The following is a 57671-nucleotide window of genomic DNA, read 5'->3' as shown; positions in this document are numbered from 1 at the left end:
GATAACCTCGGGCGAAAATGTAGTAACATTGCGGCTAAGCTCCTGGTTGGCCATCCTTAAGAAATGATCGGCCAGCAGCATAATATCGCCGCCGCGCTCGCGCAGGGGTGGTATAAAAATGCTGAATTCATTAAACCTATGGTACAAATCCTCGCGGAACTTGCCTTTTTGTATACCATCCTGCAAATTCTCGTTGGTTGCTATTATAATACGGACGTCTAAATTAATTTCTTTGGTGCTGCCTATGCGTTTTACTTTACGTTCCTGCACAGTACGCAACAAGGCGGCCTGTATTTCGTAACTGAGGTTACCGACTTCGTCTAAAAACAGCGTGCCGCCGTTTGCCATTTCAAAGTGGCCAATTTTGGTATACAAAGCGCCGGTAAACGAGCCTTTTTCGTGGCCAAAAAATTCGCTTGCGGCAAGCTCTTTGGTAAGCGAACCGCAATCCATTGCTATAAAGGGTTGATTATAGCGCGGGCTGCTCAGGTGGATGCTTTTGGCAACCGATTCTTTGCCCGTACCACTTTCGCCCAAAATAATAACACTGTAATTGGTCGGGGCCACAAGTTCTATCTGGCGGGCCAGTTCTTTTGATACTTTGCTGGTGCCTGTTACAAATTCGTTATTAAATGCCTGCTTTTTATTTTCGCGGCTTGAGGTGCTTGGCTTATCGTAACCTGCGGTTTCTGATTCTTTATCTTCAACCAAAGCATGATGTGTGTCGATAGCTTTGGTTATGGTATTTAAAATTTCATCCGGATATAGCGGCTTTGTGATGTAATCGTAAGCCCCCATTTTTATCAGCTCCACGGCCATCTTGATGTCCGAATAGCCTGTAATAATAATAACACCGGTTTTAGGGTATTGCGTTTTAATGTTTTTAAGCATCTCCCGGCCATCGGTGTCCTCCAGTCTGAAGTCACAAAGTACCAGGTTAAAGTTCCCGTTTTTAAGGTACTCCATACCAATTGTACCGGTTGAGGCCGTAGTAACATCAAAGCCATTGCGCGCTAAAAATTTAGATAGTAATAACGCAACGTTTACTTCATCATCAATGATGAGAATTTTCTTCATAATGCAATAACAGTTTACTATAAAAGCGGCTTTTTTAAGCGTTGATTAAACACGCTGGTTCGCTAATTTATAAATTTAATTCCATCATACGTTTATCAGCACTAAAAAGTTATATAAACTAAAAAAAGAGGCCGGGGCCTCTTTTAATTTTATAGGTAGATGAGTGGGGGAAATAGTTGAGAATCAAGAGTCAAGAGCCAGGAACCAAGAAAAGAAAAATAAGCTCCTGTTTGTCTTGATTCTTGAAATCTTGATTCTTGCATCTGGCTTATAAGCCGAAGCCGTAAGCGACGCGCAAGCCAACAAAGTTTACTTTGCTATCGCTAACACTGCTTACAAATTTGGTTGAACCTTCGTACCTTACACCTGCATCGATAACGTTTTTACCACCCAACTGAAACTGGTAACCAATTTGCGGCGCATAAATAAATGCGGCCGATTTATCGAAACCAACATCACTTTTGTTTAAAGCAAACGCAGCGCCGGCTTCGCCCTGTACGTAAAAGTTAGGTACTAAAAAGTATTTTAAACCGGCTTTAACAGGCAGCAATTGGATGCTTGTAGCATCGCTTGTTATAACGCCACCAGGAGTAACAAAGCGCAGGTCTTTTTTCCCCTGGATACTGTTGTAGCCTGCATTAACAGTTACAAACAGGTTTTGAGCAACAGGAATATCGGCTTGTACAGAACCGCCAATGTTCCAGTTGTATGAATCAGATAATTTACCTGTCGGGATACCCGCGTCAACACCTATACTTAAAATTACCCCATTTGATGCGGTTGTAGTTTTTGTGGTAGAAGTTGTGGTAGTTGCTGTTTGTGCTTTTGCGCCTAATGCTAAACCGGCAAAAGCTAAAACTAAGGCTGAAATTTTTAATGTACTTTTCATGACTATATGTATTATTTATTGTTGTGTTTTAATTAACACGGAGCAAAGTAACAGCACAATTTAACACCATTTTTCATCCAATTGTCACGATTATTCAATCGTTTGATTAACAGTAAATTAATTTTTGACCGCATTGGTATAATAGTCAGGGGAAAGTAAAATAGCGGTTAAATTGCCCTGTTGATGTCAGATTTAGCACGCTATGCACGGTAATATTTGAAGCCTTGGGATACGATTTATGCGCGAAAAAAGGGGAAAAAGTGAATATAGCTGTTTATTGATCGCGCAATTGACAATTACGATTAAAGAGACCAGGCTTGTAGGAGATGGCTTTTTACTTTCCCTTAAACTCTGCCTTCCGTTTTCCTAAAAACGCGGCTACACCTTCTTTAAAATCTTCGGTCCCGAAGCATTTACCAAATTCCTTTACTTCGGTCCCAAATCCATTAACGCCATCGCGGGTGCCGTCGTTAACCGATTTTATAGCTGCTGCAATAGCAAGTGGGGCGCGTGTCAGGATTTTATTTAGTAAGTCTTCCGCCTTTGGCAATAACTCTTCCGGGCTAACTACGTGATTAACCAAACCGAGGTTCAGTGCCTCCGGGGCGGTTATCATGTCGGCCGTCATTATCATTTCCAGGGCCTTGCCTTTGCCAACTAATCGGGTTAAACGTTGCGTGCCTCCATAGCCCGGTATCAGTCCTAATGAAACTTCGGGGAGACCCATTTTTGCATTGTCGGAAGCTATACGGATGTGGCAGGCCATGGCAAGTTCAAGGCCGCCACCCAATGCAAAGCCATTTATTGCCGCTATAACTGGCTTTTTACCATTTTCAATAAAATCAAACACCGTGGTATGGCCAAGCAGCGCCAACTCGGTGCCGCCTTTAATGTCCAGGCTGGCAAATTCGGCAATATCAGCGCCGGCAACAAACGCCTTTTGGCCTGCGCCGGTTATTATTACGCCGCCAACCTCCGGGTTTTTAAAAGCATCCGCGAAGGCGGTATGCAATTCGGCAATTGTAGCCTTATTAAGCGCATTCAGCTTACTTTCACGGTTGATAATAATGTATTGAATGCGGCCCTTATTTTCGATCAGCAGATTTTCGAATGCCATAGTGCGGGGTTATTAAAAATTACGGTGCTGGTGCACCCATTCGGTTATATATTTTACAATTTCCTGGGTAGTGGTTCCGGGCGGGAAAAGCTCGCCAACGCCAATTTTTTTCAGCTCGTCCATATCCTCTTGCGGTATAATGCCGCCGCCGGTAACCAGCACATCATCCATATTTTTTTGTTTGATGAGGTTGATAATCTTCGGGAAAACCGTCATGTGTGCGCCGGATAGTATGGAAATACCGATAGCGTCAACGTCTTCCTGCAGCGCAGTGTTTACTACCATTTCGGGTGTTTGGCGCAGACCGGTATAAATTACCTCCATACCTGCATCGCGAAGTGAAGTAGCAATAATGCGTGCACCACGGTCGTGCCCGTCGAGCCCGACTTTGGCAACCAGCACACGAATAGGACGATTAAAGGTTTTGCTCATAAATTAGTCAAAGCTAAAAAACTAATTTCGTTTCGCAAGGGTAAGGAAATGCCTTGTGGTACTTTGAGGAAATAACGCAATGAAAAAGCTATTGAGCAAAAACGTTACCCTGCCTTAAATAGCCAATATCTCCACAATCTTTAAAAAGTCGGGATTAATTTCGCCAATGTGTTTGGTGGCATGTTCAAACGGCGTGTAAACAATATCATTGTGTATTAAACCAACCATTTCGTTGCGATGGCCAGCCATCAGCGCCTCAACAGCGGCAACACCTACACGACTTGCAAGTACACGATCCATACACGAGGGCCTTCCGCCGCGCTGTATGTGGCCCAGTACCGATACGCGGGTATCGTAGTTAGGGAATTTTTCTTTTATCTGGCGGCCTACTTCAAAAGCATCGCCTGCTTCGCCATTTTCGGCAAGCATAATTATTTTTGATGATTTGTCTTTACGGCCGCTCTCAAGCTTGTCGAAAACAGCCTGTATATCGGTTTTAGTTTCGGGTATCAAAATTGTTTCGGCGCCTGCAGCTATACCGGTGCGCAGCGCTATCAGGCCCGAGTCGCGGCCCATTACCTCTACAATAAACAGCCTGTCGTGCGATTCTGCTGTGTCACGAATCTTATCTACTGCATCAATTACTGTATTAATAGCAGTATCATAGCCAATGGTAAAATCGGTGCCGCAAAGGTCGTTATCAATTGTGCCGGGTAATCCTACAACCGGGATGTCATACTCTTCACCAAAAACGCGAGCACCACGGAAGGTACCATCGCCGCCAATAGCAACAAGGGCGTCAACGTTATGCTTTTTTAAATTTTCGTAAGCGGTTTTGCGGCCTTCCGGGGTGCGGAACTGATCGCTGCGGGCGGTTTTTAATATAGTGCCACCACGCTGTATAATATTCGAAACCGATTTACGGTCCATCGGGAACAAATCACCCTTTATCATGCCGTCATAACCCCGGCGAATGCCCGTTACCGCCAAACCATAATAAATAGATGAACGAACAACCGCCCTTATGGCAGCGTTCATGCCCGGCGAATCGCCGCCGGAAGTAAAAAGCCCTATATTTTTAATTTGCGTCATTGTGTGAGGGGCGCTGTCCGCTCCGTAAAAGTACCTGAAACAATGCTTTAATAACGTAAAAACGGCTTTAACCGGTACATTTTTAAAGTCGCCGCGAATTTACACTATTTTTTTGGGTAAGGGGAGGGTTTTTGTAAAATGAAGGGAGAAGAATTGTAATTATACAACCGTGATGAACCTCTCAGTCGGCATGGACCAAATACAATAAGTCCGCACGTCAATGTAAACAAAAAAACTGGCCGGCATTTTGGCCGACCAGTTTTTAATAACGTTTAGATAACCTTAAAAGTTAGCCCTAACCTCTTCGGCTGTCTGGCTAACTTTGCCAAGTGCGTCCTGTGCCAAATGTTTCGCTTTTTCAAACCAATCAGGCGCATTATCTGCGAGGTCTTCTATAATCGAGCGGCCATCCGCATTTTTTTTGGTGATGTAGTTAATACCGTATCCTACGGCAGCGCCAACTATAATAAATTTAAATATGCTCATAATTTTATGTTTTTATTAAAACGGTGTTTAGTTGATAATGTTTTTTGAAGCCGGATATTTAACAATTAAACTATAACTTCAGAAAGGCAAAATCCACTTGGGTAGATCGCAGAACTGCGCTAATACATAGAGCTAAAATGTCGTCGAGGTGAAATCCGGTATTAAATTAACGTGAGTTCGATATAAGGATTGTTCCGGAAAAATCTACATTGTGTATCGATGGCTTGCATTTCGCCTCACCTAAACGGGGAAGCCCTCATGTAATAATCCTCTCAAAAGGAGAGGTCTTGAACTTCAGTCTTCGAACGTTCCTTTCAAAACCCTCCCCTTTGAAGAGGGCAGGGTGAGGCGAAGACCAATCATTTGAGTGTCGCTATCAGTCCATTGAAACCTGCTCTCACGTCGAACTCACGTTAAATTAATTATTTATCCACCTAACTTTATCTCTTCAGTTTTGTATATAGTTTTGTAGATTACGATTTTTTTAATGTAGACACTTCCTATGAAGAGATTTTTGCCCGTTTTGTTACTGCTGTTGGTTGCATGTAAACAAAAAGACTACAATGCCGATTTGCTTGTTAAAAATGCGGTTGTGTACACAGTAGACGACAAATTTAGCACTGCCGACGCCTTTGTTGTAACAGCAGGCAAAATAGTGGCAGTTGGCAGGGCTGATAGCTTGCAGGAAAAATATAATGCCCGGCAGGTGCTTGATGCGGGCGGCAAGCCAGTTTATCCCGGTTTTATTGATGCACATGCGCACTTTTACGAGTATGGGCTCGGTTTGCAGGAAGCTGCGCTTGAAGGTACAAAAAGCTGGCAGGAAGTAGTTGACTCGGTGCAGTCATTCGCCGCTAAAAACCCCGAAGGTTGGATAGTTGGCCGCGGCTGGGATCAAAACAAATGGAAAGTAAAAGAATTCCCCAATAAAGCTAAGCTCGACTCGTTGTTTCCCGCCCGCCCGGTAATATTGAGCCGGATAGACGGCCACGCTGTTATGGTTAACCAGGCTGCTTTAAATTTAGCCGGCGTTAAACCTGGCCAAACTATAATAGGCGGTAAAATTGAAACCATAAACGGCAAACTTACGGGCCTGATGATTGATAATGCCGAAGGAATAATTACCCGTAAAATACCACCTCCAACCGAACCGGTTACCCAAAAAGCCTTTATAGAGGCACAGCAAAACTGCTTTGCGGTTGGTTTAACAACTGTAGACGATTGCGGGCTCCCTTATACTATGGTAAATACAATTGCCCAGTTACAACACAAGGGCGCTTTAAAAATGCGCATGTATGTAATGCTGAGTGATAATGCCGACAACTATGATTACCTGTTTAAACGCGGCGCTTACAAAACCCCGTCCCTTAATGTGCGTGCGTTTAAAGTTTATGCCGATGGTGCGCTTGGCTCACGCGGTGCATGCCTGCTTAAGCCATACGCCGACCAAAAAAACTGGAGCGGATTTTTATTGAGCCAGCAAAAGCATTATGAAGAAGTAGCACAAAAAATAGCAGCCCATGGTTTCCAGATGTGTACCCACGCTATTGGCGACTCGGCAAACCGGGTGATATTAAAAGTATATGCAAGTGTTTTAAAAGGTAAAAATGATAAGCGCTGGCGCATCGAACACTCGCAGATAGTGGCGCCCGAAGACGTTAAGCTTTTTGGCGAATACAGCGTAATCCCGTCAGTTCAACCAACTCATGCAACATCTGATATGAATTGGGCCGGCACGCGGCTTGGCAAGCAGCGCCTAAAAAGCGGCTATGCTTACAAGCAATTGCTCGACCAAAATGGCTGGATGCCCCTTGGTACCGATTTTCCGGTTGAAAACATTAACCCGATGTATACGTTTTATGCAGCAGTTGAGCGTAAGGATTTAAAAGGACTCCCCGAAGGTGGGTTCCAGATGGAAAATGCCATCAGCCGTAAAGAAGCATTGCAGGGCATGACCATTTGGGCAGCTAAAGCAAATTTTGAGGAAAAGGAAAAAGGAAGCATTGAACCCGGCAAGTTTGCCGATTTTGTGATACTCGACGATGATATCATGAAAGCCAACGGCTCAGCATTGCCAAAAATTAAAGTATTAAAAACATTTATAAACGGAGAGCAGGTTTATGCTAAGAAATAGGTGGCGCTTATCCCCCATTATAGTTTTAACAGGATTCATATTATTCAATTCGGCTTGTGCACAAAATCCCCCATTTACAGGCCAGGCATATGTTAACGAAGAAAAACTGGTTGAAAAATCAACGGTGCTGTTAAACAATGCATCGTATTTAATCCCCCTGCAAAACCTGGAGCAATTGAAAGTTGCCAGCATCCATTTTTCTAATGTGTATGCAAGGAATTTCGATAGTCTGCTAAACAAGTATACCAAGGTTACCTCATACAATGGAAGTGATTATACCGGCATGAAAAGCCTCGATGATTTATCATCCGACCTTAAGTTTTACAACACACTCGTTGTGCAGGTAAATGATGCCGATTTAAATAATCCGCTGCTGCTTAATTTCATCAATACTAATCAAAAAGTAAAAAATGTAATCGTAGCCCTGTTCGGCTCCAATGTGGGGCTGGCTAAGCTGACAAACACTGCAGTGCCGGTTATATGGAGCCAACGTGTAAATCCTGTATCTGCATTTTACAGCGCCCAGGCCATTTTTGGCGGTGTAGCTGTAACCCAAAAACTTACCCGGTATGTGTCGCCGCTTTATAATACGGGCATGGGTTTTGTCACTAACAAAATACGCCTGCAATACACCGTACCCGAAGACGCAGGCATGAGCACGTCAAGCCTTACAGGGATTGATAACATAGCTATAGAGGCGATGCAGGAACAGGCTACGCCCGGCTGCGTGGTGCTGGTAGCGCGCGATGGGAAAGTGATATTCAATAAGGCTTATGGCTATCACACCTATAGTAAAACGATGCCCGATAAACTAACCGATATTTTTGACGTGGCATCCATGACCAAAATATCGGCTACGACGATGGAGGCCATGCAGCTTACTGATCAGGGCAAATTAAACGTTGACTCCACCCTTGGTTATTACCTGCCCCAGGCACGCAAAACCAACAAAAATGATTTATCGGTTCGCGAAGTGCTGGAACACCAGGCCGGGCTGATACCAGATATACCAACTTTTGATAAGGTAAAACCAACAGACCACACCTCCGATTCATCAGCGTTTTATCCAACCAAAGTAAATGAAAACTATTTTTTGCGGAAGGATTATTTTAAAGACGTAATGTGGACCGAGATGCTTAACTCGCCCGTAAAAACCAGGGGACAGTATGTATATAGTGATTTAAGTATGTGTTTTATGCAGCAGGTTGAAGAAACCGTTACCGCAACTCCGCTTAATGTGTATGTTCAAAAACAATTTTATGATCCGTTAGGGATGCAAACCGCCGGTTTTCTTCCGCTTTATCGTTTTTCCGTCGACCAGATTATACCTACCGAAGACGACAAAAAAGACAGGCATGCCCTGCTTGACGGCTATGTACATGACCCTACCGCTGCCTTAATGGGCGGCGTTGCGGGCCACGCCGGTTTATTTGCCAGTGCTAACGACCTTGCCATATTATACCAGATGATGCTTAACCGTGGCACCTATGGTGGTGTTGAATACATCAAATCTGCCACCGTAGATAAGTTTACCGCAAAGCAGTCAAATGTAAGCCGCAGGGGATTAGGTTTTGACCGCTGGGACCCAATGGTCGATCACCATTACCCCTCAAAACTTGCATCAACAGAATCCTACGGCCATACCGGCTTTACCGGGACCTGTGTTTGGGTCGACCCGAAATATAATCTTGTTTATATATTTTTATCAAACAGGGTACACCCTAATGTTAGCAGTAAGTTATCAAGCCTGAATATTCGCCCCAGGATACAGGATGTAATTTATGAGGCGATACAGAAGGGGATGTGAGGGTAGGCATATTTATTTATGTTGATGACTGCGATGCCGTTTTTAAGAAAGCGCTTGATAATGGCGCCACAACCCTGATGCCTCCAGCCGACCAAAGCTATGGCCGTAACGGCGGGGTTACGGATGTTTTTGGCAATACATGGTGGATAAAAAGTGTAGCGGCATTGACATAACGTGTAATACCACTTGCTTTTTATTGCTACTTATGCGCATGTCCCCAAAAATAGCCTATAATTAGTGCTACAACTATAAGCGCCCAAAGGATATACTGCCGGGTTTGGCGGGCGTTTACGGTTTTTTTAAGTTCGCTTATCTCCGCCTGGTTGGCCAGTTTTTCGTTTTGGAGGCGCATGTTTTGCTGCTGCAGTTTAGCCAGCGTGCCGCCCACTTCCATTGGTTTTTGCTGCTCCAACTGGTAGCGCCTGGAAAAGCCGCCCTCTTTTAAAAATTTTTCGCCTTTGGGTTTCAGAATGAGTCTCTCTGGAAGCTCATAGTCACCGTGTTTGCCTGATTCGGCTATAAGATCCTCGCGGGCCAGCGCCTGCACCATGGCAAAGGCCGAGGCTTCGTCGTTGTCGAAAAGCTCGAGCAGTTGCCCGCGCGTCAGGCTGTCGGGAATGCCGAAGGCTTCCAGCACCGCGTCGAGCATTTCGCACTCATATTCATTCAGATCCGTCATCGCTGCAAATTTCGCCATAATTAAAGAACAAGGCAAGTGGGAAAATGTTATAGGCTAAATAGGGGATATTTCCGGAACGCAAGGCCCTCTGCGAGGAAAGAAGAATTGGGATGGTGAACATTAGGTTGCTTAAATAAACTCCCATTCGAAGCCGCCTGCGTGTACTGAATGGTAATCACCAATCATCCGTAAAGGCCTTTGCCCGCATGTTTCGAGTGCCTCAGCATGACAGCCTGTTTTTACGTACTGCTACTCCCCACTGCCACTACTTCCCTCTTCCGGCCATGAACTATCAACCATGAACTATCAACTATTTTACTTCTTCTTGATCGTATTCTTCACCGGCCTTGCTGCTTTTACGATATCAAAAGCATCATCAGCCTGAGCTTTGGTTTTTACGGGGGCAGGTTTGTCGGCAAGTTCGGCTAATATGGTGCGGCCGCCTTTTACTACCTGGCCAAGCTCAACTTTAATTTCGGTACCAAGAGGTAAAAACACATCCACCCGGCTGCCGAATTTGATAAAGCCAAACTGTTCGCCCTGACTTACCACGTCGCCTTCTTTTACATACCACACAATGCGGCGGGCAAGCGCACCGGCAATCTGGCGGAATAATATAACTACACCGTCCTCGTTTTCAATCGCAATGGTGGTACGCTCGTTTTCGGTAGACGATTTTGGGTGCCAGGCCACCAGATATTTGCCTTTGTGGTACCTGAAATATTTTATAACGCCGGCTATAGGGTTGCGGTTAATATGCACGTTAATAGGCGACATAAAAACTGATAGCTGTATGCGTCTATCTTTCAAAAACTCAGTTTCTTCGGTTTCTTCAATCACCACTACTTTGCCATCAGCGGGGCATAGCACGTGTTTGTTGTGCGCTTCGATGGTGATTTTAGGGCTGCGGAAAAACTGTACGATGATTACAAAAAGGAAAAACGACAGGATATAAACTATCCATTTTACAACATGAGCTTCGGGGAAGTAAAATTGTATAAACGCATTCAGTATAAATATAAACAGTATGCAAATGGCTAAGGAAGTGTATCCTTCTTTATGAAAAGTCATCATTGGGGTTGTTTGTTATAGTGCTATTGTATGCTGATAATTTTGCAAAACTACTAATTTGAAATGAAGTATAGGTAAGTATATACAATAGGGGCTGCTAAAAGCAACCCGTCGAACCTGTCTAACAAGCCGCCGTGACCGGGCAAAATACCGCCGGAGTCCTTGACATTAATGCTCCGTTTAAGCATTGATTCCACCAAATCGCCCGTAGTACCTACAATGGATATAATCAATGCCATAATAATCCAGTGCTGCATGGCAAGCCCGGTATGGTAGTGGCCGAATATGCGCGCAGCTGCTACGCTTATGAAAGCTCCCCCGATAAAGCCTTCCCATGTTTTTTTAGGCGAATGGCGTTCAAAAAGCTTGGTCCGCCCAATGGCCCGTCCAACAAGGTAAGCCCCGGTATCGTTACTCCAAAGCATTATTAAAAAGCCCAGCGGCATGTACAGGTTAAAACCACCGGTCGCGTAAGCCAGCCCATGAAAAAATGTGAACGGTACAATGGTAAATATCAGCCCCAAATAAGTATAGGCAATATTAGTAAACGGCGCTTCCGACTTTTTAAAAAGCTCGGACACAAATATGGCAGCCGAGGCAATTGGCAGCAAAAACAGCAGCTTGTGCCCTATATTCATTCCCGCGAAAACCGGTATGGAAAACACACCTGAATAGCAAATCACGGCAAATGCAGCAAATAGCAGTGCGCCGGTTACAATCCCAACAATGGCATTTGGGCCGGCGGTGTTTTGTTTTATCAGCCCGTAAAACTCAAACAAGCAAAAGCAGCTTATCAGCAGGTAAAAACCCGCAAAAACTAAAGGGCCCAGCATTACTGAGGCCAGCATAACTATAACAAATAAAACTCCGGTAATTGCGCGTGTTCTCATTGGGTAATTTGATTCAGGATGATCACTTCAATGGCGTTGCTAAAATCGTCCTGGTGCACGTAAACTTCAATATCGCCAAACGAGCGGTGGCTCGAGTCCTGTTTGTTTAATAATACGGTTTCTATATTTTGCCCTGCAAGGGCCTGCTTTACCATTTCCGACTGGTAAAAGTTTGAAGAAGCATAAATTTTAATCCAGTTCTTCTCCATTACTCAAAAGCGGTTGTTGTTTTCGTGAGTCGGTGACTTTTTTGTAAATGATAAGCAGCGCGGCCGTAACCAACAGGCTTATCATGTAGGCAATGTTGTTAAATACATGCTGGTTGTTTACATCGCCGGTAAAAATTTTTTGCTGAAACAGGTAAGTGACAATCACAATGGTAGCGTTATTAATAAAATGTGCCCAGACACCCGTCCAGATACTGCCGCTCCAGGCCACAAAATAACCAAAGAACAGCCCCAGCAGCAATCTTGGCAAAAAGCCAAAAAACTCCATATGGAATGCGCTGAAAAGTACAGCGGTTATCCAGATAGCCACGTGTATATTCTTCGTCCACTTATAAAATATAGTTTGCAATACCCCGCGAAACATAAACTCCTCTGCAATGGCAGTAAACAATCCTATAAACAACACGTTTGATATTACGTCCCAAATGCTGCCCATCTTTAGCATGCCTTCCATTAGCTTTTCGGTTTGTTCCTCGCTTTCTTTCATCCACTTTAACCAGGGGGGCAGCACCATTTTTTGGTTAAGATTTGATAAAAACTCGATTAGTGGCATCGACAGGAACATAACTGCCAACACAATCAGCAGCAAAGTCCACGGAAAACGGAATGTTGGTTTAATATAATCCGGAACATCGCGAACGATCACCCATGCAAAAAACAGGGGAGATAGCAAAATTGGCAACGTTGTTCCGGCGGTTTGTATTATCCATATCGAGGTCATAAAATGCGGCACCGTCATGTCAAGGCTGGCCAGGGAAGCAAGGGTTTTCATACCATATAACCCAATTACTATCCCGCTGCCTATCAGGTTGCCAGCTAAAAAAACAAATAGAAAAATGCCGATAAACGTTAAAAATTGCAGTCCGGGGTGCATCTGTTTGTCACCCTTTTCTAACTGTTTATATGGAGTATTTATCATCCGGGTTAAAATACGTATTTTTGCACGAAGATAACTGATGTCGGTACAAATAGGAAATATTGATTTAGGGGAGTTCCCGCTGTTGCTGGCGCCAATGGAAGATGTGAGCGATCCGCCTTTCCGTTATGTGTGCAAGCAGAACGGGGCCGATATGATGTACACCGAATTTATCTCGAGCGAGGGCCTGATACGCGATGCCGCGAAAAGCCGCCAGAAACTCGATATTTTTGAGTACGAGCGCCCAATAGGCATCCAGATTTTCGGCAGCGATATCGACCATATGCGCGAAGCTACCGAAATAGCTACCCTTGCCAATCCCGATTTGATGGACATTAACTATGGCTGCCCGGTAAAACAGGTGGCTTGTCGTGGCGCCGGCGCAAGCCTGCTGCAGGATATCGACAAGATGGTAGCCATGACCAAAGCCGTGGTTAACGCAACCCACCTGCCCGTAACGGTGAAAACCCGTTTGGGCTGGGACGATAACACCAAAAATGTATACGAAGTTGCCGAACGCCTGCAGGATGTGGGTATAAAAGCCCTCACCATACATGGCCGTACCCGTGCCCAGATGTATAAAGGCGTTGCCGACTGGCACCTTATCAGCGAGATAAAAAAGAACCCAAGGATACAAATCCCAATTTTTGGAAATGGTGATATCGATTCGCCCCAAAAAGCTGCCAACTGGCGCATGGAGTTCGGTGTGGATGGCATGATGATAGGTCGCGCTGCAATTGGCTACCCATGGATTTTCCGCGAGATAAAGCACTACTTTAAAACCGGCGAATACCTGGACAAACCCACCATTGCCGAACGTATTGACGCCTGCACCACCCACCTGCAAAAATCTATAGAATGGAAAGGCCCGAAAACCGGGATATTTGAAATGCGTCGCCATTACAGCAATTACTTTAAAGGTATTGAGAACTTTAAAGAGTACCGTATGCGCCTGGTTACCGCCGGCACGCTGGAGGAAGTAATGGAGATTTTAGAGGAAGTGAGCCTAAACCCAAGGTATGCTGAAGAGACCGCAGGGATGGAATCTTAGGCCACATCGAATGCACGCCTAAAATAAATTCACTTAACACTTTCCTGCTGACATACCGTTGTCACTACCGCTTCTTTCCTTTGTTTCAAATCAAAACAACCACAACATGAAACAACAGGAATCAACCATCGAAGTAAGCGTATCGCCAATTGTTTATTTAATGAAAAACTATGCCGACTATAACCTGTGGGCAAACGCAACCCTCATCAACTGGCTGCGTACCAAGCCGGCCGACATTTTGGAAAAGGAAGTACCCTCCTGTTTTAATTCGATCAAAGCAACCATTGTACATATCTGGAAAACCCAGCGCTATTGGTTATCGGTAATTAAAAGAAGCGAGCCCGACGGGTTTGATGAATTTAACGGCATGCTGGAAGATGCTTTCAAGGGCCTTGTGGAGCAGTCTGATATATTAGCCGATTATGTTAAGGAAATGACCGGCGAGGCAATTGAAGAAAGCACTTTGGTAGTTAGCCCGTGGTTTCAGTGTGATTTTCAGAATTTTGAATACATTATGCAAGTTATGAACCACAGTACGTATCACCGCGGGCAAATTATAACTATCGGGCGCAACCTGGGGTTTACCGATGCACCCATGACCGATTATAATTTTTATAATATACATGGGAGGTAGCCTAATGTGTTCCTGTTCACAGTGAAACACAAGGAACGGGGTGGAACGGTAAAATTCAATACATTTTGGAAAAAAGCGCATTTTTGGCTCGCGATGGCGGTTTTTTAACTAAAAGCGCCACAAAAAATGATAAAAGTGCTGACAAAACAGTGTCAGCACTTTTATCATGCTAAATGCTTAAGGCGTTTAGATTTGACAACTTTTTGAAAGTTGTCAAATCTGATCTTGTTGTCAGGATTTTTATAATTTCCATTTTTACCTGCATTAGCCTATCTTTAAAACCCAATACAAAACACAGATGTCGGCCGGGTTAAAGAATTTTATTTCGCAATATGTAAAGCTGGATGAGGCCGAGCTGGAGGATATTGCCGGCAGGTTTAAATCGCGCAAGATTGCCAAAAACGATTTCCTGCTGAGCGAAGGCGCCGTTTGTAAAGATCTTGTTTTTGTGCAGGAGGGCTGCCTGCGCTTGTACTATGTGGTAGATGATATAGAGGTGTCGGTTTGGTTTGCGTTTAAAAATTCGTCGGCTATTGATATTTACAGCTTCATCAGCGAAAAACCCTCGGGCTACTTTTTGCAGGCCATTGAGGACAGTGAAATTTTATACCTGCCTAAAGCTGAACTCGACAGACTCTATCAAACCCACCCCAAAACGCAGGAAATGATACGCCGTTTTTGGGAAGATGCCATATTAACCCTCATCGACCGCTTTACTGCACTGCAACGCGACAGTGCTGAGCAACGCTATTTAGATTTGCTAACCAAACCGCCTTATATTCAAAAAATCCCGCAGAAATATTTGGCCTCGTTTATCGGGGTTACGCCTACGTCGTTGAGCAGGATACGGAAAAATATTAGATGATTATTGGGGGGATTACACCGATTATTTAGGAATGATTGCACCGATTTTGTGGCAATCATTCGTCAGGCGTAGTTGCTTCGTATGATTATTGCAATTTATCCTATCTTTAAAACCAAAATAATACCCGGCCATCGCCGCCAGCCAATTATGAAATATCGCCACTTTATTATAACCATTGTTTGTATAACCATGCTTACAGCTTTTAAGCCTGTTGAAAAACGGGTATTGTTTGATGATTATCCGGCCTATTCCGGGAACGATCTCGGAGTTAAATATTCGCCATTAAAAACGGTTTTTAAAGTTTGGGCGCCGAAAGCCTCCGAAGTGAAATTGAGATTATATGATGCCGGGGCAGCGGGTGAAGCTATCAACACCATCAGCATGGCAAAAGGCCTTAACGGCACCTGGCGGGCATCAGTCAACAAAAACATAAAGAATAAATATTATACGTTCCAGGTGAAACAGGATGGTAAATGGTCGCTTGAATGCCCGGACATTTACGCAAAAGCGGTGGGTGTAAACGGGGCACGCGGCATGGTAGCCGATATGGCTGCAACCAACCCCGCCGGCTGGCAAACAGATAAAAAGCCGGCATTAAAAAACTTCACCGACATAATACTTTATGAGTTGCATATCCGCGATATATCTGTCGACCCCAATTCAGGCATCAAGCATAAAGGTAAGTTTTTAGGCCTTGCGGAAAGCGGCACAAAAAGCCCAGATGGTGAACCAACCGGGCTGGATCACATTAAGCAACTTGGTGTTACCCATGTACACCTGCTGCCTTCGTTTGATTATAATTCGGTTGATGAAACCAAACCCGATGCCAAATATAACTGGGGCTACGACCCTTTGAATTATAATGTTCCGGAGGGAAGTTACTCCACTAGCCCTTATGACGGTAATGTGCGGATAAAGGAGTTTAAAAAAATGGTGCAGGCCCTGCACAAAAAAGGGTTGAGGGTGATACTTGATGTAGTGTATAATCACACCAGCGATGTCAAAAACTCAAACTTTAGCCAGTTTGCGCCGGGATATTTTTATCGTAAAAATACCGATGGCACTTATGCTAACGGGACGAGTTGTGGTAACGAAGTCGCGTCAGAAAAGGCTATGGTGCGCAAGTTTATTATTGAATCGGTAGTGTATTGGGCAAAGGAATATCACCTTGACGGTTTCCGGTTTGATTTAATGGGCGTGCACGATATTGAAACCATGAACCTGGTAAGTGCGGCCCTGCACAAAATTGACCCCACCATTTTTATTTATGGTGAAGGCTGGACGGCAGGCAATACGCCATTACCCGAAGCCGACCGGGCCGTAAAGAAGAATACTGCCAAATTAGATAAAATAGCGGTTTTTAGCGACGATATACGCGATGGCATAAAAGGCGGCTGGAGCAGTATGAAAGACAAGGGCTTTGTAAGCGGCGCGCTGGATAAGGTGGAAAGCGTAAAATCGGGTATCATAGCATCAACGCCAAATAAACAGGTGGATTATAGCAAAGTAAATTATTCCAAAGAAGCATGGGCGGCGCAGCCCTTTCAAACGATAACTTATGCATCATGCCATGATGATAACACCTTGTTCGACAGGCTGAAAATATCCAACCCCGGCGCTTCGGAAGCGGACCTGATTAAGATGGATAAACTTGCTAATGCGATAGTATTAACGTCGCAAGGGGTATCCTTCCTGCATTCGGGCGCCGAAATGCTACGCAGCAAACAGGGCGTGGCCAATTCCTATAACTCGCCCGATTCCATCAATCAAATAGATTGGAGCCGCAAAACCAAATACAAGGCAGTTTTTGAATATTATAAGGGGCTTATCGCTTTGCGAAAAAATCACCCTGCATTCAGGATGCCATCAACCAAAATGATACAAGCCAACTTAAAGTTTATTGATACCGGCGATGCAGGGGTGATAGCTTATCAAATCAGCAACAATGCCAATGGCGATAAATGGAAAAATATCCTGGTGGTGTTGAATGGAAATGCATCTGCCAAAGCAATTAAATTGCCTGCAGGCAAGTGGACTATAGTAGCAGATGAAAATGTTGTAAATGAAAAAGGAATAAAACAAATAGCAAGGACGGAATTGGCTCTAGCTGCTACAAGCGCATATGTTTTGCATGGCAACTAGCTTCACGCAGCTAACTGATACTCTATCTTCTCAATTAAACAACTAATATCGAAAGGCTTGTGCAAAACATCATCGGGTGCACCTTTTTGTTTTAACGATTCATCGATGGATTCGTCGCCCGAACACATGATAACCGGCAGGTTACGGGTGGTTTTATTCAGTTTGATGAGCTGGCAAATCTCGCGGCCGTTAATGCCGGGTAAAATGGCATCGAGTATAATTAAATCCGGGTGATCGTTTTTAATATGTTCAAAAACATCGGTGCCGGTGTTGGTTGCAGAAACTACATACCCATTATTTATTAATATGTAGGTCATTACCTCAATCATCAGCATATTATCATCTACTATTAATATTTTCTTCGGCATTATTCTTACTGCTTTAAATATTGCAGCCATATAAGGTAATACAAAGCCCATGCCACTTACCAAAATCATAAAATATAACTGCTTAGTTTTGAGGTTTTAACGTTGTGGTGTATATATTTACAGAATAATAAAGCAGATTTAAAACACAATTGATCACTTTTATTACATTTGACAGCTATTAAACTGATTCGCGCTAAAAATGGATAATATTAATATTAAGATACTTGCTAAAAAATTAAATATTTCAACTTCCACCATTTCGAGAGCATTTAACGGCAGCCCTGATATTAATAAGGACACTAAAGAGAAAATACTGGCATTTGCCCGAGAACACAACTTTTTGCCCAACCACTACGCCAGCAACCTGCGCGACAAAAAAAGCCGCACGCTTGCGGTAATTATCCCCGAAATAACCAATGATTTCTTTTCGCAGGCCATTAACGGCATCGAAGAGATAGCGCGTAAGAAAGGCTTTTATATTTTGCTTTACCGTACCGACGACGTTTTCGAAAAAGAAGTATCGTTTGTAAACTACCTGAATAATGGAAAAGTTGATGGCATCATCATGTCGGTAAGCGGCGAGGCCAACGACCACAACTATCTGCGTAAGCTGGAGCAAAAGAATATCCCGGTGGTGTTTTTCGACCGTGTGTATGAAGACATAGAGGCCGCTAAAGTTACCACCAATGACTATGACAGCAGCTTTGCAGCAACCGAGCACCTGATTGATACCGGCTGCAAAAAAATAGCCTACCTGGTGGTAAACAAAAGCATATCAATTGGTAAAGTGCGTATGCAGGGCTATGTAGATGCCTTGCAAAAACATAACGTACCATTCAACGATGAACTGGTGATTGATTGCAGTAACGATGAAAAAATAAACTACGGTATTCTGAAAAAAGTGCTGGAAGAAATTAAGCCCGATGGTATATTCAGCTCGGTTGAACGTTTGGCATTTGCAACCTACCACGTGTGTAATGACATGAACATCAACATTCCGCGCGATTTGAAGGTGATCAGCTTCTCCAGCCTGGGTATAGCACCCTTACTTGGCCCGCCACTATCAACCATAACCCAGCCGGCTTACGAGATGGGTATCAAAGCCGCAACCCTGCTATTTGAAGAACTGGAAAACAAAGGCAAACCAATCAGCAAAAAAGAGCACGTACTTAAATCCAAACTGTTTATCAGGAAATCATCCGGTGGATGATTTTTCTGCTCCCCCTTTAGGGGGCTGGGGGGCTATTCCTTCACCAACTCCTTCAGCGCCTTCTCCGCCTGCTTTTCTTCATCCCGAAGCCGGCGTTTTTCCTGGCGTATTTCTTTGCGGGTTTTGCCCGCGGTGTCAATTAAAAGTTCCTTTTGTTCCTCGGCGTCGCGCAGCTTTTTAATATCCGCTTTAAGTTTTGCTTTGACGTCTTCCTTTTTAATTTCTTCTTTTTTAGCCACTACCGAAGTGTCTTTTTTGCCAAACAAACGCTGAAAGAAGGTCGGTTTTTTAACTTCCGGCTCAACAACTACTACCGGCACAGCCTTTTCGTCATCATCCTGCTTTATCAGGCTGTCGGCAACTGATTGGCTCACCGGGGCAACCTCGCGGCGCATGCTTTCTTTCAGTCGTACCTCGTTAAAGCCATATTCATTGCTGCTATCGCGCTGTGCCCGTCCGTGCCCGGCCATCAGGTTGCCTATCAAATTAAAATAGCCCGCCAATCCTGGTCGTAAGGAACCGTCGGGCTCAAAAGAATATAGGCCTGTTTTTGGGTGGGGCACAATGCTGGCTAAGTAAATGCTTTCGCCGATAGTAAGTTCGGCAGGCGATTTGCCGAAATAATAGCGTGATGCCTCACCAATGCCGTAAACATCACGGCCCCATTCAATAATATTGAAATACACTTCCAGCATCCGGTTTTTGGTCATGATGCGGTTGTTTTCTATCAGCCACACAATCAATATTTCTTCAATCTTCCGGGAAAGCGTTTTTTCGCGGCTCAGGAACGAATTTTTTATCAGCTGCATGGATATGGTGCTGCCGCCGCGCTTAAATTTTTTATCCTTAAAATCGGTAGCCAGCGATTTGCGGATCGACTCCTCCACAAACCCATGGTTGGTATAAAACGACGGGTCTTCTGCCGTCATTACCGCATTACGCAGGTTGGGCGAAATTTCATCCAGCGGGGTATAGTATGAATTGTCGGGGCCTATGAGCCGGGGCGCCATTGGTTTGCCGTTTTCATAAGGCACATAGGTAAAAACCTTGTTCAACTTACCCAAATCGGTTTTGCCATATTTAACAATATTGAAACCGTCTTTATCCAGCCGCGAATCAAACTGAACATCGTCAGGCTTTTCGGAATTTAAAAATACGTTCAGCTTATAATTCAGCTTGCCGGTAACCTGTATACCTTCTAACGACTCAAACATGCCCGACGGGAAAGAATCAAAAATATCCTGTGCGTTTTGCCATCCGCTGTTTACCTTGAGCTCATAAATTTTAACCGGGTTAAGTGTATATTTTGCGTAGGGGTGCGCCGTTATTTTTTTAAGATGAATGGTTGACGAACTATCAAGCGATAAGTAATTGCTGCCAACAAACAAATTGGCGTCGATGCCGGCATTAGGTATAACGATGTCGCTGCTCGACAGTCCGGGGTGATTGATTAGCAAGTTGCTTACGCCCCAATAGCCATATATGCGGGTTTCGCCGCCGCTGTGTTCCACTTTACTTAAGCGCGTGCTGGCTGTATCGAACGTTACCTTTAGCTTAAAGCGTTTTTCGATGTAGGGTATCTCTACTTTTTTACCTTCGGCATAAAGCTTTATGTCGATGTCTTTATCCGATGGGTGCATCCTCCCATCAAAATGCCAGAGGGCCCGGCCATTATCAATATTGATGGTTGAAGTTAGCTGGCCGCTTTTTATCAGTGCCGATTGAGCTAAAGCAGTAAAACTGCTGCTGTCGGTTTTAAGTGATACCAGGAAATTATTAAGCGTAAGGTTATCCGGGATTTTATAGAGCAACTGGTTAATAAGGTTGTTTGATAGTTCTGACAAATCAACCTTTGTTTTCACCGTGGTGTCCTGCTTCTTTTTAAACAGGAAATCGAAATTTCTGACGTGGTTGATGTCAGTTAAATTCAAATGCCCTTGCTGCAGGTTTACATAAGCCAGCTTTACATTGCCAAAAATGAGCGGCATCAGCTTTACGCTTACGGTAAACTCTTTTATACTTAATAAGCTATCGCGATGGTCGGGCACTATCGTAATGTCAGAAAATGCAACCGTGCTAAGCCCGGTAAACCGGGCCGAGCCAATCTCCAGGTCTAAATTATAGGTGCTGCGGGCTTTTTCCTTTGCTTTGGCAATGGCCTTTTGAAGTAAAGCTTCGCGTTTTGAATAAGCAATAAATCCACCTATTAGCAATAAAACAAATAAACAGGCAAGTACGATTGCCCCAATGCGGAGATATTTTGGATTGATATGGATTTTTTTAAGATCAGGCAGCTGCATCTAATAATATTTATTCAAAACTAAACTAATTATTATGCGATACAAACGCGGGGACCGGCAAAATGTTTCCCGCTGCCTTACCTGTTAAAAATCTTTATTTCGTCAGGCCATCACCCGGGTAGCTGCAATAGCATCAAAAACGCCATCCCACAAGCCAATTCTTTTTTGTAATGCAGTTATCGATGCATTGGTTATTTCTTCCCATTTCTGCGGATCATTGCCGCAAAGTTCGGCTGTCATTTCCAGTGCCAGGTGGCTATGGTGGCCGCCATCAACTTCAATATGGCGGTCGAGGTAATATTTGAATTTTGAAACCTCTCCCGGGAATTTATTATCAAGGTCGTTAACTATGGAGTGAAACATGTTAGGGATCAAATCTTCGCGGCCAAAAGTAAATACCGCAGCCTGCAAATAAGATTTGCCGCTGTTGATTACTTCAAAAGTGTAGCTCACAAACGCCTTAACTGAATCGGGTGCGCCGGCCAAATTAAAAGCAGCATCCATATCGCTCCCGTTTTTTAATTTCGCAATAAAATTGAGGAAAGCAGTAGCCCTTGCACCACACTGCTGCATGGCAGCAAGATACATTTCATAGTGACTTGCGCGATTACCATCGCCATCAACATCCGATTCTTCACCCGTAACAATCTCATTTATCAAATACCTGGTATTGGCCGAGCCAACCGGAAACCAGGGCACGCTGGTGCAGGTTAAATTTTGCTGCAATGCTTTTAAAAGCGACATAAAGTCCCACACGGCATAAATATGATGATCCATAAAAATCCCCAGGTCTTCAATACTATTTATTAAATCATAAACCTTATGGTTAATAATTTGCTGCCTTAACGGCTCAATTGCCTGTTGTAGATTTCTTATCTGATCGTTCATCTTTATCCCGGTTTTGTGGCGGCAAAGGTAGAGTTTTAAGGGCTACCTCAAATTTTGGGATGAGATGTAATCGGCTGTTTTGCGAATTATGAAAAAATTATGACACGAAAACAAATCATTTCCCTGCGATAACAATCATGAATTTATTTTTTTTGAACCTTGGTCATTTTTGAATGCACACCACCAGCCTCAATTTAGGTAACGTTTGCGAGGCCTCCAGAAGACGAAATATTTTGTTGTTAGGGCGTGATACATGACCTCAATTTGCGTCAAAATTTGCCGATAAAGCAACAATGCTTAAATAATGGCTTTTTATATTAACTGGTGATTTTGGGCATACCGGTGTGAATTTGTTTTTCAGCCAAAATAAAATGTGCGTGGCACATTTATTGAATAGTTTGTGAAAACTATATTTTTCTTATAAAATTATCTCTATTTCTCAGGCACTAAACTCATATCACTATATTTAATTGCGAATGAAAAAACTATCAAAACTAATTGTCGCTGTGCTATTTACTGCTATTGCACTAACTTCCTGCAAAAAGAGCTCCGACAATTCGCCTGCCGGTACAACAATGACTTTTAAGGCCAACGGTACCGCTGTTACCTATAATGCTTGCGTTGCTGTTTCGGCCAGCGTTAACGACGTGAACCAAACGCTTATTACCGGCACCAACCTTACCAACGGCAAACCGGGAGCTGCAAGCATGGAAGTAAATATCACCCATGATCTGGCTACATTAAAGGCCGGACAGTCTTATTCAGTTACCACTGCCCCGAAGGATGGGCTGATATTATTTTATTTTGTCAATGATTCTGATGTTTTTACTACCCAGCCGGCACATCCAATAGGTACGGTAACTATTACCGACGTAACATCGTCGACCATTAAAGGTACATTTTCTGCACAGTTATTCAGTGAAGATGATTTTACCGGCGATCACGTACTTTACACTATAGCCGGTGGTTCATTTACTGCCAAACGCGGTAACTAAAACTTATTTAAATTGGCTCTTGCCACTATCCTTCTAACGCAGCAATTTTGTTGCATTTATACAAAATTGTTACCTTAAATAAGATTATTAATACTTAGTTTTGCGGCAAGTACTAAAAGTAACAGCTGACCGTGAAATATAGTAAAAGCCATATTATCCACTCGTGGATATTATTGATCTGCTTCGTTGCAGGTCAGTATATGGTATATGTTCACCAGCATAAGCTGATAAAAACAAGCAGTACTTACATCACAATTAAGCAGCAAGCCAAGCAAACCGTTTCCGAAAAGTGCCAGTTGTGCGATGCTATGCACCACACAAGCATGATTGTTGGCAGCAATATGTTTTTTGACCACCAGGTTGTTGCCGATTGTTTTTATAAATCTCCTGCTTATAATTTTACAAGCCTCTCGCTTATACTTGCCGGTGGTCGCGCTCCTCCTTCAGTTAATTATTTCGCTTAAACTAAAAGCTAAACTGCTTTTCTCCGTTATTAACGTTGACTGTTTTGATTTTAAAAACCCTCCCGGATTAATGGGATTTAACAATCAATCAAACAACCAGATTTCTCAATTCCATCAGACCGATAACAATGAAATTTAAGATAAGAATATTAAACCTGCTGTTAATGTTGCTGTTAAGCACCATAATGGCTGAGGCAGAAATAACGACGCACAGAACCGATGAACTGGGGACTATTACAGGTACGGTAACAGATAAGGCCGATGGCAAAACCATTATAGGAGCCACTGTAAGCGTTCCCGACTTAAGGCGCGGCTCAATTACCGATGTGAACGGCCACTACTCGTTAGAAAATTTACCTAAAGGAGTTTACCTGGTACAAGTTAGCTACATAGGATATGCTACTTTTAACCAACGGGTTGATTTTACAAAAACTACTACGCTTGATATCCAACTTCAGGCATCATCAATAGAAACCGGCGAAGTAGTGATAACCGGCGTAAGTAAAGCTACCGAGATAAAACGCGACCCGGTGCCAATGGTAGCCGTAGGCAAAACCTTCCTCGATCAGCGTTCGGCAGCTGGTAATGTTATTGATATGATAGCCAATTTACCGGGCGTAAGCGCGGTAACAACCGGGCCAAATGTGTCGAAGCCGTTTATCCATGGCCTGGGTTATAACCGCGTGGTTACCCTGCAGGATGGCATACGCCAGGAGGGCCAGCAATGGGGCGACGAGCATGGCGTTGAAGTTGACCAAAACTCTATCGATCGTGTGGAAGTAATAAAGGGGCCGGCCAGCTTATCTTACGGTTCGGATGCCATAGGTGGTGTTGTAAACCTTATTACACCGCCGCCGGTTGCCAATGGTAAAATATTAGGTTCGGTACAGGGAACTTATGGCACCAATAACAACCTGCTGAACGGTTCGTTCAGGTTATATGGCAACAACAATGGGTTTGTTTGGGGTACGATTTTGTCGGCCAAAGAAGCCAAGGACTATCAAAACCCGCACGATGGCAGGGTATACGCCACAAACTTTAAAGAGAAAGACGCCCGCTTTATGGTGGGCCTTAATAAAAAATGGGGTACATCCTATTTCAACTTCTCGTTGTTCGACGACCAGCAGGCAATTCCGGATGGCAGCCGCGATTCGGTAACCCGCCAGTTTACCAAACAAATTACCGAAGATGACGCATCGCGCACAATTGTGCCCGCGTCTGAATTGAACTCGTACAAATTGCCGGTTTTGCACCAGCATGTACAGCTTTACCGGGTTTATAACAACAGCAATTTCAATGTAGGCGATGGCAATCTTTTGGTCAATTTAGGTTACCAGTTTAGCCATCGCAGAGAATACACCCATCCCGAAGATGCCGATATTGCAGGCCTGAACCTGCACTTGAGCACCTTTACGTATGATTTTAAGTATAGCTTTAATTTGAATAATGGTTATGAAACTACCGTAGGCGTAAATGGTCAGTATCAAAACAACACCATTGGCGATGCTACCGAGTTCCCGATACCAGCCTATCACCAGTTTGATATCGGTCCGTTTATTATCATGAAAAAAAGCTTTGGCAAGCTCGACCTTTCAGGTGGCGCAAGGATTGACAGCCGTTCGTTCCACGGGCAGGCGGCCTATATTGACACTGCAGGCAAATATCCTGTGTTGTACACACCGTCAAATGCAGCAACGCCACCAACTGTAATTTCTCAGTTTTCGGCCCTGAACAAAACGTTTTCGGGGTTTAACGGAAGCTTTGGTGCAGCCTATAATTTTTCGAACAATTTCCTGCTGAAGGCTAATATTGCGCGTGGTTTCAGGGCGCCAAGTATCGCCGAGTTATCTGCGAACGGACCCGACCCGGGTTCGCAAATTTACCACATCGGTAATAACAACTTTAAACCCGAATTTAGCACGCAGGAAGACATTGGTATGTTTGTTACCCTGCCAAATGTGTCATTCAGCGTTGAATTGTTTAACAACAATATCCAAAACTACATCTTCCAGCAACAGGAGTTGAATGCTGACGGATCGCCGGTACTGACGCAAGGCTACAACACATTTACCTACGTGCAAAGTAAAGCAACGATAAACGGAGGCGAGATTAGCCTTGATATACACCCGCTTAGCTGGCTGCACTTTGAAAACTCGATAGCCCTAACTTATGGCCAAAACCTGGGTACAGGCGGCCCGGTTGCCGATAGCTTAAAGTATTTGCCTTTCATCCCGCCGCTGCATACCCATTCTGAATTGAAAGGCAATTTCAGCAAAGGCTTTGGCAGCTTTAAAAATGTTTATGGCTTTGTGGGATTTGACCATTTTAGTGCGCAGAACCGCTTTTTTTCTGCATACGGAACAGAAACAAATACGGCAGGTTATAACCTGTTAAGTGCCGGTATAGGAACCGAACTGGTAAATACAGCAGGCCAGACCTGGGTTAAACTATTCATTGAAGGCACCAACCTGGGCAATGTAAACTATCAAAGTAACATGAGCAGGCTCAAGTATTTTGATAATGCAAACGTGCCGGCGGGCGTTCAGCCCGGGATATTTAACATGGGCCGCAACGTCAGCTTTAAAGTTGTTGTGCCTTTTGATTTGTCACCGCATCCCAAATCTTAAAACTAAAGTAAACTATAAAACCAGGGTCCCGCAGCAATGCGGGATTTTTTGTTTTTTAGTGATTGATCAGGGCTATGCTTAATGATTGACCATGAGCGGCGCAATTAGAGGTTTGAGCTACTTGCCCCTAAACATAGATGCTATCCAGATAATCAAGGCGATTACAACGATAACCGATATAATACCGACAACCGCGCCCGCCTTAAATATGCCTGTTATTACCGAACAACTGCTTAAGCTCATCAGCAGTATAATGAGGGATGGAAAAAAATATAATCTTTTCATAGTAGGTTTTAAGTAATATAATATTCAAAACGACGAATAAGTTTTAGCCTGTGGAATTTATTTTGATACTCGACAAATATCATCCAAAACAAAACCGCCAACTTATCTGATAAAGTTGGCGGTTTTTAATATTGGGGGTTTTTATTTCCTTCTTACTTCAATTTGGACAATGCATCTTTTATCCTGGGCAGTAATTCCTGCACGTCTTGCAGGGTACTTGCACCTACCGACACGCGGAACCATGGGGTATTATGATCTGTTCCGAATGCAGCAAACGGTACGAACGCTACTTTTGCCTCTTTAATCAGGTAAAAATTAGTATCTGCCGACGTTTTCAACACAGTGCCATCGGGTGTGGTTTTGCCCGCATAATCAATTTTTATAGTCAGGTAAATAGCACCCATCGGCTCAATGGCGTCAACGTTAAGCCCTTCGGCCTTTAACTGCTGGAAGCCCTGGTATAAGGTATTCAGGCTGGCCTGTATATTACCTTTTAATTCGGCAAGGTAACCCTTAACAAAATCATCCTGTCTTAAATATTTAGCCATAGCAACCTGCTCGGCCTTTGGCGCCCAAGCGCCCATATGGCCTACAATCGCCTTCATGTGGTTTATCACATTTGCCGGGCCAAAGCCCCAACCCACGCGCACACCTGTGGCGGCAAAACATTTTGAAGCTCCGTCAACAAATATGGTCACGTCTTTTAACTCGGGGCGCAGGCTAACCGGGTTGTAGTGCACATGTTTGCCAAAAGTAAGTTGTGAGTATATCTGGTCGTACAATAAATACAACGGTTTTTCGCCGGCCTTGCGGGTTTTGTTTTCAGCAATTACCAAATCACATATCTCTTCCAAGTCCTTTTTGGTAAACATGGTACCGGTTGGATTTAGTGGCGAGCAAAGGGCCAGCATAGCTGCTCCTTTTAAATGCGGCGCTATTTCATCAGCCGTAGGCATAAAATTATTTTCGGGCCTGGTAGGGATGATGACAGCTTCGGCATTGGTTAAATCGCAATAGTGGTTGTTGTTCCATGACGGTGCAGGGAAAACAACTTTATCACCCGGATCGATAAGCGCCAGGTAGGTTGAATATATCAATGGCCTCGAGCCGCCTGAAATCAAAATCTGGTTTGCATTGTAATCCAAATCAAACCTGCTTTTTAAAAAGCCCGATACGCTTTCCCTGAGGTCAAGCACACCATCGGCTGGCGGATAGTTGGTTTGGTTGTTTGCATAAGCATCAACAATGCCTTGCTTCAGCTCGGCTGGGATGGGGTAGATGTTTGAATCAAAATCGCCGATTGTTAAATTGGCAATGTTTTGTCCCTGGCGTTTTAGCTCGTTTATTTCACCTGCAATTTTTATGATTTCGGACCCGTGCAGATTTTGGGCCAATAAAGAAACACTCATGTGGATGTGTGGGTTATGATGTGCAAAGTTAAGCGAAAAGCTGAAAGCAAAAAACGAAAACCTTTTTTTAGCTTTATGGCCGTTTACAGAAAGTATATTTGACTAGAAAATGACGGTTGAAAACCCAATGGCTTACAGTTTTATTATGCAGGATGACATCTACCTGCTTAATGCTGATAAACTGCAATATACCCAACCCCCGGAAACAGTGACACCATCGGCCGTGGCGGAACCGGAGCCTCAATACACACCCGGCCCGGCTGCAACTGTTGCATTGCCGGAACCCGTTAACTTTAAATATCTTGGCGGCAACAAAAAAGGTTTCCTGGTGATTACCCACTACCCGGAGCACGATTTTATGCACGACAAACACCTGGCAGCGTTGGAGAGTACGCTTACACGCTTAGGGTTTATCCGCGATGATATTGCAATTGTTAATCGCGTACATTATGCAGATACAGATTTTGATATTCTGGCTCGTTTCTTCGCCCCTAAAAAGTTGCTGATACTTGGGAAACACGCGATACCTGCAAAGATGGAAGCGCTCGAATTAAATAAACTTAAACAATCAGGCACGCTTACCGCATTACTTACATTCAGCTTTGACGAGATGATGGAAAGTGTTGAGCATAAGAAAGCATTTTGGGAACAAATGAAACAATTGTAATATGCACCAATTAGTTTTTGCTACCAATAATACCCATAAGCTGGAGGAAGTTGCCGCCAAAATTGAAGGACAGATAAAACTGCTGAGCCTTAATGATATTAACTGCACTGACGATATCGCCGAAACCGGGGAAACCTTCCGCGAAAATGCCTCGATAAAAAGCCATTACGTCTACAATAAATACAAACTGGATTGCTTTGGCGACGATAGCGGCCTTGAAATTGACGCACTGAATGGCGAACCCGGCGTTTACTCCGCCCGTTATGCAGGCGAGCATGGCAACCACGATGCCAATATCAACAAAGTGCTGGCCAGCCTGCAAAATGTAACAGGCCGCAAAGCTCGCTTCTATACGGTAATATCGTTGATATGGAACGGTGAAGAACATCTTTTTGATGGCACCATCGAGGGTACTATCTGCCAGGAACGCTCAGGCTCTGAAGGTTTTGGGTACGACCCAATATTTCAGCCCGATGGGTATGATGTTACCTTTGCCGAAATGAGCCTGGATGAAAAAAACAAAATAAGCCACCGTGCAATAGCGATGGAAAAGCTGATTGATTTTTTAAATGGAAGGTAATCTACATCGGCCAGGTTTTACAAGGTGGCCAACGCCCGTGTTGCCCTTGGATTTCCTGGCCTGACTATTAATGCCTGCTGATAGCTTTTTTTTGCATCTGCTTTATTATTGTTTTTCAGGTAGGCATCTCCCAGGTCGTTCCACGCTATTACTATTTTTGGGAACAATAAGGTATAAACTTTATATAGCGAAATGGCTTTATCGAACTCGTTTTTTGCCAGAAGTTGCTGGCCAACATCCAGTAAAACCATGTCATTACCCGGGTCCATGGCCGAGTTCTGCATTTCGGCTTTATAATTTTCTTCAAAATATTTACCACCTTTAGTATTTATTACCTGGTATAAATATTTTGCTGGTGGCAGGTGCAGCGGAGGAACCGGTTTGTTATTTAAAATGGCCGAGATCCTCATCCCAAGAGCCTCTGCCGTCCCCTCATCAAAGTTGGATAGCACAATAACCACATTTTGTGTTTCCATATTGGCCGACCATAATGCGCTTAGTCCGGGTGCACCGCCTGCAAGCGCTATTTTGCCGGTTTTGGCAAATTCGGCCCAGGTGCTGCCGGGGGCTTTGCTAAATGGGTTGGTGAAAGCAATTTGCTTACTGTCATTCGTCAAAAGTCTATTACCATGCAGCATCGAATTTACAAATGCCAGCATATCAAGAGTCGTGCTGTATATGCCGCCATCGCCGCCGCCAATAATATGCATTTCGGTATTACTTTGAAGCGGTCCAGACGCATTTGAAAGATAGCCGGTTGCTTTGCCTGGCTCCGGTTTTACATAAGAGTTAAACCCGGTTTGGACCATGCCGACCTTATCCAGTATTTGCTCTTTCAGCGCCTGGTGATAACTTTCACCTGTTACTTTTTCAATTATTGCAGCCAGCAAAACAAAACCCGAGTTTGAATATAGCGCATCTGTTCCCGGCTTAAAACTCAATGGTTCACGTTTAATGTAGGGCAAAATATCAGCGATGGTTTTTATCCGGGCAATTTCATCCGCATCCTCGCCAAAAGGTGGTCCGTCAGTATAACTGCCCAATCCCGACTTATGCATGAGCAATTGCTGCACGGTAATACCATTTAACCGGGGCGGGAAACCGGAAAGCAATGCGCCCAAAGTGTCGGTAAGCCGCAATTTGTTTTGCTCAACCAATTGCAATATCATCACCTTGGTAAAATCCTTGGTTATTGAGCCTATTTGAAATTGTGTATTAACGGTATTTGGCGTATTGTTTTCGTAGTCGGCCTTGCCAAAACTCTTATCATAAATAACCCTGCCATTATTTGCAACCAGCACATTGCCCGAAAACAACTGAAGGTTAACAGCTTTTTCAACAAGCGAATCTATGCGTGTACCAAGGGCGGCAACTGAGTGTTGTGCTTTTGCATCGACAGTATAAAACAAAATTAAGATAGCAAATGAACGGGCGAAGAGTTGATAGGATTTCATTACCGTAAGTTTCTTCAATAGTAACCACATATTGTAAATATCTACAACTTTTGGTGGAAACAGGTTCTTTTAAACAGCAAACGCCGCTAATTTGTGATTTAGCAGCGTTTGTTATTATACGAGCAATTAATGATTATTGAATCAAATGCTTTAATTGTATTACTTCTTTCTCTTCTAAAAAGCGCCACCTTCCGCGGGGTAGGTCCTTTTTAGTAAGGTTAGCGTATACCGCACGGTCAAGTTTTACCACTTCGTAACCCAAGTGTTCAAATAAGCGGCGTACAATGCGGTTTTTGCCGCTGTGTATTTGTATACCTACTTCGCGTTTTGAGCCGCCTGCAACGTATGATACAGAATCAGGCTTTATCAAACCGTCTTCCAGCTCGATGCCAAAGCCAATTTTGTTCAGGTCGCCCTGGGTTAAGCTTTTGTTCAGTTCAACTTGGTATAGTTTGGTTATGCTATTGCGGGGATGCGAAAGTTTGTCTGCAAGGTCGCCGTCGTTAGTCATCAGTAATAAGCCTGTGGTATTCCTGTCAAGGCGGCCTACGGGGTAAATGCGTTCTTTGCTGGCTTTTTCAACCAGGTGCATAACCGTACGGCGTTCCTGCGGGTCTTCGGTAGTGGTGATGTAGTCTTTTGGTTTATTTAAAAGTACATAAACCATTTTTTCGCGCTTAAGCAATTCGCCGTTATAGCGTATCTCGTCTTTTTGCGGGTCAACTTTATGGCCAAGTTCGTTTATAACAATACCATTAACCGATACCACGCCTGCAGCAATCAACTCATCAGCCTTACGGCGCGAGCAGATCCCTGCATTTGAAATGTAACGGTTAAGCCTTATCAGCCCGGTTTCTTTACTTTCAGCAGGGCCTTTTTTGCGGCCGCGCATTGTTTTTACCGGCGCATCAAGATCCTTGGTTATTTTATCGTAGTTTGGTTTTGAGCGTTGTGGTCTGTCGGCATCGTATGGTGTGTCGGCGCTTTTTCTTTTAAAGCCAAGCCCGCCTGACGGGCCTGCAGTAAATTTTTTGTCGCCGGTTCTTTCACCACCAAATGAACGTTTTGGTTTATCATCAGCATTAAATGAACCTGTTGATGATTTGCTACGCGATGTGAAAGGTTTTTTGTCACCTGTTCTTTCACCGCCGAAACTTCTTTTTGGTTTATCATCGGAATTAAATCCGCCTGTTGAGCTACCGCGCGATGAAAAAGGTTTTTTATCGCCAGTGCGCTCCCCGCCAAAGCTTTTGCCCGGCCTTGGGTCATTGTCGGCAGTTCTGCCGGTATATGGTCTGCCTTTTGGAGCGAATGCTCTTTTTTCGCCTGATGATTCACCATCTGTGGGTCTGCCGCTATATGGCCTGCTTTTACCCGTAAACGGTTTTTTGTCGCTGCTGCTAAAGCTGCTCGCAGGTTTGTCATAACTGCTGCTTCCGCGCGGCGAAAACGATTTTTTCTCGCCCGGTGCTTCGTTGTTATATTTTTTTGATGGTCGGGTGCTTTTGGGTTGATCTGAACCTTGTGCCGAATTTCCACGTGATGAGGTTGATCTTTTTGGCCTGTCGCCGGCCTTCGGAGCCCTGTTTGACGATCTTCCTGATTTGTCGTCGCGACTGTTACCTGGTCTGTTAAATGCCATAGTTTTAAAGTTTGCGCTTTCGCAGCGTGAGGGTCAAAGATAGCCTTTTTTGAGCGATTTTTGATTTTTTTTTATGACTAACAAAAAGTGCGTTTAAACGTTTTAAACCAAGTTTTTGGACCGAAAACCAGGTTTAAAAAATGCGCTGAAAAGCTAAGTGTTTGATAATGTGACTTATATAACTTACCTTTGCAGCACATTCTACCAAATGTATAATTTATGGATAAAAAAGAAATGACTAAGAGACACTTAATTACGTGCTCCGTAATAGTGTTGCTGGTTATCATTTCCGTGTTCAATATTTGTGGTACAAAAGCCGTACCAACCGTTGTAAAAACGGCAAAATTGAGCCCGCGCATCTCAACTTTTATTTACAAAAATACCGATGCAATTAATGAATACAGCTTCGCTAATGAAGCCGTGCCTGTACGAGATGCTGGCGTAACCCGCAAGTTACTGCGTTCGATTAAAAAGCACAGTTTTGCCTGTGTGCAATCGAACATCTTACAAAACAAAGCCGATAAATGGTTCCCTGTTGTTGTACCTATTTTAAAAGCTTACGGCATTCCCGAAGACTTTAAGTATATCCCTTTAGTGGAGTCGGGCTTTTGCGAAAGCACGTCGCCCAAAGGTGCAAGGGGTATCTGGCAATTTATGCCCGGTACAGCACGCACTTATGGCCTAAAAGTAGGCCACGGGGTTGATGAACGCTTAAACCTTAGCAAAAGCACCGTTGCAGCCTGCAAGTACATTAAAGAATTGTATGCACAGTTTAACAGCTGGACACTGGCCGCCGCCGCTTATAACAACGGCGAGATAAAGCTGGCTAAGGTGATGAACAAGCAGAACGAGGACAATTATTTCCGTATGCATTTAAACCGCGAGACCGGAGTTTATGTGTACAATCTTATAGCCATGAAGGCCATCATATCCCATCCAAAAAAATATGGGTATGACTATTACGCAATACGAGATTTAAGCCACGGAACATTTGAACTGCTGGCAGTTAACCAGTAAGCGGAGTTTAATCCGCCGAAAGTAAATTTATATTACGGAGCACTTTGAGGCCGGTTTCCAGGAAGGAGACCGGCCTTTTTTTGCGTATATTTGTAGCAATTTAATGAGTGATTTAGTGAATGAGTGATTTAGTGAATTTTGCCGGTATGGCTTTATTACTGAATCATGAAATTACAATGTTTGATGATGGGATTTGAGAATATTAGATCGAAAAATTTGAGTTCTTTTAATCACTAAGTTCACTAACTCACTAATTCACCAATTCATTATATGATAAACAAAGCTATAGACCTGGGCGAGCAAAACGAAGTTGAAGTGTATGGGGCCAGGGTACATAATTTAAAAAATATCGATGTTTCTTTCCCTCGTAACAAACTGGTTGTAATAACCGGGTTGAGCGGCAGCGGAAAATCGTCGCTGGCGTTTGATACCATTTATGCCGAGGGTCAGCGCCGTTATATGGAGACATTTTCGGCTTACTCGCGCCAGTTTATGGGCGGTATGGAGCGGCCGGATGTGGACAAGGTATCAGGACTGAGCCCGGTGATTGCCATTGAGCAAAAAACCACCAGTAAAAACCCACGTTCAACAGTTGGTACTATAACCGAGATTTACGATTTTATGCGTTTGCTTTTTGCGCGTACCGGCGAGGCTTACTCGTACGTGAGCGGTAAGAAGATGGAGCGTATGTCGGAAGACCAGATACTGAAAACCATCACTGAGAAGTTCAATGGCCAGCCGGTTAACATACTTGCACCTGTGGTAAAGGCCAGGAAAGGGCACTACCGCGAACTTTTTGAACAAATACGCAAACAAGGCTACCTTAAAGTTTGGATTGATGGCGAGATGGCGGATGTAGAGCCCAAAATGCAACTGGACAGGTATAAAATACACGACATTGACATTGTGGTTGACAGGCTTGTTATAAGTGAAGCCGATACTAAACGATTATACACATCTATACAAGCTGCGTTAAAAATTGCAAAAGGTATTATCCGTATTGGCGATAAGGATAATAATGTAGCCTATTACAGCAAGTATTTGATGGACCCGATATCGGGCATATCATACGATGAGCCACAGCCAAATACATTTTCATTTAACTCACCTTACGGCGCCTGCGAAAAATGTAATGGCCTGGGGTATATTTTTGAGGTTGACGAAGCATCGGTCATCCCTAACCCTAAACTTAGTATACTAAACGGCGGTCTTGCACCTATTGGCGAGTACCGCGAAACCTGGATTTTCCAGGTGTTGAAAGCGCTTGCCAAGAAATATGAATTTGCATTATCAACCCCAATTGAAAAACTTTCGCGCGACCACCTGGATATTATCCTGAATGGCAGCAACGAAATGATAACCGTGGCGGTTGAGTATAATAAATGGAACGTACAGAGCTACCAGGTGGCGTTTGACGGTATTATCCGCATGCTGGAAGAGCAACAGGAGCGCAGGGGCGAGGAAGGTATGGACGATATGGAAAACTATCGCGTGCTCAGAACCTGCCCAACCTGCGAAGGTGCAAGGTTGAAAAAGGAATCGCTGCACTTTAAAGTTGATGGTAAGAATATTTTCGAGCTGGCCTGTATGGATATCCGTAACCTGCAGGAGTGGTTTGCTAACCTGGAAGATAGGCTAACTGAACGCCAGAACGTCATCGCCAAAGAAATATTAAAAGAAATCAGGGCCAGGATAGTGTTTTTGCTGGATGTTGGTCTTAACTATTTGACGCTCGACAGGACTGCCAAAACATTATCAGGTGGAGAGGCACAACGCATCAGGCTGGCCACGCAGATAGGCTCGCAACTGATGAATGTAATGTACATTTTGGATGAGCCGAGCATCGGCTTGCACCAGCGGGATAATGAACGTTTGATCAACGCGCTGAAAAACCTGCGCGACCTGGGTAACACCGTACTGGTAGTTGAGCACGATAAAGACATGATACTGCACGCCGACCACGTAATTGACATGGGCCCGGCAGCCGGCGTACACGGCGGCGAGATAGTGGCGCAAGGTACACCAGAAGAGTTGATGAAGGCACATACGCTTACCACATCATACATCAATGGTGAGCGTGAAATTGCGATCCCAAAGAAAAGGAGGGAAGGCAATGGCAAAACGCTTAGCCTAAAAAAAGCTACCGGCCATAATTTAAAAAAGGTATCAGTTGATTTTCCTTTGAGCAAATTAATCGGAATAACCGGAGTATCAGGCAGCGGCAAATCGAGCCTGATAACGGAGACATTATATCCTGTTTTAAATCATTACTTTTTCAGGGCCAAAAAGCACCCGCTGCCCTACGAAAGCATTGAAGGCCTGGAACATATAGATAAGGTAATTGAAATTGACCAAACACCTATCGGCCGTACACCACGCTCAAATCCGGCTACTTATACAGGTGTATTTTCTGATATACGCAATCTTTATGTACAATTACCCGAGGCGCGCATACGGGGTTATAAACCCGGCCGCTTTTCGTTCAACGTAAAGGGGGGGCGTTGCGAAACATGCCAGGGTGCCGGCCAAAAGGTTATCGAAATGAACTTTTTGCCGGATGTACAAGTGCCCTGCGAAGAGTGCGGCGGCAGGCGCTATAATCGCGAAACACTGGAAGTGCGCTACCGCGGCAAATCCATCAGCGATGTGCTGGATATGAGTATTGAAGATGCCACTCCATTTTTTGAGCATATACCAGCCATTTACCGCAAGGTTAAAACTTTGTTTGATGTGGGGCTTGGTTATATTACGCTTGGACAGGCATCCACCACCTTGTCGGGTGGCGAAGCGCAGCGTGTTAAACTAGCCAGCGAGCTTTCTAAAAAAGATACTGGTAACACTTTCTATATTTTGGATGAGCCTACAACAGGCCTGCACTTTGAAGATATAAACGTGCTGTTGGGCGTATTACAGCAACTGGTTGATAAAGGCAACACCGTATTGGTGATTGAGCACAACCTTGATGTAATAAAAGTAGTTGACCACGTAATTGACCTCGGCCCCGAAGGTGGCACGGGTGGCGGTAAAATCCTATTCAGCGGCACACCGGAAGGTTTGTGCAAGGTTAAAGAAAGCTTTACGGGGCAGTTTTTGAAAAAGGAGATGGGGGTGAAATGAGATGTACAGAAAGTTGTACATCTTATTTAAAGTCTTTATCTTTATTAAAAATTTTTAATAATGCAGGTAACAACGTATACAAGCTTCAGGCAGAAATTGAAGTCCTATCTTGACAATGTGCGGAATAACCACGCCCCGTTGTATGTCACAAGTGCTAACGGCGAGGACGTTGTTGTGCTATCGAAGTCGGATTACGAAAGCATGGAAGAAACTTTTTACCTGCTTAAAAGTCCAGCCAACGCGGCTCGATTGCTAAAGGGTATTGAAGATTACGACCTGGGTTTAGGTAAGGAAAGAAGCCTTATTGAAGAATGAAAATAGTGTTTCTTGACCAAGGCTGGGAAGATTATTTGTATTGGCAAACCACTGATAAAGCTACCTTAAAGAAAATCAATTCGCTGCTGAAAGAAATTGAGCGAATGCCATTTGAGGGGAGCGGTAAACCGGAGCCGTTGAAGCACAACCTCGCCGGATGGTGGTCACGGCGAATAAACCTGGAACATAGATTAGTATACAAAATCGACGAAAAATCTATTGTCATTTTGCAATGCAGGTATCATTATTAGGGATTTATGAACGCTTCTGCCCGCTACGATACGAAATAGTTTAATAATTTATGTACGACACATTAAAAAAGTACATCAACGTTAACGCTTCTATATCTGCAGAAAAGCTGGATGAAATAACGTCTCATTTCAAATCGCAATTTCTAAAAAGAACGCCATCTTCCTTTCACGGGACGAGTCCGATAGCAAATAAGTAAATCTATTCTCTCCAAACAAAACCAAACAATCGTAACTTTAGCTTATATGTTACCATTGTTAATTTCATCCCAAATTCGCGAAGCTGATGCTTATACTATAGCCAACGAGCCGATAAGCTCGGTTGATTTAATGGAACGCGCCTCCAAAGCATTTGTGGGCTGGTTTTGCAATCATTTCCAGGAGAAGAAAAAGGCCATTACTGTTTACTGCGGTACCGGCAACAATGGCGGCGACGGATTGGCCATAGCGCGCATGCTTAGCGAGCATCAATATAAAAACATCAACGTCGTAGTCGCCAGGTTTTCAGATAAAGCATCGGATGATTTTAATACGAACTTTAAAAGACTACAACAAACCGGTATCCCCTTAAAGGAAGTAAAACCTGGCGAGAGTTTGCCCGAAGAAAATAGCCCGATCATTATAGATGCCTTACTTGGCACTGGGCTAAATAAACCGCTTGAGGGCGACTATAAAAGGCTGGTTAACTATATCAATAATTTAAAATCAACCGTAGTTTCGGTAGATGTACCTACTGGTTTTTTTTCGGAAGGGGAAATGCCTGCCGATGCTATCGTGTTAAAGGCCGACCTGGTAATTACCTTTCAACAGCCAAAAATCAATTTCCTGTTACCCGACTCGGCGCCGTATATTGATTGCTGGGAAGCAGTTAATATCGGTATTGATGAAAAGTTTGTTCGTTCGTTAAACTCGTCCTACCAGGCGGTTGAAGAAAAAGATATACGGGGACTATTGAAGCCCCGCCATCGTTTTAGTAATAAAGGCACATACGGACATGCTTTAATTATAGCCGGAAAAGAAGAAACCATGGGTGCAGCATTATTAAGTGCTGCTGCGTGTGCTTATGCCGGGGCCGGGTTAACCACAGCGTGTGTTCCAAAAAGCGGACTAACGGCTTTGAATACTTACATGCCCGAATTAATGGCCGTGATACGCAGCGGCGGCGAAGTGCCGGCTATTGAATGGGATAAATTCAGTTCGATAGGGATTGGCCCGGGCTTAGGTAAACAGGATGATGCGATGGGGCTACTGGCAGATGTATTAGCCAATTACGAAAAACCAATTGTAGTTGATGCCGATGCGCTTAACTTACTAGCAGCAAACAAAGAACTCTGGGCAGAATTACCCGAAAACAGTATCCTGACTCCCCATATGAAAGAGTTCGACAGGCTTTTTGGAGAACACGGCAACTGGTGGTCTCGTATCCAAACCGGTTTAGAAAAAGCCCGGGAGCACAATATATATATATTATTGAAAAACGATTATACCATAACCATAACCCCGCAGGGAATGGTATACTTTAACACAACCAGTAACCCGGCGATGGCTACCGGCGGCATGGGTGACGTACTTACGGGGATAATTACCTCGTTACTGGCCCAGAAATACACCCCGGAAGAAGCCTGCATTATAGGTGCTTATATACACGGAAAGGCTGGTGATGAACTTTCGCGGCCAAACAGGTTAAATGTGGTTATGCCCGCACAATTGGCAGCGCGCCTGCCTGCTACCATGGCAAAGTTAATGGCATAAAAAAACGGTTGTAAGTATCGTACAACCGTTCCTAACTATTAACTGATCTTATAAAGAACAAAATACTCAATGGGGAAATTGTGAACCCGTTCTTTGACTATACTAATACAAAGTCAAGCTCCAATTTTATACCTATAAGACGTTTTACCAATTTGTTTAGTTACAAAAACAACTAAAAATTAATTCTTGTTATCTTAACAATATAAAATTAGCTTAGTAACAAGCTGGTTTTAAAGTTGTTTTAGGAAAATAAAAAAAAGTTGAATAGTTGATTAAGTTGGATTGGGTTGATTAAGTTATCGACTATCGGAGCGAATATGGCTAAACAGGTAATCCCAATTTAACTAAATCAAACTCAATCAACTAGCCCTAAAACTTCCCGAGCACCATCATTTGGTCCATGGTGGGGTTTATGCTGCCGCCGCGTGGTTCGAGGGTCACTGCAAAAGCATCGGTTTTTACCGCCGCAATGGTTTTCATCTCCTTCATATCTGTCGAATCGGGATTGGCGTCAAATACGCCCAGGTCGACAGGCTTGCCGCCAACAAGTGCCCATAGCTGGTATTGGTGCTCCTTATCGTTCACAGGCATTTTTACATTGGCCATATCAACCATCACCTTGTGCCTTTCTTTGCTCCATGCAATCGTAATAGAAGCACCCGCAGGGGCCTTAGGGGTCGCTTTTAATTTCAAAAACCTAAAGGTAGTATCGCGCAGTACGCCAAGCTCGTTCTCAACAAAATTTACCCTGTTGGCGAAATGTTGCTTATCGGCCTGCAGCACCGCTAATTGGGTGTTTGATTGCTGCAGCTTATTATATAAGTTCATTAATGCTACACCGCTTGCAATTAATAAAGCAAGGCATGCCGCAAATGCGTATTTGTAAAAATTTGTTGGTTGTGCTACTGGTAGCGTTACTACATTATCTCTAAAGTCTTCGGCCTTATTAAACGTGCTGTCGTCGCCGAGGTTGGTAAGTAAGCTGTTTAATATTCTTCCCCGTAATTGTTCGTTTGGCTCAACCGCATTATGTTCTGCATATTGTTCCATCGACCGCTCAATTTCATCCAACTCGGATTTTATTGCCGGATGTTTTGCAGCCATAGCCTCCACCTGCAACTTTTCGTCGTGGGTAATATCACCCAAAACATAAAGTTCCAAAATGCCCGATTCTATATATGCTTTAATATCTTCCACTTTCCGCCTGTTCAATTAAAATGTTTTCTGAGCTGTATTATGGCCATTCTAAGCCTTGTTTTAATGGTACCAAGTGGCACGCCAAGTTCATCGGCGGCTTCCACATGTGTGTATCCTTTAAAGTAAACAAGGTCGAGAATCGACTTTTGCTCGGGCTTTAGTGTTTCCACCAATTCTTTAATGCCCAGTAGCTCAGGGTTGTAAACTGTGTTTCTTTGTTCGTCTATGAAAGTTACGTTATTTTCAAGCTCCTGGTTTTTGTTTTGGTTCTTAAAATCTTTCGACCGTATTTTATCTATCGCCAAATTGCGGGCAATATTAACCATCCAGGTAAACAGGCGGCCTTTTTCAGTACTGTAACTCGCAAACGAATTCCAGATTTTTACGAACGTTTCCTGCAATACATCTTCTGCTGTTGGGATATCAATTATTATGCGCGATATGATACCATACAACGAGGAGGAATACATGTCGTAAAGCGCTTCTATTGCAATCTTTTCCCGGTTCCTTAGCGCAAGCACTAATTCTTCTTCCGATAGCGATATTTTTCGTTTCCTGCTCAATTGGGCTGAAGTTAATAAGAATTTTTAGATTTCAAACAGATGTTTTTCTGCATGATATGACGAACGAACCAGCGGTCCGCTTTCTACATACCTAAAACCCTTATCAAGCCCAAATTGTTTCAACCGGTCGAACTGGTCGGGATGTATCCAGTCAATTACAGGGTGATGGTTGCGTGTTGGTTGTAAATATTGCCCCAGGGTAAGTATCTGTACGCCGGCCGCCAGCAAATCATCCATCGCCTCGAAAACGTCATCTTCGGTTTCACCAAGCCCCAGCATAATACCCGATTTGGTACGTAAGCCAGCCTGCGAAATATGTTTTAAACATTCAAGGCTTCGGTCGTATTTTGCTTGTATGCGCACTTCGCGCGTTAAGCGCCTAACGGTTTCAAGGTTATGTGATACCACTTCGGGGCGGGTTTCAAGCACGCGCCCAAGATTGTCCCAGATGCCCCTGAAATCTGGCAGTAAAGTCTCCAGCGTTGTTCCGGGGCTTTCCCTGCGTATGGCGTTAATGGTTTCGGCCCAAATAATGGAACCGCCATCCTTTAAATCGTCACGGTCGACAGAGGTAATTACACAATGCTTAACCTGCATTAATTTAACCGAATTGGCTACTCGGTTCGGCTCGTCGGTATCAACAGCCAACGGTCGGCCGGTAGCAACGGCACAAAACGAACATGAGCGGGTACAAATATTGCCCAGTATCATAAAGGTGGCAGTACCAGCACCCCAGCACTCGCCCATGTTTGGGCAATTACCGCTTTCGCAAATGGTGTGCAGTTTGTGCTCATCAACTAATCCGCGCACATGGGCATATTCTTTTCCAATAGGAAGCTTAACCCTAAGCCAATCAGGCTTGCGTTGGGTTTGGCTAACAGCAGCAACTACCGGCAATTCAATCATGGATACAAAAGTATGTAAAAAGTTGTGATTAGAGATTAGAGGCCGGAGATTAGAGATTAGTTTTTACAGTTTTGAAACATTCGGCCGGCGGCAGGATAAGCAGCAGCTTTAACTAATCTCTAAATTCTAATTAACCAATCACTGAAAGAGCTTCCTCAACAGAAACTTCCCCATGCGACAGATCAAGCACACATTCGCCGTCTTTTATCACCAGCATCTGGGGCGACTCGTGATGAACGATAAAATCGGATGCTATTTGGTTCGATAAGTCGCGGTGCTTTATCAGATCGAGAAAATAGAGGGGTAAATTACCGGGGAGCTTGTCCCAATCCAGTTCGAAACGTTTTTTAACCATCATACTGATGGAGCAACGGGTGCTATGTTTAAAAATCACACTATACCCTTCCTGATGTTTTATAGCATTAATTTGCTCAGCCGATTCCAGCGATGTCCAGTTCATAAAATATTTATAGGAATGAATGCCTATTAAACGCAAAACAACGCAAAGCATGTTCCGGTTTGGCGCAATTGATAAAAAATGACATTTAACTGTTAACGCCCGCTTTTTGGGTATGAACCGTATGCAGGGCACAGTTTGTTGGAGCATGAAGCCATGCTGCCTAATACTAAAGCGATGATAGCGATGTAAATTACTTTCTTCATGTTTTAATCCGTCAGGGTTTTTATACGAAATTAACTGTTTAAAGTTTCAGCAAGGTACGCCATTTTTATGGCAGTTACAGCACCTTCAATACCTTTATTTCCATGTTTACCACCAGCCCTGTCAGTTGCCTGCTGTTGGTTATCAGTGGTTAACACGCCAAATATAACAGGTTTTGAGTATTTAATAGCAACATTGGTTAAGCCGTTAGCCACTGCGTTGCAAATAAAATCGAAATGCCTTGTCTCGCCTTGTATAACACAGCCAAGGCATATTACGGCATCTAATTTACTATTTTTTAATAAAAAATCAGCTCCTGATGTTAATTCAAAGCTGCCAGGAACCGTGTAGGTGAAAATTTTTTCGGCCAAAGCGCCATGCTCAAGCAGGCTTTCGTAAGCACCTTTGTACAATGCATTGGTAATGCCTGCGTTCCATTCAGCTACAACAATGCCGAAGCTAAATGGGGCCGCCGACGGAATTTCGGTTTCAGAAAAATCAGATAAGTTTTTTAGCTGAGAAGACATTTTAATTCGGATTTCGGATGTTCGATGTCGGATTTATTTAAATGCGAAAGTCGGAATGTCGATTGCGGAATGGTAAATCAGAGAATTAATCCAAAATATCAATTCCGAAATCGAAAATCCGACTTCCGAAATATTTTTAAAGCTTAGCCTCGGTGCGCGCTATCAGCTCATCAATATTCTGAGCTTCGGGGCTTTCGGGGTAGTCGCTTTTTATTTTTTTGTAAGTTTCGTCAGCCGACTGGTTATCGTTTTGTGTTTCGTAAACCAGGCCTAATTTTTTCAGGTAAAGCGGAGTCAAAAATTTATTACTTGCTTTGTCGGCCGCTTTTTTAAAGTAAGTTACAGCTTTGTCGTAATCTTTTAGTTCAACATAAGCATCTGCGGTGCCGCCAAATGCTTCAGCAGCAACCATGCTATCGTTACCTCGGTAGTTAACCAGGTTGTCAATAGCTTTTTGAAATTCACCTTTGTTTAAATAAGCAGTGCCTAAATAAAAGTAGGCCAGGTTTGCTGACTTGGTATTGCCGTAATCGTCAATTATTTTTTGAAAGCCAGGGTACCCTGCATCGCCTTTAATAGCTTTGTCCCAGTCTTTTTTAGCCCAAAAATCCTGTGCAACGTGCATCTGGTTGGCAGCTTTAACTTCAAGCGGTGCGATATAAAGTTTTTGATAAGCTATATATATAACAACCATGGCGAAAATGGCGCCTACTATAAAAATTACGCTTTTTTGGTTCTCGCGGAAAAAGTTACCGGCCTGCCCTGCATTCTTCTCTTGCGCTACCGGCTTGGTATTCACCTGGGTTTTTGACATTTCTTTTCTAAAATTAAGTTTGCAAAAATACAGTTTTCAAAATTTTTATCAATAGCTTTTAAATTTATTATTTAATGTTAGAGATTGGAGGTTGGTTAATTAGAGATTAGGCAGGACATATTGTTAAATAATGGCTGATATTCAACGTGTTTATTTGTAAAATCATTCCGCATTCAGCCCTCCGCAATCCGCATTTTTAAACTAATCTCCAATCTCTAACCTCTAATCACTAACTTTACACCTCCTTATGTATCTGAAGCAGCTATCGGTTATCAATTTTAAAAATTACGCAGAGGCGGGCTTAACCTTTAGCGAGGGCGTTAACGTTTTTACCGGCAACAATGGCGCCGGCAAAACCAATTTACTTGATGCCATTTATTACCTGGCATTGTGCAAAAGCTATTTTAACCCCATCGACAGCCAACAAATAAAACAGGGAACGGATTTTTTTATCGTTACCGGAAATTTTGACCGCGACGGTAAAGCCGAAAATATTGCCTGCTCGGTAAAGAAGAACCAAAAAAAGCAATTTAAACGGAACAAGAAAGACTACCAGCGCCTTGCCGACCACATAGGCCTGCTGCCCCTGGTAATGGTATCGCCATATGATATCAGCATTATAATTGAAGGCAGTGATGAACGGCGTAAGTTTATCGATAATGTGATATCACAAACCGATAACTCATACCTTGATGAATTGCTGGTATATAATAAGGTATTGGCCAATCGCAATGCGCTACTGAAGCAAATTGCCGATACCGGCCGTTACGACCCGGCATTACTTGAAATTATTGATGAACAGCTAACGGCTTCAGGCAACCGCATTTTTGAAAAGCGCAAATTATTTATGGAGGCTTTCACCAGCATATTTAACAAGCATTATAGTTTTTTAAGCGACGACGCCGAGCAGGTGGAAATGGTGTATGATTCACAGTTGCTGCTGAATGATTTTGCAGGTTTGCTGAAGAAAAACATGGAAAAGGACAGGATGCTGGAGCGTACCAACGCCGGTATCCATAAGGATGACCTGGTTTTTTCCATCCACGGCATGCCGATGAAAAAGTTTGGCTCGCAGGGGCAGCAAAAATCGTTTTTGATAGCGCTTAAGCTCGCGCAATACAGTTTTTTAGATCGGCAGAATAAATTTAAGCCAATATTATTGCTTGATGATATTTTTGACAAACTTGACGACTCAAGGGTCACCAAATTAATGCAAATGATATCGAACCATGATTTTGGCCAGGTATTTATAACAGATACCAGCGAAAGCCGCGTGCGCGGGATATTTGATAATATAGGTGTGGCCATCACGCTGTTTAAAGTAAAGGGAGGAGAGATTGATGCGTAAAGCAAACGACAAATCGTTAAAAGATGCTATTGAGCAAATGCTTAATGTTTATAAGATTAAGCGGAAGTTTGACGAAACCTCTGTTATTGCGCACTGGCCCGAACTGGTTGGTAAGCCGGTTGCTAACCGCACCAAAGAGTTATTTATCAATAATAAAAAATTATTCCTGCGGGTTGAGTCGTCAGTAATTAAAAACGAACTGATGATGATGCGTACGCAGATAATTGAAAAGATAAACGAAGAAGCAAAAGCAATATTGATTGAGGAGATTATTTTCCTCTAGTCCACCGTGGGAAAAACGACCTGAAGTTTAAGTCGTCGCTCATCCTCGAAAAAGCAAGGATAAACAGGCCGGGAAGTATAAAAGCTAACTGGGCTTCGGGGTGCGTACGATAAAGTAAAATAGTACCCGACACCAAAACAATTATAAGTAGCAAATACAGGATATATTTAAGCAGTAATCGCATAATTTTTGTTTCAGTTTACAATTAAAAGGGGGCATGCGAAATCGTAATTTCTCAAACCTTTATAAAAATACTTACTTCTTTTTAGAAAAACAAAATAACAGGGTGTTTTTTTATTAATAAAACACCCTGTTAACTAATATTTAAAATTTTTCGAAAGCCGAAAAGAAGAAGCTGCCTTCTATCTCCGCATTTTCTGAAGAGTCGGAACCATGGACGGCATTTGCACCAATTGATTCTGCAAAACGTTGGCGGATTGTTCCTTCTTCTGCTTTTGAAGGATCGGTAGCGCCAATAAGCTTGCGGAAATCATCCACAGCGTTATCTTTCTCCAAAATAGCAGCCACAATTGGCCCTGATGACATAAAGTTCACCAGTTCACCATAAAATGGGCGCTCTTTGTGTACTTCGTAAAATTTCCCGGCTGTTTTTTCTGTTAATGCAATGTATTTCATCGCATTAATTTTAAAGCCCGCCTTTATAATCTGGTCTAAAATTGCACCGATATGGCCGTTTGCAACAGCGTCGGGCTTAATCATTGTAAAAGTTTTATTGTTACTCATATATTTTTAGTTCATAGTTAATGGTTCATGGTTGATAGCAGCTTCAGGAATATGGGTTTTACTATGAACCATGAACCATCAACTATGAACTGCGCTAATTTTCCCGCAAAAGTAGCTTTTTACAATTGAACCGTAAAGCCTTTAACATTAAATAACATAGCTGTATTTGATTTATTTATTTAACTTTGCAATTCTTTTTTGAAAATTGATGTTAGATACAGCCTCGCTTATAAAACTTTTAGCGCAGCCACAAAAAATAGTAATTACTACTCATCACAAGCCTGATGGTGATGCTATGGGCTCGTCGCTTGGTTTATATAATTATTTAATACAGCAGGGGCACCACGTTAAGGTTATTACCCCTACCGATTACCCCGAATTTTTGTTCTGGCTGCCCGGCAATGGCGAGGTTATTATTTTCACTGAAAATGAAAAAGAATCGGCTGATTTAATTGCTGCGGCTGATATTATATTTTGCCTCGACTTTAATTCGCTTAACCGTATTAACGAGATGGGTGAACTTGTTGGTGAAAGCAATGCGGTTAAAGTAATGATTGACCATCACCTGGAGCCACAGGATTTTGATGATTACCGCTACTGGGATATCAATGCCTGTGCAACCGCGCAACTGATTTACACTTTCATAACCGAAGAGCTTAATAATAAAAAGCTGGTTAATAAAGATGTGGCTACCTGTTTGTATACGGGTATCATGACGGATTCAAAATCGTTCTCGCTGCCAAATACCACCTCGGCAGTGCACCGCATAATTGCCGATTTGATTGACGCCGGCGCTGTAAACTGGCATATTTACGACCAGGTTTACAATAATTCGTCAGAAAACCGTTTACGTTTTCTGGGTATCTGTTTGTCGGAGAAGCTGGAAGTGCTGCATGAATTTAATACAGCTATTATAACGGCTACGAAAGAGGATCTGGAAAAATATGAAGTAATTACCGGGGATACCGAAGGAATAGTTAACTATGCACTTTCAATTACCGGTATTAAGTTGGCGGCATTTATAGTTGAGCGCACCGATAAGGTGAAACTTTCGTTGCGTTCAAAAGGGGAGTTTCCGGCCAATGACATCTGTAAAAAATATTTTAATGGTGGCGGCCATCGCAATGCAGCGGGTGGCGCTTCAACCGGCAGCCTTGAACAGGTTGTAAATCAATTTAAATCAATTTTACCCGAATATAAAAAACTGTTAATACAATAAGAAAAAATGAAAAAAAGACTGATGTTTTTAGCGCTTGCTGCAATTGGATTAGCAAGCTGTAATGGTGGCTTTAAAAAACTGGGCGGCGGCACAGAATATTCAATAGCCGACGATAAAGGTGGCCCGAGCATAAAAGAAGGCGATTTTGTTTCGTTTAACTTTTCAATAAAAAACGATGCCGACTCGGTTATGCAGAGTTCGTATGAAAAAGGCTTTCCGCAAATATTGAATATGCCTAAGGTAGAAGCCGGCAAAGGAAATATTATGGAAGTGTTTACTTTCCTTAGCGAAGGCGATAGCGTAGTTATCAGGCAGAATATCGATTCGCTTGTTAAAGGAAAGCCAAGGCCAAAACAGTTAAAAGGCAAATACATTGTATACGTAATAAAGGTTGATAAAGTAATTGCTAAAGGCAATCAAACCGACGCTGTTTTCCAAACCAAATCACAAGAGTATGTGAAAGGAATTGAGGACAAAATTAAGGCCAGAGAACCTATTGCGATCAAAAAATATATTGCTGATAAAAAACTTAAAGTTACCACAACCCCATCGGGCTTAAACTACGAAATTACTAAACAGGGAACAGGCCCTCTGCCAGCTCCCGGCGATAGTGTTTCTATTTACTACACAGGTACTTTTGTTGACGGTAAAGGTTTTGACACAAACGTGAAAGGAAACGCTGTGAAACTGAAGCTGCCAATTAACCCGATGAACCCATACAAACCAATGAACTTTGTACCGGGCGCTCCGGGTATGATCCCTGGATTTGGCGAAGCCTTTAAGTTATTCAACAAAGGAACTAAAGTTACACTGATCATCCCTTCGAACCTGGCTTATGGCGAACAAGGATACCAAAGCGTGCAGCCGTTTACGCCGTTGGTGTTTGATATCGAGGTGGTTGACATTATCCACCCAAACCCTAATGCGCCAAAGCCGGTGCAATTGCCGCCGCCGGTGGTTAACCCAGCGCAGCAGCCGGTTAGAAAATAATTTTAATATAATAGCGCCTTCCTGTTTTTAACAGGAGGGCTTTTTTAATTTATGATGAAGTATATTTTATTTGTTTTTGCTTTAGCACTAACCATTGGCGCCAAAGCACAGGATGCCGCCTTACAGCACACGCCTAAAGGGGCGTTGTACCAGATTTTTACTCACGCTCCGGGCGATAAGGTAAAAGAGGGTGACATTATTACGTTTCAGTACATTCAAAAAACCGACAAAGACTCGGTGCTTTATAGTACTTATGTAAGCGGTCGCCCCGGTCAGGCAAGGATACAGCCCTCGCAAAATTTAGCTGATTTGATGGAGGTTTTCCCGTTATTGGCAGTTAACGACAGTGTGTTGGTGAAGGTACCTACCGACTCGTTATTTAAAGGTCACGAAGAAAGCCGTCCGCCATTTTTTCCGAAAGGAAGCTTCCTGAAGTTTTTTATTAAAATTCAAAAGGCGCAATCAATGGATGTATTTATGGCCGAAATAAAACAGGCCGAAACGGATGGCGCCAATAAATATATTGCCGATCATAAGTTAACCCTGCAAACAACAGCCAGCGGTTTAAAATATGTAATTACCAAACAAGGAACCGGCATAAAACCTCAGAATGGCGATACTGTACTGGTAAATTATGCCGGCCGTAGCCTGGACGATAAAGTGTTCGACAGTAGTATCGAAGCAGTGGCCAAGCAAGCAGGCTTACAGCAACCTGGCCGTACTTATGAGCCTTTAGTTGTTTATGTAGGCTTAGCCGGTACTGAACATTCCGTTATTACAGGTTGGAACGAAGGCTTACTTTTATTAAATGAAGGCTCAAAGGCAACATTTGTTATCCCGTCAAACCTTGCATACGGGGCACAGGGCTCGGGCGAAATTAAACCATTCAGCACATTAGTGTTTGATTTGGAACTGGTAAAAGTTAAACCTGCTAAAAAGACGCCTGCAGTAACAAAAGCGCCCGCGAAAAAAACACCGGGTAAGACAACCGGGCTAAAAAAGGAAGTCGCTACAAAGAAAAATTAAGTAAAAGCCTCCTGATACCCGGGAGGCTTTTCTATTTTTGCACCATGTTACTTACCGATACGCATACCCACCTATACTACGAAACCGATAACACTAAACGGGATGGGTTGATACAGCGTTGCAGGGAAAACAGTATACATCGTTTGTTTCTGCCAAATGTCGACGCTACATCTGTACCAAAGGTGTATGCACTTACAGAAGCTTACCCTGATATGTGTTTCCCGATGCTGGGTTTGCACCCATGCGATGTGAAAGCTGGTTGGGAGCAGGAACTTGACGAAATAAAATCGTTCCACAATCAGCATAAAATATACGCTATCGGCGAAATCGGCATCGATTTATACTGGGATAAAACCACCCTGGATATACAAATACAGGCGTTTAGAAAACAAATTGCCTGGGCAAAATCGCTAAAACTCCCTATCGTTATCCACTGTCGCGACGCATTCGACCAGGTTTTTGAAGTTTTACAACAAGAGCAGGGTGAAGATTTGCGCGGCATATTCCATTGTTTCACCGGAACAGTGGAACAGGCGGAACAGGTTGTTGCTTTGGGCTTCTACCTTGGCATTGGCGGGGTTGTTACCTATAAAAATTCGGGGTTAGATAAAGTAGTAGAACAAGTTGACCTAAAGCATATAGTTTTAGAAACAGATTCTCCGTACCTTACGCCCGTGCCGTATCGGGGCAAACCTAATGAAAGCTCGTACTTAATTTATGTTGCCCAAAAGGTAGCCGACCTGCATCAAACCGATCTTGAAACCGTGGCTACAACAACCACTGAAAATTCAAAGAAGGTATTTGGCGTATGAACAATTATTTTTTAATAGCTTTATTTTTTACAGAACCTATATACACATGAGTCAAATATTGATCATTTATACCGGAGGGACAATTGGTATGATGAGCGACCCGCAGACTAAGGTGCTCAGACCGATCAATTTTGAGCAGATAATGGATAATGTGCCCGAGCTTGAAAAGCTTAACTGCAAAATTAAGGTGCATTCGTTTGAGCAGATTATTGATTCATCGAACATGAACCCCGCCATTTGGAGCGAACTCGCAAGCCTTATTGAGTCAAATTACAACGATGTTGATGGCTTTGTGATCCTGCACGGCTCAGATACGATGGCCTTTTCAGCATCGGTATTGAGCTTTATGCTTGAGGGATTAGGCAAGCCGGTGATATTTACAGGCTCACAATTGCCTATAAGTGCAATACGCACGGATGCAAAGGAAAACCTGATGACATCTATTGAAATTGCCAAAGCAAAAAAGAACGACCGCGCCCGTGTACCAGAGGTTTGTATCTATTTTGATTATAAATTATTCCGGGGCAATCGCTCGTTTAAATATAATTCGTCAAAGTTCGAGGCATTTCGTTCACCAAATTACCCAATACTGGCCGAGTCGGGGGTGCACCTACGCTTTAGCGCTAACGATATAAGGCACCCCAAAGACGGTGAAACCCTGAAGGTGCATAAAAACCTGGTGAGCGATGTGGCGGTGCTGAAGTTGTACCCCGGCATCAGCCCCAAGGTAGTGGAAACAATTCTGGGCGCCGACGTTCGCGGCATAGTAATGGAGACGTTCGGCGCGGGCAATACCACCACCGACGATTGGTTTGTTGACCTGTTAAAACAAGCTATTGATAGCGGTAAAGTTATACTGGATATATCGCAATGTAAAGTTGGCACGGTTGAGCTTGGTCGATACGAAACCAGCAAGCAACTGAAAGATATTGGTGTGGCCAACGGTTATGATATGACCTATGAATCGGCTGTTACCAAGATGATGTACCTGTTAGGGCAATTTAAAAACCCGCAGGATGTAAAAGAGCATTTAGAGATGGATATGAGGGGCGAGATAACGGTTAGTTAATTCCCGCGATTGTTGTATAGACAGAATGTTTCGGCTCGTAGCATGTACCACAGACTTCCATAAGTAAACTTTTCAATTTTTTCTGCCTTATAAAACGTACCTTTGCAAAATTATTTTCTTGAAAATCGCCGCAGGCCTTCCAATTCAACGACAATAAGTTAAAGATTACGCATTATGAAAAAGATTGTCGATTACAGGAAACTGTTGAATGTGAATGAAGCTGCCGAATTGCAGGAATTGAAAACGGTTTACCGCGGCCTGATGAAAACCTGGCACCCGGATAAGTTTAATGATAACGAAGCCTTAAAGCTGGAAGCCGAAGAAAAAAGCAAAACCATAATTGAAGCATACCACTTTTTGGTAAGCATAGCGCCCGAAACCCGCAGCCAGACGTTTGCCGACTATACCATAACCACTACCACATCAAACATTGCCGATTTTGAGTATAAGCAACAAGTATTAACCGTTTACTTTTTAGACGGCAATGCATACGAATACTTTGACGTGCCAAAAGAGGTTTACCGCAAGCTTGTAAATGCCGATTCACCGGGGAGATTTGCTCGCAGGCATATTTTTAATGAGTTTGTTTACAGAAGCGTAAGTAAGTTGGTGGCGACTGCGTAGGCCGGACTCGAGTTTTGATATTTTTATTTCCTGTTTCTGATCTGCCGGTTTAATATAAAAACTTTGAACCTCAGCCTGGCCCAAAACATATTCCATTTGTGTCGCCAATTATTTTGCTGCCAATTTATGTCGAATTTTCTTTTGGTTTCGGAAGTATACACCTCGGTAGCATAAAAAGGGATGGACACTTTAGCATGAAGCGACGGTGTCATAGACTGGGCAATATCAGGCCATTTCGAGGTATATTCAATTTCAATAATGGTTTGATTTTTTGACGATTTATATATAAAAAAGTCAAACGCATAAACCTTGTCATATAATTCCAACAAATCAGGCATTAATTCAACTAATGTTTTTGGCTCTTTTTTATCATTGGCCAATTTTCTGGCCGAAGCCCCGGATGCGCCGCCATATTCCGACAGAATAAATAGGCAATTATCAGCGATATTATTCCATGTCATATTCCGCGCGATTTTTAACAAATTACCCGTTATTTGATTGAGGCTTTCTTCTAATGTTTCTTTGCTTAAAGGCTTATCCGTCATCAAGATAAAAATAACAATTTAAACCGGCTTCGTTAAATTTTGTTAAACCGACTACACTCTTATACAACCTATTCTATATCAACCTATTTTTGAATATACCCTTAACCCAAAGCTCATGTTCAAAAGCTACTTAAAACTCGCTGCCCGTAACCTTTGGAAACGGAAAACCACCACCGCCATCAATGTTTTTAGCCTGGCAATAGGTTTAACCTGCTGTGCTTTGGTGTTTTTGTACTGGCAGCACGAGTTGAGCTTTGACAAAGGCTTTGATAACCGCGACGATATTTACCGCGTAACATCCACCTTTAAAGGCGATAGCAAAGCGCCTACAGTTGGCCTTCCCTATGCCAAATATTTAAAAAGCGAGATTCCCGAAATTGAGCAGGTAACCCGGATGGACCCTACCAACGGTTCGGTTATCATTCAGGTTCAGGGAGCGGGAAGCGCTACACCATACGTACAAGACTCCGGCTATTGGGTCGACCCGCAATTTTTTGATGTGTTGTCCTATCATTTTGCACAGGGCGACCGTAAAACAGCTTTCGCGGCGCCGAATACCATAGTGCTTTCGCAATCATTGGCGACCAAGCTTTTCAAAAACGTATCGCCCATTGGCAAAACATTAAAGGCCGGGCTTACCACTTATACCATTACCGGTGTTTTTAAAGAGGATTTTTTGAACCACATAAAAGCAGATTTCTTCGCCTCGAACAACAGCGACCATATCCGCGACCTGATGGCTAATAATGAAAGCTGGGTGGTAAACGATAATTTTTACACTTACGTAAAGGTGCGGCATGGTACTGACCCGCAGGCCCTAACCGTAAAGCTGAACGCGTATTTAAAGCGCCATGCTGGTGCCGAAATGAAGGCGCATAATGATTATATCACCAACGGACTACAATCGCTTAACGATATTCATTTGCACTCAGGCGAGTTTCAGGATTATTTGGCTTATAAACAGGGCAATATCAAATACCTGTACCTTTTAGGCTCTATCGCACTAATTATTTTGTTGCTGGGTTGTATCAACTATATGAATTTGACAACCGCGCAGGCCATAAGCCGTGCCCGCGAGGTCGGTGTGCGCCGGGTAATGGGTGCAGGCAAAGGCTCCATCCGCTACCAGTTTTTGATAGAGACAATTGCCATTAGTACTTGCGCGCTGATTATTTCGGTTGGGCTGGCATTTTTAGCCTTGCCTGTCTTTAACAACCTTACTAACCAGGCCCTTTCATTTTTCGCGGAAGAAAACAGCAGCTTAATTTTATGGCTCGTACTAATCGCGCTGGCAACCGGGCTGGCGGCAGGTTTGTATCCGGCGTTTTACCTGTCGGCATTTAAACCGGTTAAGGTTTTAAAGGGTAAGGTTGCCGACTCATCGGGCATGTTCGGCATACGTAAAGTGCTTATTGTATCGCAGTTTATTATTTCAACCTGCCTTGTATTTGCTACTGTGGTAATATGGAGTCAGCTGCATTTTATGATCAACTCAAAACCTGGTTTCGACCAGGCACAGCAATTGGTACTAAATCTTAACGGCGACCAGGCCCAGCGCAATAGCGCCTTGCTGGTAAATCAGCTCAAAAGCAACCCTAATTTTAAATCAGTAACTGCGGCGACAGCGCCGCTGGTATCGGGCGATATGAACCTGTATGCTTCCGATAAAACTATAAATGATAAACAAATAGTTTTTTTTGATTTTGCCGATGAGAACTATGTAAATACGCTTGGGCTAAAATTGGTATCGGGCAGTAATTTCAGTCCGCAGGCATTTACCAATACCAATATGCAGGAGGATATGGAGCTGCATGACTTTGGCAAAGAAGTGCTGCTTAACGAAGAAGCCGCAAAGCTCCTGGGTTTCGACGCTAATACCGCACCGGGCAAATTTGTATCGCACCTGCATAACGGCATTACTTATAAATATAAGATAGCAGGCGTAATAAAAAACTACCACTATTTTTCGCTACATGCCGCCATAGGCCCTTGCGCAATTATGAATGTAAACCCGTTAAGGTGCACCACAATTGTTGCCAAAGTAGACGCCCGGCATGTTAAAGACGTAGTAGCATTTGCTGAGAAGCAATGGAAAGAGTTAAACCCCGATACCCCCTTTTCTTTCGGGTTTTTAAATGGGATTTTTCAATCGGATTACGACCAGGATGCCCGCCAGCAGCAAATGATGGGCTCATTCGCTGTTATAGCTATATTTATTTCCTGTTTAGGGTTATTAGGGCTGATAACCTATTCGGTAGCACAAAAAGAAAAAGAAATCGGTATCCGCAAAGTAATTGGAGCAAGCGTTGCTGGCATAGTTAGCTTATTTGCCAAACAGTATTTTAAATTGTTATTGATAGCCAACTTAATTGCATTGCCACTTGCATGGTATTTAATGAACGACTGGCTGAAAGATTTCCCTTACCGTATAACCATTAGCTGGTGGATGTTTGCCGTAGCGTTAGCAGCCGGGTTAATAACCGGGCTTTCAACTATTGCTTTTAAAACCATTAAGGCGGCAATGGCAAACCCGATAAATAGCTTAAGGGCAGAATAATGTTTAGAATGAAATTATAATCAGTGAAATCGGTGTAATCATTCTCCAATCGGTGTAATCAAAAAATTCGCTGGCTTATCACCCCCATAAATTTATCCTTAAACTTTTCGCTGATGGGTATTTGCTTGGCGGCTATATAAATGTGGTTGTCCTGTATCTTTATGATTTGCTTGGTATTTACAATGTAGGAATTATGCACCCTTACAAACGGCGGGTTTAATTGTTCTTCGATCTCTTTTAAGCGCCGGTAAATAAGCAATTGTTCGTTAGGGGTTACCAGTCGTACATATTCCTTTTCGCCCTCAAAATATTGTATATCCTCCATTAATATCTTCCGCAGCACCTTGCCCGACTTCACAAAAAAGTATTCGCTGCCACCCGCTGGTTGTGTGCTGTGGCTTGCCGCATGGAAAGTAAAATAACCTTCAATTTTGTGCATCGCCTCTAAAAAACGTTTAAGCGTAATAGGCTTTAGCAGGTAATCGATGGTTTGAAAGGTGTAGCTTTCGGCAGCATATTCAGAATAAGCCGTGGTGAATACTATTTTGGTATCTTTTGATAATAGCCCCGCCAGTTCCATGCCACTTAATTGGGGCATGTTGATATCCAGGAAAATAAAATCGGGCTTGTTTTCTTTTAAAAATGCAATTGCTTCCAGTGCATCATAACACTTGCCTAATAACTGCCATTTGGTGTTTTGGCCTATTAAAATCTCCAGCAGGTTTACTGCATTGGGCTCATCGTCAATAATTATGCAGCTTAAATTCATGCTACGGGTACTTTTAAAAAGGCATTAAAATAATTGCCGGGGCTATTGATATTCAGCTCGAAATTTGTGCCGTAAAGAAGCGTAAGTCGTTTGCGCAAGTTTTCGATACCGAACCCATTTGGTTCATTGGTGCCCGGTTTTTCGTGTACCTGGTTGCGGGTTTCAAAAAGCAGGTAACCATCCTTCTGTACCAGCGAAATATCTATCTTATTTTTGCTGCTCGATTTATCAATCCCATGTTTAAAAATATTCTCCACAAAAGTCATGAACAGCATGGGCGGTATTCGTAAATCGGCGTTGCAATCTTTAATAAAATTTAGCTCGATTTCGTGGCGGATACGGATTTTTTCGAGCGCAATATAATTCTCCAAAAACTGAACTTCTGTTGATAGAGAGACCTCTTCCTTCGGGCTTTCATCAACAAAATATCGCATTATATCTGAAAGTCGTTCAATAAGTTTTGCTGTACGTGGCGCCTCACGGTAAGCCTCATAGTAAATATTATTCAGGGTATTGAACAGGAAGTGCGGCTGTACCTGGCTTTTTAGTAAGTTAAGTTCGGCCTGGCTTTTTTGCGCCAGTATTTTTTCTGATTGCTGTTTTAATGCAAAATAGGCAATGGCAATCCTGAAGATAAAGCTAAGCAGGTAGGTTAAGAAGCCTGCTATCATAAAGTTGAAAATGGTGCCTTTTGTTATGGTCTCGGGCTTTACCGCAAAATATTTATTATAAAGAAATGTCATCAGGAAACCCCTTGCCAGGCCTACCGACACTACAAAAATTATAGCGAGTATAACGTAGGTTGTCTTTCGTCCGGTTTCATAAAATCGCGGGAAAAGGAATTTGATGTTGCCATAAATAATAATGGCGTTAAACACAACTATAAAAACCGACCATGCGCCGGCCTGGTAAAGACCATCTTCGGGCAGGTACGAGAAAAATATAATTAACAAAACGGCAATCCAAATCAGCCATTGAAGCTGTTTCAGCGTTGCCCCGGTACTCAGAAATTTCATATTTTAAATGTACAAAGGTTTTTTGTTACGGCACCGGGTTTTCAACAATTCACCTTATATATTCAATAAACGCAGGGATAAAGTAAATGCGGTCGGTTGATGTTTTAAGGCAAATCATTTAAAATAAAAGCCATAAGGTTTAAATGATTTGCCGGGCAATCTGATAAAAACCAGCTTTATTGAAAATTCTGTTCAATACTTAAATCCTTCGATATGAAAAAGCTCCTTTATGCGTGTATCATCACAGCATCCATCCAATTAGGCTTTGCCGGAATGGCAAAAGCGCAACTTACCTCGCTTCCCGACGGGGATAACAAACGGGCATCTGTCAGCGAGCAAATAGGCCTTGCCGACGTTACTATTCGCTACAGCCGCCCGGCGGTAAAAAAACGGGATGGCCACATTTGGGGGGAGCTTGTTCCGCCGGGATATGTTGACCAGGGCTTTGGTCCGTCGAAAAGTGCACCATGGCGCGCCGGAGCTAATGAAAGCACCACTATTGATTTTTCGAGCGATGTAAAAATAGAAGGTCAGCCCCTGGCTGCCGGAAAGTATGGCTTTTTTGTAGCTTATGGCGCTGACGAATGCACGTTGTTCTTCTCGAAAAACACTTCGTCGTGGGGTAGTTTCTTTTATAAGGCCGATGAGGACGTATTGCGTGTAAAAGTTAAACCGGTACCTGCCGATAAAAGCGTTGAACGGCTTAAATACGAATTTGCGGATGAAGCCCCGGCCAGCGCGACGGTACAGCTCCAATGGGAAAAATTGGTCATTCCCTTTAAAATAGAAGTAGATGCCATGAAGAACCAGGTAGCGATGTTCAGGGATGAACTGCGCTCCGAAAAAGGGTTTAACTGGGAAAGCTGGAACCAGGCTGCATTATACTGTGCACAAAATAAAACCAATTTGGAAGAAGCTTTAATGTGGGCCGATACAGCCACCAGCCGGATTTTTGGCGGCGACCAAAGCTTCCAGGCCTGGACCACCAAAGTTGCCGTATTGCAGGCACTTGGCCGCAACAGCGAAGCCGACGAGGTTATGAAAAAGGCCCTGCCGCTTGGCAGCGAAACTGATTTGTACCGTTATGCCCGGAGCCTATCAGCTGAGAAGAAAGCAAAAGAAGCGTTTGCTGTTTACAAAATGAACTATGATAA

At 43.3% G+C, this 57671-nt stretch carries 57 protein-coding genes (2 of these 57 only partly in view); 28 read left to right on the top strand and 29 right to left on the bottom strand.

What is annotated here, in order from left to right; genetic code table 11:
- From NAF19_RS20250 to NAF19_RS20225, 6 genes are all read right to left on the bottom strand, one after another.
- A protein-coding gene (locus tag NAF19_RS20250; protein WP_252792157.1) for a sigma-54-dependent transcriptional regulator crosses the window boundary here: on the bottom strand, nt 1-1077 show its 5' portion. Its footprint begins 342 nt before the window's first position; the window shows 1077 of its 1419 coding nt (coding positions 1-1077); its start codon is at nt 1075-1077; its stop codon lies off the left edge, out of view.
- A 268-nt stretch (nt 1078-1345) separates the two neighbouring features.
- Nucleotides 1346-1966, bottom strand: coding sequence for a hypothetical protein (locus NAF19_RS20245; RefSeq protein ID WP_252792156.1), 621 nt, complete (start codon nt 1964-1966; stop codon nt 1346-1348).
- Between the two features lie 334 nt (nt 1967-2300).
- On the bottom strand, nt 2301-3083 hold the full coding sequence (locus tag NAF19_RS20240) for an enoyl-CoA hydratase/isomerase family protein (RefSeq protein WP_252792155.1): 783 nt from the start codon (nt 3081-3083) through the stop codon (nt 2301-2303).
- A gap of 12 nt (nt 3084-3095) precedes the next feature.
- Nucleotides 3096-3515 carry a cobalamin B12-binding domain-containing protein gene (locus NAF19_RS20235; protein ID WP_252792154.1) on the bottom strand — a complete coding sequence of 140 codons (420 nt, stop codon included), beginning with the start codon at nt 3513-3515 and terminating at the stop codon, nt 3096-3098.
- Between the two features lie 114 nt (nt 3516-3629).
- Nucleotides 3630-4607: a 6-phosphofructokinase gene (gene pfkA, locus NAF19_RS20230; protein ID WP_252792153.1), complete on the bottom strand. Its 978-nt coding sequence runs from the start codon at nt 4605-4607 to the stop codon at nt 3630-3632.
- A 282-nt stretch (nt 4608-4889) separates the two neighbouring features.
- Complete coding sequence (locus tag NAF19_RS20225) at nt 4890-5093, bottom strand: YtxH domain-containing protein (RefSeq protein ID WP_252792152.1); 204 nt, start codon at nt 5091-5093, stop codon at nt 4890-4892.
- 502 nt (nt 5094-5595) lie between these two features.
- Between NAF19_RS20225 and NAF19_RS20220 the strand changes: the two genes are divergently transcribed.
- The 3 genes from NAF19_RS20220 to NAF19_RS20210 are packed head-to-tail and all read left to right on the top strand — an operon-like array spanning nt 5596 to nt 9207.
- A complete protein-coding gene (locus NAF19_RS20220) occupies nt 5596-7227 on the top strand; it encodes an amidohydrolase (protein ID WP_252792151.1) in 1632 nt (543 codons plus the stop codon).
- Nucleotides 7214-9034 carry a serine hydrolase domain-containing protein gene (locus tag NAF19_RS20215; RefSeq protein ID WP_252792150.1) on the top strand — a complete coding sequence of 607 codons (1821 nt, stop codon included), beginning with the start codon at nt 7214-7216 and terminating at the stop codon, nt 9032-9034. The genes NAF19_RS20220 and NAF19_RS20215 overlap by 14 nt, the downstream gene beginning before the upstream one ends.
- Nucleotides 9031-9207: a VOC family protein gene (locus tag NAF19_RS20210; protein WP_252792149.1), complete on the top strand. Its 177-nt coding sequence runs from the start codon at nt 9031-9033 to the stop codon at nt 9205-9207. Before NAF19_RS20215 ends, NAF19_RS20210 begins: the two co-directional genes overlap by 4 nt.
- A 26-nt stretch (nt 9208-9233) precedes the next feature.
- Here the strand turns inward: NAF19_RS20210 and NAF19_RS20205 are convergent, their stop codons facing one another.
- The 5 genes from NAF19_RS20205 to NAF19_RS20185 all read right to left on the bottom strand — a co-directional run bounded on the left by NAF19_RS20205 (nt 9234) and on the right by NAF19_RS20185 (nt 12820).
- Entirely contained in the window at nt 9234-9731 is a 498-nt protein-coding gene (locus NAF19_RS20205; protein WP_252792148.1) for a hypothetical protein, read from the bottom strand.
- A 297-nt stretch (nt 9732-10028) separates the two neighbouring features.
- On the bottom strand, nt 10029-10784 hold the full coding sequence (locus NAF19_RS20200) for a phosphatidylserine decarboxylase family protein (protein WP_252792205.1): 756 nt from the start codon (nt 10782-10784) through the stop codon (nt 10029-10031).
- Between the two features lie 53 nt (nt 10785-10837).
- Nucleotides 10838-11674, bottom strand: a complete 837-nt coding sequence (locus NAF19_RS20195) for a phosphatidate cytidylyltransferase (RefSeq protein WP_252792147.1) — start codon at nt 11672-11674, stop codon at nt 10838-10840.
- Entirely contained in the window at nt 11671-11883 is a 213-nt protein-coding gene (locus NAF19_RS20190) for a putative signal transducing protein (protein ID WP_252792146.1), read from the bottom strand. The genes NAF19_RS20195 and NAF19_RS20190 overlap by 4 nt, the downstream gene beginning before the upstream one ends.
- Complete coding sequence (locus tag NAF19_RS20185; protein WP_252792145.1) at nt 11864-12820, bottom strand: CPBP family intramembrane glutamic endopeptidase; 957 nt, start codon at nt 12818-12820, stop codon at nt 11864-11866. The genes NAF19_RS20190 and NAF19_RS20185 overlap by 20 nt, the downstream gene beginning before the upstream one ends.
- Nucleotides 12821-12857: 37 nt before the next feature.
- On the opposite strand from NAF19_RS20185, the gene dusB reads away from it, so the two are divergent.
- From dusB to pulA, 4 genes are all read left to right on the top strand, one after another.
- Nucleotides 12858-13868 (top strand): tRNA dihydrouridine synthase DusB, encoded by a 1011-nt coding sequence (dusB, locus tag NAF19_RS20180; protein ID WP_252792144.1) that lies wholly within the window; start codon nt 12858-12860, stop codon nt 13866-13868.
- 106 nt (nt 13869-13974) lie between these two features.
- Nucleotides 13975-14502, top strand: a complete 528-nt coding sequence (locus tag NAF19_RS20175) for a DinB family protein (RefSeq protein ID WP_252792143.1) — start codon at nt 13975-13977, stop codon at nt 14500-14502.
- A gap of 298 nt (nt 14503-14800) precedes the next feature.
- Nucleotides 14801-15367, top strand: coding sequence for a Crp/Fnr family transcriptional regulator (locus NAF19_RS20170; RefSeq protein ID WP_252792142.1), 567 nt, complete (start codon nt 14801-14803; stop codon nt 15365-15367).
- Between the two features lie 81 nt (nt 15368-15448).
- On the top strand, nt 15449-17509 hold the full coding sequence (gene pulA / locus NAF19_RS20165; RefSeq protein ID WP_252792141.1) for a type I pullulanase: 2061 nt from the start codon (nt 15449-15451) through the stop codon (nt 17507-17509).
- A gap of 2 nt (nt 17510-17511) precedes the next feature.
- On the opposite strand, the gene NAF19_RS20160 is transcribed toward pulA, so the two are convergent.
- A complete protein-coding gene (locus tag NAF19_RS20160; RefSeq protein WP_252792140.1) occupies nt 17512-17946 on the bottom strand; it encodes a response regulator in 435 nt (144 codons plus the stop codon).
- 130 nt (nt 17947-18076) lie between these two features.
- Here NAF19_RS20160 and NAF19_RS20155 point away from each other — a divergent pair, with 130 nt between their 5' ends.
- On the top strand, nt 18077-19087 hold the full coding sequence (locus tag NAF19_RS20155) for a LacI family DNA-binding transcriptional regulator (RefSeq protein WP_252792139.1): 1011 nt from the start codon (nt 18077-18079) through the stop codon (nt 19085-19087).
- Nucleotides 19088-19119: 32 nt separating this feature from the next.
- Here the strand turns inward: NAF19_RS20155 and NAF19_RS20150 are convergent, their stop codons facing one another.
- Entirely contained in the window at nt 19120-21387 is a 2268-nt protein-coding gene (locus NAF19_RS20150) for a transglycosylase domain-containing protein (RefSeq protein WP_252792138.1), read from the bottom strand.
- 102 nt (nt 21388-21489) lie between these two features.
- Nucleotides 21490-22275, bottom strand: a complete 786-nt coding sequence (locus NAF19_RS20145) for a DUF3050 domain-containing protein (RefSeq protein WP_252792137.1) — start codon at nt 22273-22275, stop codon at nt 21490-21492.
- 476 nt (nt 22276-22751) lie between these two features.
- Here NAF19_RS20145 and NAF19_RS20140 point away from each other — a divergent pair, with 476 nt between their 5' ends.
- The 3 genes from NAF19_RS20140 to NAF19_RS20120 all read left to right on the top strand — a co-directional run bounded on the left by NAF19_RS20140 (nt 22752) and on the right by NAF19_RS20120 (nt 26361).
- On the top strand, nt 22752-23270 hold the full coding sequence (locus NAF19_RS20140; RefSeq protein WP_252792136.1) for a hypothetical protein: 519 nt from the start codon (nt 22752-22754) through the stop codon (nt 23268-23270).
- Nucleotides 23271-23401: 131 nt separating this feature from the next.
- The gene (locus NAF19_RS20135; RefSeq protein ID WP_252792135.1) at nt 23402-23734 is read left to right on the top strand and encodes a hypothetical protein; all 333 of its coding nucleotides are present in this window, start codon (nt 23402-23404) and stop codon (nt 23732-23734) included.
- Nucleotides 23735-23862: 128 nt separating this feature from the next.
- Nucleotides 23863-26361, top strand: a complete 2499-nt coding sequence (locus tag NAF19_RS20120) for a TonB-dependent receptor (RefSeq protein WP_305884792.1) — start codon at nt 23863-23865, stop codon at nt 26359-26361.
- A 117-nt stretch (nt 26362-26478) separates the two neighbouring features.
- Here NAF19_RS20120 and NAF19_RS20115 read toward each other — a convergent pair whose 3' ends face one another.
- Nucleotides 26479-26646 carry a hypothetical protein gene (locus NAF19_RS20115; protein ID WP_252792134.1) on the bottom strand — a complete coding sequence of 56 codons (168 nt, stop codon included), beginning with the start codon at nt 26644-26646 and terminating at the stop codon, nt 26479-26481.
- Nucleotides 26647-26798: 152 nt separating this feature from the next.
- Nucleotides 26799-28055, bottom strand: a complete 1257-nt coding sequence (locus tag NAF19_RS20110; protein WP_252792133.1) for a pyridoxal phosphate-dependent aminotransferase — start codon at nt 28053-28055, stop codon at nt 26799-26801.
- 109 nt (nt 28056-28164) lie between these two features.
- Between NAF19_RS20110 and NAF19_RS20105 the strand changes: the two genes are divergently transcribed.
- Complete coding sequence (locus tag NAF19_RS20105) at nt 28165-28722, top strand: hypothetical protein (RefSeq protein WP_252792132.1); 558 nt, start codon at nt 28165-28167, stop codon at nt 28720-28722.
- Nucleotide 28723: 1 nt separating this feature from the next.
- On the top strand, nt 28724-29302 hold the full coding sequence (locus NAF19_RS20100) for a non-canonical purine NTP diphosphatase (RefSeq protein ID WP_252792131.1): 579 nt from the start codon (nt 28724-28726) through the stop codon (nt 29300-29302).
- 17 nt (nt 29303-29319) lie between these two features.
- On the opposite strand, the gene NAF19_RS20095 is transcribed toward NAF19_RS20100, so the two are convergent.
- Together NAF19_RS20095 and NAF19_RS20090 are read right to left on the bottom strand one after the other, a co-directional pair.
- A complete protein-coding gene (locus tag NAF19_RS20095) occupies nt 29320-30756 on the bottom strand; it encodes a serine hydrolase (protein ID WP_252792130.1) in 1437 nt (478 codons plus the stop codon).
- Nucleotides 30757-30889: 133 nt separating this feature from the next.
- The gene (locus NAF19_RS20090; protein WP_252792129.1) at nt 30890-32398 is read right to left on the bottom strand and encodes a pseudouridine synthase; all 1509 of its coding nucleotides are present in this window, start codon (nt 32396-32398) and stop codon (nt 30890-30892) included.
- Between the two features lie 219 nt (nt 32399-32617).
- Here NAF19_RS20090 and NAF19_RS20085 point away from each other — a divergent pair, with 219 nt between their 5' ends.
- The 5 genes from NAF19_RS20085 to NAF19_RS20065 all read left to right on the top strand — a co-directional run bounded on the left by NAF19_RS20085 (nt 32618) and on the right by NAF19_RS20065 (nt 38847).
- Nucleotides 32618-33415: a lytic transglycosylase domain-containing protein gene (locus NAF19_RS20085; RefSeq protein WP_252792128.1), complete on the top strand. Its 798-nt coding sequence runs from the start codon at nt 32618-32620 to the stop codon at nt 33413-33415.
- 270 nt (nt 33416-33685) lie between these two features.
- Nucleotides 33686-36532 (top strand): excinuclease ABC subunit UvrA, encoded by a 2847-nt coding sequence (gene uvrA / locus NAF19_RS20080; protein WP_252792127.1) that lies wholly within the window; start codon nt 33686-33688, stop codon nt 36530-36532.
- Nucleotides 36533-36592: 60 nt separating this feature from the next.
- A complete protein-coding gene (locus NAF19_RS20075) occupies nt 36593-36847 on the top strand; it encodes a type II toxin-antitoxin system Phd/YefM family antitoxin (RefSeq protein ID WP_252792126.1) in 255 nt (84 codons plus the stop codon).
- Entirely contained in the window at nt 36844-37098 is a 255-nt protein-coding gene (locus tag NAF19_RS20070; protein ID WP_252792125.1) for a Txe/YoeB family addiction module toxin, read from the top strand. The genes NAF19_RS20075 and NAF19_RS20070 overlap by 4 nt, the downstream gene beginning before the upstream one ends.
- A 243-nt stretch (nt 37099-37341) precedes the next feature.
- Nucleotides 37342-38847, top strand: coding sequence for an NAD(P)H-hydrate dehydratase (locus NAF19_RS20065; RefSeq protein WP_252792124.1), 1506 nt, complete (start codon nt 37342-37344; stop codon nt 38845-38847).
- Nucleotides 38848-39216: 369 nt separating this feature from the next.
- On the opposite strand, the gene NAF19_RS20060 is transcribed toward NAF19_RS20065, so the two are convergent.
- The 6 genes from NAF19_RS20060 to NAF19_RS20035 form a co-directional block, all read right to left on the bottom strand.
- A complete protein-coding gene (locus NAF19_RS20060; RefSeq protein ID WP_252792123.1) occupies nt 39217-40044 on the bottom strand; it encodes an anti-sigma factor in 828 nt (275 codons plus the stop codon).
- 11 nt (nt 40045-40055) lie between these two features.
- A complete protein-coding gene (locus tag NAF19_RS20055) occupies nt 40056-40607 on the bottom strand; it encodes an RNA polymerase sigma factor (RefSeq protein WP_252792122.1) in 552 nt (183 codons plus the stop codon).
- Nucleotides 40608-40631: 24 nt separating this feature from the next.
- Nucleotides 40632-41513 carry a lipoyl synthase gene (lipA, locus tag NAF19_RS20050; RefSeq protein WP_252792121.1) on the bottom strand — a complete coding sequence of 294 codons (882 nt, stop codon included), beginning with the start codon at nt 41511-41513 and terminating at the stop codon, nt 40632-40634.
- Between the two features lie 130 nt (nt 41514-41643).
- Nucleotides 41644-41973 (bottom strand): bacillithiol system redox-active protein YtxJ, encoded by a 330-nt coding sequence (ytxJ, locus tag NAF19_RS20045; RefSeq protein ID WP_252792120.1) that lies wholly within the window; start codon nt 41971-41973, stop codon nt 41644-41646.
- A gap of 233 nt (nt 41974-42206) precedes the next feature.
- A complete protein-coding gene (ribH, locus tag NAF19_RS20040; RefSeq protein ID WP_252792119.1) occupies nt 42207-42701 on the bottom strand; it encodes a 6,7-dimethyl-8-ribityllumazine synthase in 495 nt (164 codons plus the stop codon).
- Nucleotides 42702-42837: 136 nt separating this feature from the next.
- A complete protein-coding gene (locus NAF19_RS20035; RefSeq protein ID WP_252792118.1) occupies nt 42838-43515 on the bottom strand; it encodes a tetratricopeptide repeat protein in 678 nt (225 codons plus the stop codon).
- A 247-nt stretch (nt 43516-43762) separates the two neighbouring features.
- Between NAF19_RS20035 and recF the strand changes: the two genes are divergently transcribed.
- Both recF and NAF19_RS20025 read left to right on the top strand, forming a co-directional pair.
- Nucleotides 43763-44863: a DNA replication/repair protein RecF gene (gene recF, locus NAF19_RS20030; RefSeq protein WP_252792117.1), complete on the top strand. Its 1101-nt coding sequence runs from the start codon at nt 43763-43765 to the stop codon at nt 44861-44863.
- On the top strand, nt 44856-45146 hold the full coding sequence (locus NAF19_RS20025) for a DciA family protein (RefSeq protein WP_252792116.1): 291 nt from the start codon (nt 44856-44858) through the stop codon (nt 45144-45146). Before recF ends, NAF19_RS20025 begins: the two co-directional genes overlap by 8 nt.
- Here the strand turns inward: NAF19_RS20025 and NAF19_RS20020 are convergent.
- Both NAF19_RS20020 and NAF19_RS20015 read right to left on the bottom strand, forming a co-directional pair.
- On the bottom strand, nt 45133-45330 hold the full coding sequence (locus NAF19_RS20020; protein WP_252792115.1) for a hypothetical protein: 198 nt from the start codon (nt 45328-45330) through the stop codon (nt 45133-45135). The genes NAF19_RS20025 and NAF19_RS20020 overlap by 14 nt on opposite strands.
- 140 nt (nt 45331-45470) lie before the next feature.
- Nucleotides 45471-45890, bottom strand: a complete 420-nt coding sequence (locus NAF19_RS20015; RefSeq protein WP_252792114.1) for a nucleoside-diphosphate kinase — start codon at nt 45888-45890, stop codon at nt 45471-45473.
- A gap of 208 nt (nt 45891-46098) precedes the next feature.
- Between NAF19_RS20015 and NAF19_RS20010 the strand changes: the two genes are divergently transcribed.
- The 6 genes from NAF19_RS20010 to NAF19_RS19985 all read left to right on the top strand — a co-directional run bounded on the left by NAF19_RS20010 (nt 46099) and on the right by NAF19_RS19985 (nt 51630).
- Nucleotides 46099-47109 carry a DHH family phosphoesterase gene (locus NAF19_RS20010; RefSeq protein WP_252792113.1) on the top strand — a complete coding sequence of 337 codons (1011 nt, stop codon included), beginning with the start codon at nt 46099-46101 and terminating at the stop codon, nt 47107-47109.
- 6 nt (nt 47110-47115) lie between these two features.
- Complete coding sequence (locus NAF19_RS20005) at nt 47116-48099, top strand: FKBP-type peptidyl-prolyl cis-trans isomerase (protein WP_252792112.1); 984 nt, start codon at nt 47116-47118, stop codon at nt 48097-48099.
- Nucleotides 48100-48150: 51 nt separating this feature from the next.
- Complete coding sequence (locus tag NAF19_RS20000; RefSeq protein ID WP_252792111.1) at nt 48151-49125, top strand: FKBP-type peptidyl-prolyl cis-trans isomerase; 975 nt, start codon at nt 48151-48153, stop codon at nt 49123-49125.
- Between the two features lie 44 nt (nt 49126-49169).
- Nucleotides 49170-49937, top strand: coding sequence for a TatD family hydrolase (locus NAF19_RS19995; RefSeq protein ID WP_252792110.1), 768 nt, complete (start codon nt 49170-49172; stop codon nt 49935-49937).
- Nucleotides 49938-49983: 46 nt separating this feature from the next.
- Nucleotides 49984-51006, top strand: coding sequence for an asparaginase (locus NAF19_RS19990; protein ID WP_252792109.1), 1023 nt, complete (start codon nt 49984-49986; stop codon nt 51004-51006).
- 174 nt (nt 51007-51180) lie between these two features.
- Nucleotides 51181-51630, top strand: coding sequence for a KTSC domain-containing protein (locus NAF19_RS19985; RefSeq protein WP_252792108.1), 450 nt, complete (start codon nt 51181-51183; stop codon nt 51628-51630).
- Nucleotides 51631-51653: 23 nt separating this feature from the next.
- Here NAF19_RS19985 and NAF19_RS19980 read toward each other — a convergent pair whose 3' ends face one another.
- Nucleotides 51654-52091 (bottom strand): hypothetical protein, encoded by a 438-nt coding sequence (locus tag NAF19_RS19980; RefSeq protein WP_252792107.1) that lies wholly within the window; start codon nt 52089-52091, stop codon nt 51654-51656.
- Between the two features lie 199 nt (nt 52092-52290).
- Between NAF19_RS19980 and NAF19_RS19975 the strand changes: the two genes are divergently transcribed.
- Nucleotides 52291-54732 (top strand): ABC transporter permease, encoded by a 2442-nt coding sequence (locus NAF19_RS19975; RefSeq protein WP_252792106.1) that lies wholly within the window; start codon nt 52291-52293, stop codon nt 54730-54732.
- A 58-nt stretch (nt 54733-54790) separates the two neighbouring features.
- On the opposite strand, the gene NAF19_RS19970 is transcribed toward NAF19_RS19975, so the two are convergent.
- Nucleotides 54791-55501, bottom strand: a complete 711-nt coding sequence (locus tag NAF19_RS19970) for a LytR/AlgR family response regulator transcription factor (protein ID WP_252792105.1) — start codon at nt 55499-55501, stop codon at nt 54791-54793.
- Complete coding sequence (locus NAF19_RS19965; RefSeq protein WP_252792104.1) at nt 55498-56517, bottom strand: sensor histidine kinase; 1020 nt, start codon at nt 56515-56517, stop codon at nt 55498-55500. Before NAF19_RS19965 ends, NAF19_RS19970 begins: the two co-directional genes overlap by 4 nt.
- Before the next feature lie 213 nt (nt 56518-56730).
- Between NAF19_RS19965 and NAF19_RS19960 the strand changes: the two genes are divergently transcribed.
- A protein-coding gene (locus NAF19_RS19960) for a DUF2911 domain-containing protein (protein WP_252792103.1) crosses the window boundary here: on the top strand, nt 56731-57671 show its 5' portion. The gene runs 178 nt beyond the window's last position; only the first 941 of its 1119 coding nucleotides appear in the window; its start codon is at nt 56731-56733; its stop codon lies beyond the right edge, outside the window.

This window comes from Mucilaginibacter flavidus (genome assembly GCF_024055575.1).
Lineage (GTDB): Bacteria > Bacteroidota > Bacteroidia > Sphingobacteriales > Sphingobacteriaceae > Mucilaginibacter > Mucilaginibacter flavidus.
Note: the sequence above shows the minus strand (reverse complement) of the source record. Positions and strands in the feature narration are given on the sequence as shown.

Coding starts and splice junctions, on each gene's coding strand:
- NAF19_RS20200 (WP_252792205.1), bottom strand. CDS start 10,784: ATGACTTTTCATAAAGAAGGATACACTTCCTTAGCCATTTGCATACTG.
- NAF19_RS20110 (WP_252792133.1), bottom strand. CDS start 28,055: ATGAGTGTTTCTTTATTGGCCCAAAATCTGCACGGGTCCGAAATCATA.
- NAF19_RS20035 (WP_252792118.1), bottom strand. CDS start 43,515: ATGTCAAAAACCCAGGTGAATACCAAGCCGGTAGCGCAAGAGAAGAAT.
- NAF19_RS20005 (WP_252792112.1), top strand. CDS start 47,116: ATGAAAAAAAGACTGATGTTTTTAGCGCTTGCTGCAATTGGATTAGCA.
- NAF19_RS19985 (WP_252792108.1), top strand. CDS start 51,181: ATGAAAAAGATTGTCGATTACAGGAAACTGTTGAATGTGAATGAAGCT.
- NAF19_RS20140 (WP_252792136.1), top strand. CDS start 22,752: ATGAAAAAACTATCAAAACTAATTGTCGCTGTGCTATTTACTGCTATT.
- NAF19_RS20015 (WP_252792114.1), bottom strand. CDS start 45,890: ATGAGTAACAATAAAACTTTTACAATGATTAAGCCCGACGCTGTTGCA.
- NAF19_RS19990 (WP_252792109.1), top strand. CDS start 49,984: ATGAGTCAAATATTGATCATTTATACCGGAGGGACAATTGGTATGATG.
- dusB (WP_252792144.1), top strand. CDS start 12,858: ATGTCGGTACAAATAGGAAATATTGATTTAGGGGAGTTCCCGCTGTTG.
- NAF19_RS20120 (WP_305884792.1), top strand. CDS start 23,863: ATGAAATTTAAGATAAGAATATTAAACCTGCTGTTAATGTTGCTGTTA.
- NAF19_RS19970 (WP_252792105.1), bottom strand. CDS start 55,501: ATGAATTTAAGCTGCATAATTATTGACGATGAGCCCAATGCAGTAAAC.
- NAF19_RS20160 (WP_252792140.1), bottom strand. CDS start 17,946: ATGATTTTGGTAAGTGGCATGGGCTTTGTATTACCTTATATGGCTGCA.
- recF (WP_252792117.1), top strand. CDS start 43,763: ATGTATCTGAAGCAGCTATCGGTTATCAATTTTAAAAATTACGCAGAG.
- NAF19_RS19965 (WP_252792104.1), bottom strand. CDS start 56,517: ATGAAATTTCTGAGTACCGGGGCAACGCTGAAACAGCTTCAATGGCTG.
- NAF19_RS20225 (WP_252792152.1), bottom strand. CDS start 5,093: ATGAGCATATTTAAATTTATTATAGTTGGCGCTGCCGTAGGATACGGT.
- NAF19_RS20000 (WP_252792111.1), top strand. CDS start 48,151: ATGATGAAGTATATTTTATTTGTTTTTGCTTTAGCACTAACCATTGGC.
- NAF19_RS19980 (WP_252792107.1), bottom strand. CDS start 52,091: ATGACATGGAATAATATCGCTGATAATTGCCTATTTATTCTGTCGGAA.
- NAF19_RS20245 (WP_252792156.1), bottom strand. CDS start 1,966: ATGAAAAGTACATTAAAAATTTCAGCCTTAGTTTTAGCTTTTGCCGGT.
- NAF19_RS20155 (WP_252792139.1), top strand. CDS start 18,077: ATGGATAATATTAATATTAAGATACTTGCTAAAAAATTAAATATTTCA.
- NAF19_RS20145 (WP_252792137.1), bottom strand. CDS start 22,275: ATGAACGATCAGATAAGAAATCTACAACAGGCAATTGAGCCGTTAAGG.
- NAF19_RS20215 (WP_252792150.1), top strand. CDS start 7,214: ATGCTAAGAAATAGGTGGCGCTTATCCCCCATTATAGTTTTAACAGGA.
- ribH (WP_252792119.1), bottom strand. CDS start 42,701: ATGTCTTCTCAGCTAAAAAACTTATCTGATTTTTCTGAAACCGAAATT.
- NAF19_RS20025 (WP_252792116.1), top strand. CDS start 44,856: ATGCGTAAAGCAAACGACAAATCGTTAAAAGATGCTATTGAGCAAATG.
- NAF19_RS20085 (WP_252792128.1), top strand. CDS start 32,618: ATGGATAAAAAAGAAATGACTAAGAGACACTTAATTACGTGCTCCGTA.
- NAF19_RS20205 (WP_252792148.1), bottom strand. CDS start 9,731: ATGGCGAAATTTGCAGCGATGACGGATCTGAATGAATATGAGTGCGAA.
- NAF19_RS20185 (WP_252792145.1), bottom strand. CDS start 12,820: ATGATAAATACTCCATATAAACAGTTAGAAAAGGGTGACAAACAGATG.
- pfkA (WP_252792153.1), bottom strand. CDS start 4,607: ATGACGCAAATTAAAAATATAGGGCTTTTTACTTCCGGCGGCGATTCG.
- NAF19_RS20115 (WP_252792134.1), bottom strand. CDS start 26,646: ATGAAAAGATTATATTTTTTTCCATCCCTCATTATACTGCTGATGAGC.
- NAF19_RS20195 (WP_252792147.1), bottom strand. CDS start 11,674: ATGAGAACACGCGCAATTACCGGAGTTTTATTTGTTATAGTTATGCTG.
- NAF19_RS20175 (WP_252792143.1), top strand. CDS start 13,975: ATGAAACAACAGGAATCAACCATCGAAGTAAGCGTATCGCCAATTGTT.
- NAF19_RS20100 (WP_252792131.1), top strand. CDS start 28,724: ATGCACCAATTAGTTTTTGCTACCAATAATACCCATAAGCTGGAGGAA.
- NAF19_RS20075 (WP_252792126.1), top strand. CDS start 36,593: ATGCAGGTAACAACGTATACAAGCTTCAGGCAGAAATTGAAGTCCTAT.
- NAF19_RS20235 (WP_252792154.1), bottom strand. CDS start 3,515: ATGAGCAAAACCTTTAATCGTCCTATTCGTGTGCTGGTTGCCAAAGTC.
- NAF19_RS20150 (WP_252792138.1), bottom strand. CDS start 21,387: ATGCAGCTGCCTGATCTTAAAAAAATCCATATCAATCCAAAATATCTC.
- NAF19_RS20020 (WP_252792115.1), bottom strand. CDS start 45,330: ATGCGATTACTGCTTAAATATATCCTGTATTTGCTACTTATAATTGTT.
- NAF19_RS20170 (WP_252792142.1), top strand. CDS start 14,801: ATGTCGGCCGGGTTAAAGAATTTTATTTCGCAATATGTAAAGCTGGAT.
- uvrA (WP_252792127.1), top strand. CDS start 33,686: ATGATAAACAAAGCTATAGACCTGGGCGAGCAAAACGAAGTTGAAGTG.
- NAF19_RS20090 (WP_252792129.1), bottom strand. CDS start 32,398: ATGGCATTTAACAGACCAGGTAACAGTCGCGACGACAAATCAGGAAGA.
- NAF19_RS20240 (WP_252792155.1), bottom strand. CDS start 3,083: ATGGCATTCGAAAATCTGCTGATCGAAAATAAGGGCCGCATTCAATAC.
- NAF19_RS19995 (WP_252792110.1), top strand. CDS start 49,170: ATGTTACTTACCGATACGCATACCCACCTATACTACGAAACCGATAAC.
- NAF19_RS20105 (WP_252792132.1), top strand. CDS start 28,165: ATGACGGTTGAAAACCCAATGGCTTACAGTTTTATTATGCAGGATGAC.
- NAF19_RS20190 (WP_252792146.1), bottom strand. CDS start 11,883: ATGGAGAAGAACTGGATTAAAATTTATGCTTCTTCAAACTTTTACCAG.
- pulA (WP_252792141.1), top strand. CDS start 15,449: ATGATTATTGCAATTTATCCTATCTTTAAAACCAAAATAATACCCGGC.
- NAF19_RS20220 (WP_252792151.1), top strand. CDS start 5,596: ATGAAGAGATTTTTGCCCGTTTTGTTACTGCTGTTGGTTGCATGTAAA.
- lipA (WP_252792121.1), bottom strand. CDS start 41,513: ATGATTGAATTGCCGGTAGTTGCTGCTGTTAGCCAAACCCAACGCAAG.
- NAF19_RS20095 (WP_252792130.1), bottom strand. CDS start 30,756: ATGAAATCCTATCAACTCTTCGCCCGTTCATTTGCTATCTTAATTTTG.
- NAF19_RS20070 (WP_252792125.1), top strand. CDS start 36,844: ATGAAAATAGTGTTTCTTGACCAAGGCTGGGAAGATTATTTGTATTGG.
- NAF19_RS20010 (WP_252792113.1), top strand. CDS start 46,099: ATGTTAGATACAGCCTCGCTTATAAAACTTTTAGCGCAGCCACAAAAA.
- NAF19_RS20065 (WP_252792124.1), top strand. CDS start 37,342: ATGTTACCATTGTTAATTTCATCCCAAATTCGCGAAGCTGATGCTTAT.
- ytxJ (WP_252792120.1), bottom strand. CDS start 41,973: ATGAACTGGACATCGCTGGAATCGGCTGAGCAAATTAATGCTATAAAA.
- NAF19_RS19975 (WP_252792106.1), top strand. CDS start 52,291: ATGTTCAAAAGCTACTTAAAACTCGCTGCCCGTAACCTTTGGAAACGG.